Genomic DNA, 57,671 nt, shown 5'->3' with positions numbered 1-57,671 from the left:
GCGAACTAGCCTCGCTTCCGCAAATAAAAACGAAAGATGACGCCCAAAAGGTCATAAGTATCCTTAAAGGTGAAAAAGTCAAAATATGGGTAAAAGCTTATGAAAACAATCCCGTAAAGGAAATGTATGGATCTGGAATATTTGCAGAAATTATAAATCGAATTTGTATTCAACTTCAATATTCACCTATTTTCGCATCAAAAGCCTTACAGGCATTTGAACAAGAGAAACATGAGAGATAATTCGATAATGATTCTTTCTGGATCGCTTTCAAACGAAAATTTGCAATATTTATATCCTTTTTAACTCCTACTGTCAGACGCTACCGATAGATATTGTGCGCTTCCAGTGAAATCAGTAATTCGCCATATTCCTTCAGGATCTGAATTACAGGTAATGCATGGCGGGAACGGTCTGTTAATGCATATTCTACCCGCGGAGGTTTTTCGCGAAATACTGTCCGACTGATCATCTTTTTTTGTTCCAACTCTCTAAGCTGGGTATGCAGCATCTTATCTGTTATGCGTGGTATCATACTCTTCAGGTCTCCGTATCTCACGGGACCATGCACTAGACTTAGCAGTATAGGTATCTTCCAGGTACCTCCGATATGCGAAAAGGTAAATTCAACCGGACTGTAATAAAGTTTTTTATCGTGTGTAAATTCCTGCATAAATCAAATTTATCCAATATATTTTAAACAACAATCATCTGTCCTTTACTGTGAAAAAAGTATGTAAAAGAAAGAAGTCATATCATACTTATATTTTTGAAACCTAAACTAAATGCAATGAAAGACAGTTCATGGATTACGATTCCGATATTGAAATACGTCGCAATTGATGCAACACTTACTTTTTGGGAAACACTCGGATTTAAAGTTACTTTTAGACAGGATCGTCCGTATAAATATGCGGTTCTGGAACGCGAGGGATCCCATCTGCATTTTCATTATAGTAAGAATATAGAGATTTTGACGCCAGGTAACGGTTGTCTGATCATCATAAACGATGTTCAGAAAATTTATCAGGAGTTTTGCGATGCCCTTAAGCGTCATCTTGGACGTATTCCTTCAAAGGATCTGCCTAGGATTTCTAGAATGAAACCTGCGAGAACACGTTTCACTGTAACCGATCCCTCCGGGAATTCCGTAATATTCATCCAACAGGGCCCTAAAGATGAAGCCGATTATGAATCCACCGAACAAAAGGACGCAACTGAGCTAGGAAAGTCAATTGCGCTTGCATTAAAACTGAAGGATTTTAAGGAAGACTACCTGGCCGCAGCCAAGGTACTCGATAATGCTCTTAAAAAACACCTAAATCAGGATGAGAAAGGTATACAGCACGCAGAAGCCTTTATCATTAGGGCTGAACTTGCCAGATTATTAAATGACCACACTACAGAAAAAGATTGCTATAAATCACTGGGTGATCTTGAGATTTCGGCGGACAAAATCTTTGAATTAAAATCCAAGCACAGATACGACAGATAACGTTAATCCAATTGATTTCATATTTTTCCATGTCGTCCATCATATAAAGATGGTTATTAAAACCACCCATATGTGTAGAAATGACAATTAATATCTATTACTACTATTTATATTCTATATTTACGTTAAATAATTATTTCAAAAATTAGTTAGCACTATATGATCAGTAAGAAAACATTGAAAGTGTCGATAGCAATATCCGTGTTGTTCTTTGTCTTTTCCGCAGTAATCAAAGGCTGGCACGTGTCCTTGCCAACTTTCCTTTCTGGAACAGTCTTCTTGCTAGGGGGATTATCTTTATTTGTCACATTTTTTTTAATCATCTATTTCATATTTAAAACTTCGAGAAAAGCCTAAATGAAAAAACACAGATAAAAATAATTGGAAGTAAGATGCGCAGTTGATTCGAACCAAATAGTCATTCTTGATGCAATAGTTAATTTTCACAAAAGTCAAGCTCAAGGATTACCTATAAAAAGTATTTTAAAATTCGCTTAATTCCATAAAAATAAATAGCGCCTCTTTCCTTGAAGTGACGCTATTGAAAAACAAATTTAATGGCTCAGTAGTAAAAAATCTATTGGATGCTCATCCCGCCGTCTATTACCTGCTCTGTACCCGTAAGAAATGATGATTCATCAGATGCTAAAAACACGACCAGGTTACTAACTTCACTTGCATCTGCCATTCTGCCCAGAGGCGTAACATCTGCTGCTCCGCTTCCGTCTTCGCCAGTAGCTTCCACCATCATGGGGGTTTTGATATATCCTGGATGCACTGAATTGGCTCTGATATTTTCTCTGCCGTATTCCACCGCTGCTGCCTTTGTAAGACCTCTGACAGCAAATTTACTACCCGTGTATGCCAAGCTTGGATATCCCGGGATTGCGACAATTCCGGCAACTGAAGAAATATTCACGATGGAACCGACACCAGCCTTCTGCATGGATGGTATTGTATATTTCATTCCATAGAAAACAGCATTTTGATTGATTTCGATCACCTTCAGATATTCCTCTTCCGTTATTTCGGTAACCGTTTTTATTGGACCTAAAATTCCAGCATTATTGACCAAAACATTGATTGGTCCAAACTTTTCTTCACCTTTCGCAACGACAGCTTTCCATTGTTCTACATCCGAAACATCGTGCTTTACAAACAACGCATTTTCACCTAATTCATCAGCAATCTTTTTTCCCTTCTCTTCATTGAGGTCCGTAAGTATGACCTTGGCTCCTTCTGCAATAAATTTTCTTGCGTGTGACTCGCCCATTCCTTGGGATGCACCGGTAATAATGGCTATTTTTCCTTTTAATCGTTCCATACTAATCGAATTTATTATAAAATAAAATTAGCGATTGATTATCTCCTATTGCTTACCCGAAGTTGGACAAACTTTATCATTTTATGGATTTATCAAATGATATTTCCGGAATGAAGTGGGCGTCTCACCAGTCTGCTTTTTAAAATATCGGCTAAACGATTGAAGATTGGTAAATTGAAGGTGATCGGCGATTTGACTTATTGACTCGCTGGAATCTGACAAACGCACTTTGCACTCAGAGAGGAGCGCCATATTGATGATCTCTGCAGGAGTCTGATAAAACTGATTTTTTATAATTTTATGCAGGTAATTGCTTGTGATATTTAGCTCTTGAGCATAAAATTCAATATTTCTAAAGGTTAAGTAGTGCTTTGAAACAAGTTTTTTGAAGTTGTATCCTATCTCTTCCTCACGAGGTTGATGAATGTTGTTTCTGTTTTCGATGTACCTGTTTACCAAAAAATCACTTTCGTTGATCAGTGCCAAAAGAATACTTTTAGCGGAATAGATCCACCTTTCGTTGTCTGCCTCTGAAGCAATTAAAAAATCCAGTGTACGTGTAAACAAAGTATTCATTTTCGAGTGATCTTCATTGGAAAGAACGACCTGTGAACCGAACTTATTTTTCAGAAAAGAATTGGGCGCAATGGAAAAAAAACTCTCAAAAAGATAATCCATAAACTTTTTCGTAAACAGTACAAACATTCCCGTTGTGCCAGCTTCTATCTTAATAACCTTTACATTTTGTTCAGGACGATAAATCAATAATGAACGCTCATCTATCAGAAAGTTCTTGTAATCTACTTCGATCGTGATACTTCCGGAGTTGATAATTCCATAGGCGAAATAATGCGGTTTCATTTCAAAAGGCTCGAAAATCTCGGGTACATCTGTTAGATACAGAAAATCATCTGAAATACTCCAGTCAAGCTTTCTGTAGTTGATGATATTCCTGATCGTGTATTGCTTAATTTCATCCTTTCTTTTCATTGATTTAAGTTATCGAATTTATCGGAATGATACTGTATTTTTCAAAACATTTACTATATGAGAAAGCTTGATCTTAAATAGCTCCTTTCTGCTCTAATTGTTAGAAGGAGCTAACTAGCATGAATATTCAAAAAAGTAAAGAAATATTGATATCTTTTCCAGACTTTTCTACTCGGGGTACCCCCTTTTTCATAATAGCCAAATAGTTATACACCGGCATAAGTTCCAATCTGTAATGTATTGATTTCAGTGACAGATAAGCCTCACATATAAAAAAAAGCATATTATCTGAAACAACTATTGTTGATTTCATAGCCTATAAGCTCAGCCATCCAATTGCATAAAAAGAGAAAAATGTTAAACAGAAAATTTACCTTGATAAATTACTAATATTATTAGTAATTTTGTTTTATGAAACCACTTGAAGTTCACTGTAGAAATCGTGTGCTATATGTCCGTATGACCATTGATGATAAAAGTATGGGCATGCGGGATTACTATTTGTATGACAAAAACGGAAAGTCATTTTACATATTCAGGCGATCGCAGGGCGAATGGGAGTTAGTGTATGGTGTACTGGCACACGACATTAAGGAGGCCTGCATCGATGCTCTTATTCGTCGGTTTGATCGAGATTCGCCGGAGTTATTCTACAGCAATGGCAAACGCCATGTTGTTCGTATAAGCGTAAAGAAAGGCGGTATTTGGCATATTTATGTTAACAATGTTTATGTAGCATCTATCCAATATGACCTGTTTGCAAAGAAATTTGAATATCACCTGGACGATAATACGCCACTGACGAAGGATCATATCGAAAAATATATCGGAATGATTGAGCGTGGCGAAATTCAATGGAAGAAGGAGCGATGAAAAGTATACTATTCCGCTGCTTGATTGATGGTGAAGTGAAATAAATGGTGAATGGATGATGCATTGCGCCAATCGAAGCTGGCTTACCTCCGATGAGCTGTCTATTTTTATTGAACATCTCGAAGCTGAGCTCGTGTATGAGGAAGAGATATAAAGAGCTTCCCCTAACCTTATCATCTAGAACTTGCAGATCTAAACAATGATGGCCTGTTAGATTTTGTCGAAGCCAATTCCGATGCGTGGAATATTTATTATTTCACGATTCTAAAAAAATAACTACTTTCATCAGCACCGTCGCATTTAAATGATATGTATTATCAGGCAAAACATAAAACTTTCGTAAGAATGAAGTGAGTTTTTTTTAGTAATTTGGATTTATAGAAATCTATATCGTTTAATTTTATAACAATATGAATTGAACGAAATGTTAAGCTAAGTCAATTATGGACGCTAAAGAACTCCTACGGGCACACATCGCCAAACATACTGTGCTCACAGATGCTGAATATGAATATGTATTTGAGCATTTTAGACCGCTGTCGTTCAAAAAAGGACAGGTAATTATCCGGGAGGGCGATCAGGTCAATTATGAATATTTTGTAATTACGGGCTGCTTAAAGACATTCTATATCAATGAAGATATAAAAATGCACATCCTACAATTTGCTATGCCCACTTGGTGGGCGTCCGATTATAATGCTTTATATACGCAGTCAAAAGCTACTGTAAACGTGGACTGTATAACGGATGTCGAACTATTATGCCTATCGAATGAAGACCGGGAAAAACTATGTGCCGACATTCATCATATGGAACATTTTTTTCGTTGGCGCACAAATGGTGGCTACGTGGCTTCCCAAAAACGTCTGCTATCCTTCATGAATAATAATGCAAAGACCCGATATGAAGAGTTACTGCAGATGTACCCCCAATTGTATAACTTAGTTCCGAAACACTTGATAGCGGCTTATCTAGGCGTATCTAGAGAAACACTGAGCCGCCTCTATAATGCCCAAAAAAATGTGATCTAGATCACCGTGAATTGACCTGATTAATAGTTTATTTTGGAAATATCTAAGCAATCTAACATGTGGTACAACACAAAAATCAGTCAATTATTGGGTATCGACTATCCAATTTTGCAGGGACCCTTTGGAGGAAATCTCTCTACGGTCGAATTGGCCGCCGCCGTGTCCAACGCGGGTGGACTGGGCGGATTTGGCGCTTATACCTTGAACCCACAGGAAATTGTCGATGTCAACAATAAGATAAAATCTGCAACGGCTAAACCCTATAACCTAAATCTATGGGTGTCTGATACGGATATGCCCGACGATGGAATTTTTGATCTGCAATATGAGCGAACCAAGGAAATCTTCGGATCTTATTTTGACGCGCTGGACATTGATTTCCCTACAAAACCCGCCGCATTTCAGTCTCGTTTTGAAAATCAGCTTGACGTGATATTGGATATCCGGCCGAAGGTTTTCAGTTTTATATTTGGTAGTTTACCAGTAAACGTAATAGAGGAATGTAGAAGCAAAGGGATCATAACCATAGGAACTGCAACAACGTTGGATGAAGCAATTGTTTTGGAGAATTCGGGCGTAGACGCTATCATCGCATCCGGATTTGAAGCGGGGGGACACCGTCCCTCCTTTCTAGCTAAAGCCGAATCGTCCCTGATGGGTACATTCACACTGTTACAACTGATCCGCGAAAAAGTAAATATCCCAGTGATCGCTGCCGGTGGAATAGCAGATGCAAAAGGGATAACCGCGGCTCTCATCTTAGGCGCGGACGCTGTCCAAATCGGAACTGCTTTTCTGGCCTGTGAGGAATCAGGCGCAATTCCTATACATCGCGATATGCTTTTTTCTGAAGAGGCAAAATACACCACACTTACCAGGGCTTTTACCGGTAGACTTGGTCGAGGTATTGGTTCTCTTATAACCAAACAACTACCGGACCAGGAGATAACAACCCTCCCCTTTCCATTACAGACTTCAATTATGTCTTCACTCCGGAAAGCTGCTCTAGAACAGCAACGGCCAGAATTTCTATTTCTATGGAGCGGTCAAATCGCACCGATACTTAAACATCGAAATGCATCTGAACTAATGCGATCACTGATAAGAGAAACCACGGAACAGCTTGACTTATTCAAAAAATAAAAAGCAGAAAGAGCATTGTTATTAAAATCCGATAGCGAGAACAATTATCTCGTCCTACAGCGGTCTTTGTAAACAAGGGCCGCTGTCATTTTATATATCACTAATTCCACTCAAACAGTTTTCCCTCGAACAGGTCGCTTTCATCAAATCATCCGACTATACGGCTGAGAGTCAGATTGTGATATAGGTCACGTTATCCGTTCAAAACAGCATCGTTACTTTGTAGTATAATTTTTTTAGCACATTAAATACAACATAATGAAAACACAAAAATTCAACATTTCAACGACCGAAAGCCTGATCAATTGGGTAGGAAAAAAAGTAACTGGCAGCCACAATGGTACAATTAATTTTAAAAGCGGTCAGCTCACAGTACACGATGGGCAAATTATTGCTGGTGAATTTGTCGTAGACACCAGATCTATTAAGATAATGGACATAACAGACCCCGCCGCAAATGTCCAATTTGCAGGACATCTGGCTTCTGACGATTTTTTTAGTTCCGAAAAATATCCTGAAGCCAGCCTGATTATATCATCTTCAAATAACAGTAACTACATCGCTGATCTGACAATTAAGGGAATTACTCGGGATGTGACATTTAACATTGATGCAACTGTCCTTGACGAATATCTGGTGGCTAAAGCGCGCGTTGTAATTGACCGGACTAAATATGATATGAAATTCCGTTCAGGCAACTTCTTTCAGAATCTTGGGGATACGTTGATCTACAACGAATTTGAGCTAACTATTTCATTAACCGCCATAGCAAGCGAAAGTATCGCTGTTGCATAATAGTAAAGATATGCCATTTATAAAAATAGAATTAACCAAAGAGGGTATTACCCGTGAACAAAAGCAACAGCTAATAAAAGGAATTACTGACCTGTTCACAACGATCTTGAACAAGGATCCCCACCTAACACATGTGCTTATCCAGGAAATAGAATTGGACGACTGGGGCTATGCCGGTGAGCAAGTATCAATATTACGTGAAAACGGCATCACTGCCGATAACAAATAGAACGATGGACAAACAAACAATTATCATAACCGGAGCTTCGTCGGGTATCGGTGAAGCAGCAGCCAAATATTTTCTTGACCGAGGTGACAATGTTGTCATCAATTCGGCAACCCGCGAAAAGCTCGAACAAACATTTTACAGGCTAGGTGCTGGTCCGCAGCTGGCCATGGCTGCCGGCAATATCATGCATAAAGAAACAGGAGAACAGCTCGTTGATTTGGCGTTAAAACAATTTGGCAAAGTGGATGTATTGGTCAACAATGCAGGGATTTTTGGGAATAAACCGTTTCTGGAGGTGGATGAGAATTACCTTGATACTTTTTTAAACACCAACTTGAAAGGAACATTTTTTACCACACAAGCGGTCTTGCCAGAAATGCTAAAACAAGGACACGGCGTGGTCATCAACATCGGTACGCCACTGGTAAACCATGCACTGGGAGGCGCCCCGGCCGCAGCACCTGTGGCAAGCAAAGGTGCAATCCACGCGCTCACAATACAATTAGCGGCTGAATTCGGCAGCCGAAACATTCGAGTCAACACGATTGCTCCGGGCGTGATCCGAACGCCAATGCACGGCGACAATGGTGATAGCATGGCCGGTATACATTTGGTCAACCGGATTGGTGAAGTAGCGGATGTCGCGGAAATGATTTACACCGTAGCAAAAAGCAATTTCATTAATGGCGCGATCATTAACGTCGACGGCGGTATGGGCGCTGGCCACAATTTAAAATAATGACAACAATTCTATTAACTGCTTTGCTTTTCGGTTTGCTCCCGGATAGCAAAGCACAAATTGACACAGCAATGAACAATACAATTAGTGACAGCATAGCGATCAAAGCAACCCTGGAGGATCGCTATTTCAAGGGGATTTATACCGGGGAAGTGAAACTTTTGGAACAGGCATTTTATTCCGGCGCTTTACTTTTAGGTGATGTAAAGGGGCAGCCCTATTCCAAAAAACTCGCGGAATACCTTGACGTCGTGGCGCACCGCCAAAGCCCAAAGGACTCTGGTCAACCTTTCCACGGCGAAATTCTCAAAATTTCTGTCATAAACTCGATTGCAGTAGCGGAAGTGAAAGTGAAGATGTATGATTTTTACTATCATGAATTCCTCTCATTTCACTCTATCAATGGCCGGTGGCTGATCGTAAATAAAATGATGACAGATACAATGGATCAACTATAGATGCTGATTTCAATCATAGCATAGAAAGACTTTTTCAAATCAGAACGAAGCAGCTTTTTAACTAAAAATCTCCACGATTTTTTTATGTGAGCGATGAGGGCATGCTGAAAAACAATTGAATAATAGCCGCTAAAGCTGATGCATTATGGAAATCTTTCCAAGATAAAATATCTACGTTTGTAAATGGAAGCAACGGTATTGCTGTTGTCGATGCACCCGTTGTAGAAAGACCAAATTGGGATGTTATTAAAAAAGTTATTGATGAACAGTTACCTTTATCATATCTTTCAACAGATTGTAAATAAAGAGCTTTAAACGTATGAGAGTTATTATAGTTAATTTGCTCCTGGCCTATATTGTGTTCCCTTTGCTGATCAACATCGGATATATAGACAACATCATTTCGGGAAACTACGTATTTTATAGTATCCCCTATTCATTGGAGGAATACATGAATTTAATTTGTGGGGATCTCTTACTCCATTGTACTTTATTTCTTTGCTTTTGTCTAATCCCTGTTTACTTCATCAAGAAAATTTTGATAGTAAACAAAAAACAAACACCGACAGCACTTTTTCTCAAAGGCTGGGCTGTTCTATTCGTAATCAGTTTAATTGGAGCAATCGTTGTTACGGGGGGATATATATTGTCTAACCCCTCCATTCCCGGAGATTATTTTAAAATCCCGTTGATGGTTTTGTTTATCATACTAACCTTAGTTGTGCAGTGCATCCTTTATTTTTTTCTGGACATTTCAAACAGAAAGATCGCGGCATATCGTGCCAAATGAAACGTATACTTGACGCTTGATATCGATTTATCGGATTTTATCGAAGAGACGGTAAATGGAAAACCTGTTTACCAGCGTATAAAAAAGGAAAAGGCCGCTTGGACAGTATCCAAGTGGCCGTAAAACCCTTATTGTAATATGCTTTATTTTCCTTTAGCCTTCTCTGCCTCGATCTGCTTTACAAACTCTTCAGTGACGTTCGCAAGTTCGGCAATATCCGAAATCGAAAACTTATTCAAAGACAAAAGGTTTTTTATTACTTCTGCTTTTCCTTCAACTTTTCCTTTAGCTTCTCCCTCTGCTTTCCCTTCAGCTTTCCCTTCAGCTTTTCCTTCTGCTTTTCCTTCAGCCATTGCTTTTTCGCGCGCTCGTTTCAATAGCTCTTCCTGACTACTTCGGATACTCTCGGCATCCCATTTATTCCTTAAACTTGCGTTGTACATCTCTCGTTCCTCCGGTTTTAGTTTGCTATACTCTGCTAACTGAAATAACTTCTCAAAAATAGGCTTCCGCAAATAAGTGGAAAGTCCCTTTAGCGATGAAATATTTTTGAGTACATAAAGCCAACGATCTAGATCATTATCTAGCTCTGCCTCAGCTTTAACAAAGTTAACCAATTCAATATATATAAAGCCAAGTTCGTCGTAAAATATTTTGCCATGATCACGATAACATAGACAGATATCGTGCAAAAAATACTTCTCCTCCCCCGCATCAGGCATCGCAAATCCATCCAACAACACAATAATATAGACTTCACTAATTGCATAATTCCAAGCCCTTCGGTTTCCTTTGGGTGCCTGGTCTGCGATTAATTTACTACTGTAGTAAAGCATGCGCTTTTTCAAATTAACTTGTGACGTGCGCTGCACTTCAATAATAAACCGTTCGCCATTGTCTGCTGTACAGGTCAGATCAAAAATAACAGTACCAATATCCTCTGTATCCCCGACATGTTCATTTTTGTTATAATATAGGTCAGCAATAACCTTGCGACCTCTAAAGAGTTGGTTTAAGAAAGCGATGAGAAGATCTTTATTGGTATCTGATCCGAAAACTTTTTTAAAGCCATAATCTGTCGTGATATCGATATATTTCGATTGTTTCAATTCACTCATAATCATTTGTTTTTAAATTGGTTAAGAATGCAAATATAAGCAAATAAATATTATAATACTAATATTTTTAGTAAAAAATATTGTTCTGCATATTAATTAAAACAATGTCGCCGATGAAGAAGGTCATGGAAAGGGACGTCTTATATGATCGAATTGGTAATTTATCGTCGATTGATTTTTCTATACTCGTTTGGCGTCATCCCGACTTGGTGTTTGAAAAGCCGTGTAAAATGAGTAGGATATTTGAACCCCAATTCATACGCAATTTCGCTAATAGTTTTTCGGTCATCAAACATTCTATCTTTAGCGGTCTCAATTAATTTCAATTGAATAAACTCTAAAGGACTCTTTCCTGTTTCTTTTTTTACCAGATCACCAAAATAATTTGGTGACAAGTTTAGTTTATCTGCAAAATACTTTACTGATGGAAGACCATCGCTCAGCGGTTTTTCTGAAACAAAATAATCATTGAGTAACCTTTCGAAATTTTCCAATATCCCTTTATTGAGATTTTCACGAGTAATAAATTGGCGGTCGTAAAAGCGTACACAGTATGTCAGTAATAAATCCAAATTTGCTATGATAACTTGTTTGCTATGTTTGTCTATTGGCCGCTTGGTTTCCTGTTCAATTTTAGCATAACAATCTTTAATTATACTTTGCTCTTCTTCAGATAAATGAAGCCCTTCATTAACCCGATAGCTAAAAAAAGTAAACTCATGAAATTTTCTGGCAAGGCTTGTACCCCGAATCAAATCCGGATGGAATACAATATTGTGCCCTCCTGGCTGATGCCACTCTTGGTCATCCTCAATATGCACCACCTGACCAGGTGAAAAGAATGCCATAGTTCCTTCCTGAAAGTCATAATAACCTTTTCCATACCTTAAATCCCCTATCTTGACGCCCTTCAAGCTTATAACATATATACCCATATGCATATGCTTTATACGATTGGGTTTAGCCTTGCTTAAATCTAGAACACTAATCAAGGGATTGTATGTTAGATGATTTCCAAAAAGATTATATGTGCTTACGCTGTCAAAATTGATGTGTTCTCCCATATCTAAAGCTTTAATCAAAAATACATCTTTAAACAATTACTATTTATGGAAATTAAATTCAGTCGGTAAAATTGGTTAACATCTCCGTAAAACATATAAGAAAACTCAACCGGGTTGATAGTAATTTTGCAGTTATAAATTCTTTAAATATGGAAATATCATTTAATAATAAAGTATCCTTAGTTACAGGCGCTGCATCAGGCTTAGGTTTAGCTACATCAATAGCCTTTGCAGAGTCTGGCGCAGCAGTCGTAATGGCAGATTTAGATGAAGTGGCGGTACGAAATGCAGCTGAGAAACTGCAAAAAAAGGGATATCAAACTATCGGCATAAGGTGTGATGTCAGCATAGAAACCGATGTAGCTGCCATGGTAGATTATACCATCAAAACATTTGGCAATCTTGATTTTGCATATAATAATGCAGGGATTCAAGTTCCGGTAGCGGAGACTGCAGATGCAATAGGTGAAGACTTTGACCGTGCGATAGCAGTAAATCTAAAGGGAATTTTTAACTGCATGAAATATGAGCTGAAGCATATGCGTGAAAAAGGCACGGGTGCGATAGTCAATTGTGCATCACAAGGCGGATTAGTTGGTACAGCTAACCTGGGCGCTTACACAGCTTCAAAACACGGCGTAATTGGTCTTACAAAATCGGCAGCTTTAGAATACGCATCACGAGGCATCCGCATCAACGCAATCTGTCCTGGGGTGATTGAAACTCCAATGGTGTCAAAAGCCCTCATCGATGCACCAGAACATATGGGGACAATAATTAAATCAATACCAATTGCTCGGGTAGGTAAAGAAATTGAAATCGCTTCGGCGGTTCTTTGGCTATGCAGTCCATTAGCAGGTTTTATGGTAGGACAAGCAGTTACACCGGATGGAGGTTTCACTGTAGCATAAAATTGAAAATAATTTCCTGTCAACCACTTAATAATGAAATAAAAAGCGATCTGCACAGAATAATAAATCCCAATTACAATATAAATTTTTAAAATATGAAATACTCGTTTTTGATTCTGATCCTAGCAGCTTCTTCATTAGTAAAAGCTCAAGAATTTGAACAAATTAAACAACCGAAAGAACCGTTGGTTTTACAATCAATAGGTAGTTTTTATGTCGGTGGAGAATCTGTCATGCAAACTAAAAGTGATTTGGGAGATTTTGCACCCGAAGGTCATGTTACCAAAAATCAAATGTATGTACAGTTTATGAAACCTCAACGTAAGGTTAGCAACAAAGCTTTTGTGCTCATCCATGGAATGACGTTAACTGGGAAAACATATGAAACGACACCTGATGGAAGAATGGGATGGAATGAGTATTTTGTCAGAAAAGGATATGATACATATGTCGTTGATCAGTTTGGCGTTGGACGATCAGGATTTAATTCAAAGCTTAATAATCAGGTGAGATCTGGAGAAATATCCGCTGACAGATTACCAGCCTTGATCCGTATTTCTGATGAAAATGCTCATTTGAATTTCAGAATAGGTCCTAAAAATAAACAAAGGTTTAATAATGCAAGATTATCTGAAATTGCTTTCAGCGAATTCTCAAAACAGGGAGTTCCATTCCGATCTTTAGTATCAAGGGAAGACTATACAATAGCATATGGAAACATAGCTAAATTATCCTCAGAAATAAAAAACACAATATTAGTGAGTCATTCGCAATCAGGTCCATTTCCGCTGCATGCAGCTTTAATGGATTCCTCTAATATCAAAGGTGCAGTAATAATTGAGCCTGCACCAGCTGACTTTGGGGAAGAGGATGTCGAAAAATTAGCTAATATTCCATTTATTGTGATTTTTGGTGATAATTTAAATAATGATACTGGTATGTCTCACAGATGGTCGCAGATGTACGATAGTTGGAAGAATTTTGTAGATAAAGTCAACAAAGCAGGTGGTAAGGCGAGTATCGTGCGCTTACCTGATTTAGGAATTTACGGTAATGGACATATGCTAATGCAAGAAAGTAACAACCTGCAGATAGCAGATTACATACTGAATTGGAGCGCTAAGCTATAGTTATTTCCAGTGGAAAGTAATCACTTTTCAATAGGTATTGCAGATATTTTATGATTAACTTGTGACGTGCGCTGCACTTCAATAATAAACCGCTCGCCATTGTCTGCCGTACAGGTCAGATCAAAAATAACGGTACCGATATCCTCTGTACATTTTAACGTTTTAAAGAAACTCTCAGCGGCAGGTCGAGTAGATAAAGGGGAGTCTCACCCCTAAATCTCTCACAGAACCGTACGTGAGCCTCTCGACTCATACTCCTTGTTACGATTTTATAGGAATCTAACGTGTTACTAAATTTTTCGCATGCATACTGCGTACACCAAAAGTACAATTGAAAATAAAGGGCATTCGGATGAAAAGACAATTGAATTAAATTCCAGCTTCTTTATCAGTAAAAATCTGGACTCCTGCTTTCTTTTCAATTAACTGTAGCGGATATAATTCAGGATTATATGCACCATTAAGAACTTCATTCAAAGCGTTTTTCTTAGATTTACCAAACGTAACAATCAGAATATTTTCAGCTTTATTGATGATAGGTTCAGTCAAAGTAATTCTGAACATTTCCTGCGGCTTTAGGTAGTAGGCATCAACCCATTTTTCTTTTTCTTGTAAAATCTTTTCACCTGGAAACAGAGATGCTGTGTGGCCATCATCTCCCATTCCTAAAAGGATGAAATCAAAAATACCGTCAGCTCCCAAAACATTTCTGATTTGAGTTTCGTATTCTTTAGCATAATTTTCAGGCTCAATTCCCTCTTTATACATGGGGAAAATCTGATTTTCATTGACTGGAACTTTATTCAAAAGTACTTCCAACGTCATCTTAAAATTACTTTTCTCATCTTCAAGAGAAACCCATCTTTCATCTACCCAAAAAAAATGGATTTTGTTCCAAATTATTTTATCTGCATATTCGGGAGTAGCTAATAAACTAAAAATGGCTTTCGGTGAAGAGCCACCACTCAACGCAACCACAAATTTATCATGCTTCTGGATTGCTTTGTTCGAAAGCTCAACAAATGTATCAGCGGCTTTTTTATATAAAGCATCCAGATTATTAAATATTGTAATATTCATTTTCTTTTAATTACTTTTTAAACCCACTGATGTCCCTGACGCTCTACCAGTGCATCACTGTCATCAGGTCCCCAGTTTCCTGAAGCATAATTGGGGAAAGATGGGTCTTTGGTTTTTTCCCAGGTTTCCTGAATCGTTTTTATCACGTCCCAAGCTTCTTCTACCTGATCAGAGCGCATAAACAGTGTAAGGTCTCCCACAAGTGCTTCCAATAAAAGTGTTTCATAAGCTTCGGGAGTATCGGTCTGACAGGCAAAATTATCGAAAATCATTTCCACAGGTTTAAGCGCTAAAGACAAGCCTGGCTTTTTAGACATAAACTGCAATCTGATGTCCATTTGTGGCTGGATATTAATAATCAATCGGTTAGCCGACAGAAGCGAGGTGCTTTCTGAAAACATAGAATTTGGAAGTGGCTTAAACTGAATCGTTATATAAGAATGCTTTTCTTTCATCTTCTTCCCGGTACGAACATAAAAAGGAACATCCTCCCATCTTTCATTATCCAGATAAAACTTGATAGCGACAAATGTTTCGGTATTGGAATCAGGAGCAATTCCCTCCTCCTGGCGATAGCCATTTACTTTTTGCCCATTTACTTTGCCTCGTCCGTACTGTCCTCTTACCGCATAATGATCTACTTTTTCAGGAGAAATCCTACGGATGGATTTTAAAACATCAACTTTACGGTCCCTGATCTCACTCGATCCAAGTGAAGTCGGAGGTTCCATAGCAACCATACAAAGAATTTGCAAAAGATGGTTCTGAATCATATCGCGCAAAGCTCCTGTCTGCTCATAAAAACTGGCTCTTGTTTCCACTCCTACTTCTTCGGCAACCGTAATCTGCACCGATTCTATATGTCTGTGGTTCCAAAGAGGTTCAAAAATTGAATTTCCGAACCTGAACGCCAAAATATTCTGTACTGTTTCTTTACCTAAATAATGATCGATACGATAAATCTGTTCTTCCTGGAAAGTTTGTGAAAGAAGATTATTTAGCTCAATGGCAGATTCTTTATTGTGACCAAAAGGTTTTTCGATAATAATTCGATCTGTTGCAGGATCAGATGCTATTGATGTATTTTTAAGATGATTTGAAATTACCGATACAAAGTTTGGTGCAATCGACAAATAGAAAAGTCTGTTTCCTCTCATACCGTACACTTTATCAAAATTCTCAAGTTTCTGATATAAATTCTGATAAGAGCTTTCTTCATCAAGCTGATGCTGAAAATAGCTGATGTGAGCCTGAAAACCAGCCCAATCTTCCTTGGTTACGGTCTTCCTGGAAAAACTCTCCAGATTTTCTTTAATATAAGCGCTGAATTTTTCATCCGTATTTTCGGCTCTTCCTAAAGCTAGAATATTAAAACCTTTTGGCATTCTGCCATCGATGTATAAATTGTAGAAGGCTGGAAAAAGCTTTCTTTTTGCCAAATCCCCTGTTGCACCAAAAATAACGATCGTTGTGGGATGCAGGATTGTATTGTCACTCATTGTTAGGATCTAGTTATTTGGGGTTTGCCATGAAGTATGAAAGACTCCTTCTCTGTCCGTTCTTTGGTAAGTGTGCGCACCAAAATAATCACGCTGAGCCTGAAGCAGGTTGACAGGTAAAGATGCTGTGGTGTAAGCTTCGAAATACCCTAGAGCCGACTGAATTCCTAAACTTGGAATTCCGTTTGATACAGCAAAAGCAGCTGTTTTTCTTAATGACTGAATTTTATCTTTTACAATTTCTGAAATTTCCTGATCCAATAAAATATTAGATAAGTTCTCGTATTTTGAATAAGCCAGATAAAATTTCTCCAATAAAACAGAACGGATGATACATCCACCCCTCCAGATTTTGACAACATCTTTTAACGGAATGTCAAACTGATATTCCTCAGAAGCTTTTACCAATAATGCCAAACCTTGAGCATAACTGATTAAAGTAGATAAATACAAAGCATCCCCCACCTCTTTGATAAACAATTCTGTATTTTCAGGGGTTTTTACTTCTTCTTTAGCATATAATTGAGAAGCTTTTGCTCGCTCATCTTTGTAAGCGGATAAAATTCTTGATGTTACGGCAATATCGATGGTTGGAATAGAAACCCCAATTTCCATAGCCTCCTGGGAGGTCCATTTTCCGGTTCCTTTTGCTCCTGCTTTATCTAAAATCTTGTCGACAAGAAAACCGTCTGTTACATCATCTTTTTGCTGGAAGATATCTCTTGTTATTTCAATAAGGAAAGAATTCATCTCGCCTTCATTCCATCTTTTGAAAACTTCATACAATTGTTCATTCGTAAGATTAGCTCCTTTTCTCAGTAAATCATATGCTTCACTGATTAATTGCATGATGGCATATTCAATACCGTTGTGAACCATTTTAACATAATTCCCAGCAGCTCCTTTCCCCATATAAGCGGTGCAAGGCTCCCCCTTTACTTTTGCTGAAATAACTTCCAGCATAGGCTTCACCAAATTGAAAACTTCCAAATCTCCCCCTGGCATAATACTCGGTCCTCTTCTGGCGCCCTGCTCTCCTCCAGAAACTCCCATTCCCATAAAATGAAGGTTTTTAGAAGCTAAATCGGCTATACGTCTCTCGGTATCTTTGAAATAAGAATTTCCCGCATCAACGACAATATCTTTTGGACTCAGCAGCGGGGTTATGCTTTCAAGAACAGCATCAACCGGTTTGCCTGCAGGTACCATCAAAATAACTTTTCGCGGACTTTCTAAACTCAATACAAATTCCTCTAGCGAAACAGTTCCAACAACCTTTGTACCTGAAGCCACTCCTTTACGAAGTTCTATTACCTTTTCTTCATCTAAATCGAATCCTACGACAGAAAAACCATTATCGGCAATATTGTAAAGCAGATTTCTTCCCATTACACCCAGACCGATGACCCCGTAATTATACTTTTCCATTCTTACTTAAAGTTTATGTTATAAATCAAATTTACTGAAATGCATGCCAGTAAAAAAATTATCTAAAATTTTCTTTCAATTGTGACATTTTTATCATCAACTGGAAAATGTCATTAATTAATAATACGTTGATAATGAAATTATTCAAAACATAAACTAATTCAGGTCCAAAATCTCCAATTTTTAATAGTTACTATTGGCTATATGTAAATACATGCTAAAGGTTTGCATGCATTCTTTAACATGCAGTTTTACCCTTACAATACAACATTTTGAATAATATTGACTTGTTATCTGAGATTTATCTGTTTACGAAACTCCAGAGGACTCATTTTTGTCTTCGTTTTGAAGAATTTACTGAACGATTGAGAATGTTCAAATCCCAATTCGTAAGCGATTTCACTTACTGATAAGTTTGTGTTAGAAAGTTTTCCCCTGGCTTTTTCTATCAATTTATCGTGTATGTGTTGCTGTGTGCTTTGGCCGGTTACTGTTCGCAGTAAGCTGCCTAAGTAGCTTGGCGAGAGATTCAGTTCTTTCGAAACATATTGAACAGATGGCAGACCTTTAATTGCCAAATCATCGCTATTAAAATACTCTGTCAACAGGTTTTCCAATCGTTCCAAAATTTGATGATTGGCCTTTTCCCTTGTGATGAACTGACGGTTGTAAAATCGTTCCGAATAACCAAGCAAACTTTCAACATGTGAACAAATGATTTGTTTGCTAAACTTATCAATGTTGGAATGATATTCCTGTCGTATGTTTTCAATAATGCCGTTAAGTGTATTTTCTTCTTTTTCTGATAACAACAACGCTTCATTTACCGAATAATCAAAAAATGCATACTGCTTAATGTTTTTTGCCAATGACGTGTTCCAGATAAAATCCGGATGAATGAGCAACATCCAACCTGAATGTTTTTCGTTTTTTTCTTCCTCAGCAATTTCAAGTTCGAGCACTTGATTGGGTGACATAAAGAACAGTACACCATCATCCTCAAAATCGTAATGCAATTGTCCGTATTTATATTTTACACCTTCCCCCCTCTTCAAAGCAATAAAATAAAAGTCAAATACAAAATTCATTGCGATTTGATCGGGCTGCCCAATGAAATCATCCGTCGTGACAATACTGATCAATGGATGTTCGGGCTTGGGCAAACCTCTCAGCCGATGAAACTCACCGATTGACCTAATTCGTTGCGGTTTTGCATGTGCCATATACAAAGTTACTTTTTTGATGCAAGATGCTCACTCAATAACCATAATTCGTTACCTATTGATTTCTCAAACTTATCCCGGAGTTCAATGATGTTATTTTTTTCATCAAAGAATTTTCCGTTGGAAGATTTTGCATTTTCTTTTGTCGCTACGTATACACCGCTTTCGCAGGTTTCAGGTGCATTCCTAACATCGGGTGATAATAAAAACATTAGCTTGAGCCACCAGGGAGTGGTACTCTTTCCGAGATTTGATTTTACGAATCCGGGATGAAAAAGCATTGAACTTACTGAAGTATTTTTTAACCTATCAGCTAATTCAAAACCAAAGTAAACCCTTGCAAACATAGCCAGATTAGTTGCTTTCATCCAACTGTATGATTTTGTGAGTTCTAGATCATTCAGATCAATTTTGGGCTTTCTCAAAAAACGAGGTGCACCGGCAACAGTTACAATTCGTGCTTCATCGCTTGCTTTTAATAAATCAAGTAAACCGTTGGTAAGCACAAAATGACTTAGGTAATTTATGGCAAATGATTTGTCAAGCCCTTCACTCGTAATTTCTTTTTTGAAGTACCATGCACCAGCGGCGTTTACCAAGCCGTGGAGTTGATTGTGCTGTTGCTTAAACTCTATACTAAGTTGCTCAACTGATTTCATCAAACTTAAATCGGCCGTAAGAAAGGAAATGTTCTTGTTTGCTGATTTCTCCGAGATTTCTTTGACTGTTTGCTCACCGTTTGAAGTAGTACGGCTAACAATTACAATAGTTGCACCTGTTTTTGCGATGCCGCTAGCAATAGCTTTTCCAACACCCGACGTGCCACCCGTAACTAGATAGGTTTTGTCCTTTAGTTCCATTTTCTTATCTTTTGTTACTACAAAATTCTGCAACAGTTAAAAAACAGATGTATCCAAAACCACTGTTGTTGTAGTCTAAATGAATTGCTGTTATCAATAAAGATAGTAAATTGGTAAACTTTAAAGTTATTTAAGAAATTTAGGCTCATCATAGCCTAATCCGGTCGTTAGCATGCTCTCGATCTTATCGATATCCTGCAGCAACTGCAAGGCTCTTCCCTCCTTTGCCCCCTATTGATGGCATGCTGTTCTGCGCTTTCCTTATCATCCTGCCTTTCCTTGACATCAGCCCACTCAGAGCGCTGCAGGACAAAGTCGGCATAGCCCGGCTCGACGAGCTCGCGAAAGGAACTTGGTGACTTGTTCAAAGGGATTTTAACAGCATAGGACTAAGATAGGATTTATATCCTAATAGACCTTATCACTTTCTATAAATACACTTCCTGACAGATAGCAGTCGGCAACGTTGGCCAGTACATAATCAATATCAAGAATATTAGGACGTGCTGTAGATCCCTGTCCACAATACAAGCTCCTAATCCAGGTATCGACGTCCTCTACCCAGATCGCTTTCCAGGTAATATTTTGTGGATCCTGGACATCGACAGGCGAAACCAGCACATTATACCCCATCGCTCGCAGCGCGCTTAACACGACTCGATTTACTTTGACAAATTTCATCTTCAAAAGCTATATACGGTTCTCTTTACTTTGGAACAGCAACACGGTCCATATCGTTCAGATTCATCACTTTTTGTCATTAGTCACAGATCGTAATAAGACCTGAATCTGACTGATAGCTTGCATCGGATCATCCCCATCAAGGGCTACTCTTAATGTTTATTCCCTAGCGTATGGTAAAAAACGCGAGTTGAAACTGTTTAAGTTAAATAAACGCTTTAAAGGTAAACTTAATACCTTTTGTTTCTGTCCTAAACCAAATATTGAAAGCTATGATATTCACAGTTTATACAGATCAGTTTTACCAAGGAAGAAAAATTCCTTTGCTCGCAGTTTTTATAATTCTACGGCCTGACAATAAAGGCAGAAAAGACTACAGAATCTATAGAAATGAAAGTGTCGCAGCAAAAGACTAAGCGATCAAATTCACATATGAAAAAGGAAAGGCCGCTTGAACAGTATCCAAGCGGCCATAAAACCTTATATTATCACAAAAATGATGAACTACAGAAGCTCATAATAGTCATCAGACAACTATATTTCCATTTTTTTATCAGTATTTAGCATAAATTCGAGTATTAAATATTATTTCACAACAAATTCATAAACCTTACCTTTCGTGGTCGAAAGATCATAAAGCGTTGTTTCAGGAACCTCAAATGCACTATTTTGCGTTTTTATCAATGGTTTTTTAATTTCATCAACATCAAAAAAGGAATTTGTATTTTTGCCATTCGCTTTTTTCAAAGGCTTCCCTTTTAAATAGAGTCTACTCTTATTTGTGACACGAATACGGCAGTTGCCTCCTAAGGTAGAGCTGACCTTTAATTCCGTTAACTTTCGATTTTTCCAGCTCATATCGATAATAAATCCTCCTCTAGTGACTAAACCTTTCACTTCCCCATTTGGCAAGTCATCTGGCCAAGCTGGTAATAAAAATATGCTCCCATCATATGATTGTACCAACATCTCGGCGATTCCGGATGTACAGCCAAAATTGCCATCGATCTGAAAAGGCGGATGGGCGTCCAGTAAATTAGGATAGGTACCGCCGCTTTGTCCTTGCTGTTCCTCTGGAGCTGGGCTCAATTGATCTTTGATCAATTTATACGATTGATTTCCATCCAGCAAACGTGCCCACCAATTTACTTTCCAGCCCATAGACCAACCTGTCGACTTGTCTCCACGGTAGATCAATGAATTTTTTGCTGCCTGAGCAAGTGCAGGGTCGCGAAAAGGTGAAATCTGACCTGATGGAAACAATCCGTATAGATGTGATATATGACGGTGATGATCATTTTTTTTATCCAGATCTTTAAGCCACTCCTGCAGCTGTCCATGTTGTCCAACTTGCATAGGCGGTAAATGTTCAAGAGTTCGTTTGACAGAATCGCGCAATGCGCCATCGGAATCCACAACGTAGGATGCACGGATAAAATTATTAAAGACATCAAACACGAGTTGATTATCCATTGTCGTGCCGGCTGAAACACCTACGCTACCTGTTTCATAGCTATTTTCTGGACTGATGGAAGGGCTTACGACCAGCCATTTTCCAGATGGATCCTTGGTCAAAACATCCAGATAAAATAAAGCCGCCCCTTTCAATACGTGATAATAATCCTTCAAAAATTGCTTGTTCCCTTTATACAGATAATGTTGCCAGATATGCTGACTCAACCAAGCTCCGCCCATAGGCCACATACCGTAAAAACCGCCATCTACAACACCCGTAATGCGCCATAGATCAGTGTTATGGTGGGCATTCCACCCTCTGGCATGATACATTTCCCGTGCACTCTCTTGACCTGTAACAGCAAGGTCTTTTAACATACTAAACAATGGTTCGTGCATTTCACTTAGATTCCCTACCTCAGCGGGCCAGTAGTTCATCTCGGTATTGATATTTATCGTATACTTACTGTCCCAAGGTGGAGAAAGTTTAGCATTCCAAATCCCCTGCAAATTGGCAGGCTGGCCTCCAGGTTGGGAAGAGGAAATCAGCAAATAGCGGCCAAATTGAAAATAAAGTGCTACTAACTGTGGATCAAAGTTTGTCGCAAACTCCCGAATCCGCACATCTGTTGTTTTGTTTGCCTGCGCATTGCTACCAAGGTCCAATTTCACCCGATGGAAGAAATGCTGGTATTTTCTAACATGCTGCTCCAGTGCTTTTGTGTAAGAAATTCCTTTTGCCTTTTCAAAAATTCGTGTGGCTTTTCGTTCAGGATCAATGGAAAGATCCTTGTAATTTTTGAAGTTTGTTCCAATTGATACATAAAGGATTACTTCGTCTGCGCCTTGGATCGTAATCTGCTCACTATGATGAGTAACCTGACCACCTTTAACCTGCGGATAAACAAATCCATAGAACGCCACCTGCCCTTCTTTGGAATCCACTGTACTTCCTTTTCCCCGCAGAAACAATGCACCATTATTTATACCTAGGCCAATATTTTGATGTGGACTTTTCCAGTTTAGATCCATGGAGATACTTTTCGCTCTATCCGCAGTAATGCGGATCAACAGCAAACTGTCGACCAGTGACGTAAACATTTCCCTTCGATAATTGACTCCATCGACTTGATAAGAAACAGTAGTTATCGCTTTATTTAAATCCAGCTCCCGTTGATATTGAACAGGGTTACGGTGAGTCGGGAACCCAAGCATCAGGCTGCCGAAAGTTTGGTAGGGCATACCATAGTCCAGTCCTGCTGGTGCAGCTCTCGGAAAGGCGAGATTCGATAATTCTTGCGCTTCTCTGTTCCTGCCCTCAACAAGAAGTTGACGAATTTTTACAATATCCGAGTATTTACCTTTGGGTACATTGTTCCCAGGACGTCCGGCCCAGATCGTTTCTTCATTCAATTGAATCTCTTCTTGGGAAACTCCACCGTATACCATGGCACCGATACGGCCATTGCCCAATGGCAATGCTTCATTCCAGTTAGTAGCTTCTTTATCATAGTTTAATTTCAATTCCTGCGATGAACTAAACTTCGAAAGCAGCAATAGAACGAGGGAAAAAATAAGGTATTTGATATTCATATCGAGTTATAGATTTATGGTTTAATCATTTTAATTTCATGAAGCTAAGCTGTCAATATGCTTGGCCAAGTTGCCGTCTATCCTGGATCATTGACCACTGCGATGGCATGTCCGATTAGGCTTATCCCTCGTTTTTTTAAATTTGGTTACTAACTAAAATTAGCTTTTTATTCACATATTACTTTATATTTTCTACGCAAACGATCTCAGATACGAAATGGATATCCGATTTTGTTGTTTACCCATTATACCTCACTACTATTGATTATCATAGAAAAAAGTAATGCTAGAAGACAGAATAATAACTCGAATAAATTTCCTTTTTTTTAGACAAAAAAGGAAATGTTAAGGTGTGGGCCATAGGTAAAAGCTCTGAGATAAACAACTAGTTCGACTTTCTATTAACGAACGAGAAGCTCCCTGCATTAGGAATTAAAGTTTGATCTGATAAAGCTGCTTACGCATGTCAACCAATTGCTGTCTTAGGTTATGCTGATCTGGCGCTACCGGAAGTAAGCTGTGTAAGGAGAGTTCCTGAACTTCCTCAAAGAGCTTGTGCGACCAGACGAAAAGTTCATCATAGCTATAGGCCCCATTCTTGATGCGCAGGAGTTCTTCCCTATTGGGGCGTTGTATCTGTAGTTCACTTTTAGACAAAATCTCTTTTGCCTGTTGCAATAGACGGATGGTATGCATCATATTTTTGGCATCATAGCCCTGCCCATGATTCATTGTCCCCTCAAAGCGCGCCTCATTGCGGGCTGAAACCCAGCTAAAATATTCATTATAGGCCTTGCAATACGATGAATAAGCGTCGTGATTAACAAAAAGGTACGCACAACCTGTTTCTTCCTTAGGGATAGAACTGAGGGAAACCTCAGTACTATACAGTGTGGCCACGATACCTTTGTAACCTAGAACCTCGCTCTGATCATAAAACAAGACATACATTCCCTTCGCATGTTCGATCTTTGCTAAACCACAGTTTTCCTGTTTCCAATGTCGGTTGCTTAACCAATCTCTTAACGATAAACTTCCATGACCAGCTATGATAAAGCAGAAATCCAGCAAACTTTTACGTTCACGATCCATCGGATTGTTGATTTTCTTATTCAATCCTTTTGCCTTCCGCACCTGTACCATCGCATATTGCGCAAAGGTCATAGCGGCCTCGCGGGTGATAAAATCCTGCATTTTAAATTGATCAAATAGCGAATCCTTATGTAATATGCAATCGGCAGGGCTAGCCAAAAGCTCCAGTACAGTCGGATTACTCTTTGACAGGAGCTCTACGAAACGACCAAGCTCATAGTAAACTTCGTCATTGCTGGCGTTAGCCACCTGGGCAATATATTGACCGCCCAAGTAATATTCCAGAGGCAGGTAAAATACGCCTTTGATATCGGTATCGGAAGATGCTGTGGCCAATCCATATGCCCGGCTGCCGACAACGGCCTCAAACAGGATCAGCCCGCTCTTTCGAAGTTCGTCTATAGTCATCTTAATATAGTTTTAAAGTATTTCTCCAGTCCTTCTTTATCCAATACGGATCCGGGAACCTGTTTTACTTGATGCTCTAAATGCGTTAACCTTGTTTCAATATAAAGCCTTATGGTCGCTGAACAGCTGTATATAAACCCTTCATCAACTTGGCTCTTCAACTGGCGCAACTCCATAACTTCGACTTTAACAACATCAGGCAATAATACGGATAGTTCTGCCAATGTCATGGGCGCATAACTGCGACAGGTCATACTCCAGTCTGCCGCAAGTAACGATCTTAGGATATAAAACAAGCTCTTGAGCTTCATCGTCTCTCGGCGCAGATCTTCTATTTTGCTACGGACAATCCCTAAATAATGATGGGCGTGCCTACGTGTGTCAAAATAATCTTCGATCATTGCCCTAAAACTTGTTTTGAATCCGTCAAACTCGTAATAGACTACTGGTGACTGGATCCATTCAAACGGACTGACATTACTCTTAGACAGTAAGGTGAGTACTTTAAACAAATCCCAGCCTGCGATATCGAGGTCATCAATTATCGGAAACCGCATTTCGGTAGGCAGCGGAAACAAACGGCTATAGTCCTCAGCTTTTCTCACATAAATAAACCGAACGTCATAATCGCTATCGACTGACGGAAATCCCCAACCTCGGCTTCCTGATTCACAGGCAAAAAGTATACGTACTCCTTCGCTCGCCTCTATTTCCCTTAGCTCCTTGATGATATGTGCTTTCATTTCTTCGTGCTTTTTTAAATTTTCATTAACACAAAGATCGATTGCGATACTGAAGCCTTTTTGCGCATTAAAAAAAGAGCATAAAAATAATGGTAGATTGCTTATTGTCAGACAGATAATTCTCTTTAAAAAAATTAAAGCTTATACAGGCACACAAAGGTACGCAGATAGATTGCGTAGCATAAGGCAGCGAAAATTCTTATATGGCTCAGAATGATAACACCGCTTTTAGTCAACTTCATTGATGTTTGTCACTTTCACTGCATGCATCGTTTTGAAAATGTCCTGCATGTATTTTCTATGATTGGCCCCAGCTAGGACTACGACTCTTTTAGCCCCTACCATCTTAGCCCTATTGACAACATTATGGCACATTCCCTCATTTCTCATGATCCACCAATGTATTTTTGACAGCATTTCTTCTTTCGGAAACCCATTCATATTATACATATCGGGCAAGTAAAAATCTCCTGAGGCGGAAATCTGCGCGGCCTCATCGGTATTCAACCATTCAGTTACCCTATTTGAAGACTTTTCGATATGGGCATATTTCTCAAACCCCTTGTCAATAGCTATCAAAGCTGATTTCAAATGATTTTTAGAGGAATCGGCTATATTTTTCTTGAACAAGACAAATTTTGCGTCAAATGCTCCCCACGATGCTTGCCAATTCAGATCATAGTCCTGGCAATCCATAGACATCAGTTCCTCGATGCCTAACTCCTGCATCATCGGGAAGGCTATATAAGCATACTCAGAAGTTTTTAGCCTTTTCATACTTCTTCCGGTGGTATCGACCCCAGGACTAAGTAATTTTTCGATATAAGTTTCAAGTTCGGCATTAGGTCGATGCTGCAGAAAATTATAAACTTGCCAATATTGATAATGCCCATTTGCCACATCTTGATCAAGATAATAGGCATGCGCTAAATCGGCTTTTACATAATAATCATTTGGTTGCTGCTTGGATCGTTCCTTCAAGCTGTCAACAGTATACCGCAGTAGTACCTCTTTTATAGGTCGATTGTTCCTTAGTTTATGTAGCCGAGTGATATTTGGCTGTTTGCACCAAAAGTCCATCAGCAACCGCTCGTCTTCTTTGCTCAGGAACTCGCCAAAAAAGGCGTCAGGTTTAAATTTTCTAATTTTTTGATGGATGCTGGAAAAATTCTGTATAGGATATTTACTATAATTATGGGAAACACCTATTAATAAAACCTCAAGATCCTGTGCTTTGGCGTTGATCGAGATTAAAAAAAATAAATAAAAGATATACTTCATATTTTGTATCCTCTTGTTCCATTATTGGATGGTTCTTTATTCAGCTACACACTTGACATTACGGTTTATAAATTAGTTCCCAGGCTCTTATGCCATCTACAGGACTAAAAATACAAATAAATCTGTACATTTAACCGCAACGGCCAGGTATGTCTCGTCGTATGTTGATTAAATCTCATAATATGTTTTCGGCCGATGGAGAGATAGTTAGGTTGACGGATATAACATAGCGATTTAAAAAATTAAAAGATATTATTAAGCGATGGAATTTGAAAAATTAGTCAGCAGTATCCAAAGTACCGATGACGAGTTACAGCTCTCAACGATAAGCTGTGAACCAATCGCTCACTTTGCGCAACTGGCTGATAGGCTTATACATCATCGAATTTGAGCAAAAAGTTAAAGAAAGAGCAAAGTATGGTGAACAGCCATTCCCCGAGCTCGCCGAATCTATTAAATAAAGGGTCTATCTGTTACGAATTTAAAGCTATGCAGACAATTTCACATTGCATCCCCCCATCTAATATCTGCTGTAAAAGATGTTCTGATCAACAGTAACTTAAAAGGAATTCAAATTGGTCAGTCGCTGACTGACCAATTACAAAGTACTGACTACAAGACAAATTCAATTCATCAGTTGACGACTGATGAATTGAAACAAGCGTTTCAACACCCCATAAAAAACGGGCCACTAACAGATCCTTTCGCAATTTTATCAAAAATTTCTTTTACTCACCTCATTTACTGTGTACCAGGCCAATGGAATAATCCTCGGCTATTTCCCAATCAGTATTTAAAATCTTGTAGCCATTAAAGGTAAAAGCCTCTCTTATGAACCGTTAAGGAAGGCTCCTTTTGTTAGATGTCTGCTTGAGCAAACTGTTAACCGGCTATGGGCTTTGATCTAATTTAAGGTTAGAAATATTATTGTTGGATTTCAGCTTATTCTTTGGTTAATAAAAGGGCTATATCCTGTTTTGCAAGCACATGGCCTTTATTGATAATATTACTCTTGAGATAAAGAAAACACTGATCGCTATGATCGAGTTTGCCTATAATCAGCTCAATAGCTTTTACATCCAACTTCCTGATTTCTGCTGGAACTACTTTATTTGGGTCTACAATTAATTGTCCGTCTTTCCTAAATTCTTCGAGTCGCCAGGAGTATCCTTTCCAAGGTCCAGCAACCAATGTTGTCCGTTGAGCATCCATGGTAATTTGCCCTTTGTATGGCAAGTCGATACTATCAACCATGATCCTGTGGTCTTTTAAATCGATCGTTAGATATTTTAAATAATCGCCGAAATCTTTAGGTTCAAAATGAATACTGCTGTGCCTACGAATGATCTTAAGCGCTATAGCTCCAATTTTGTCTATTTTGATAGATTGCGAAAACTGCATAAAAGCGGCATACTCCGCTTCGCTAATACCCAGATTTTTGTGATATGGCATAGGTTGTCCCGGTTCCAATTCCTTCATTACGTTGAGAAACCACTGTTCATTGTCTTTGATGGCAAGTTTCATTTTCTCAACAATTGCAACCTGCGATGCATCCTGCCGGGGAATCCCCAACACCGCAGCGGTATAGTCACCTTCAGAAAGTAGTCTGTCAACGAATTGAACTGCGACAGCATTGCTGTCCACACTGGGTTGTTTTTGTGCGAAAACATCAATGGAAAGTACTAATGCCGCTAGCAGCCAAGACAAACAAATATATCGATATAGAAATGTCATGTTAAAGGTATTTGATTAATGAAATTACGGATTTATCCTAATAATCTTCCATCTTCCGCGCAAATCGACACTAAGTGCTCGCGAAAGAACTTTTGGTGACTTGTTCAAAGAGGTTATACAGTCTAGGGCCAAGACACCAACTATCCTATAAAAAAGGCCGCTTGAACAGTATCCAAGCGGCCGTAAAACCTAATATCGTTATATGATTATTTTCCTTTAGCTATCTCCGCCTGGACCCCATTTACAAACTCTACAGTGACGTTTGATAGTTCGGCTATCTCCGATATCGAAAACTTATTCAAAGACAAAAGGTTTTTTATTACCTCTGCTTTTCCTTCTGCTTTTCCTTTAGCCTCTCCTTCGGCTCTTCCCTCCGCCATTGCTTTTTCGCGCCCTCGTTTCAATAGCTCCTCCTGACTACTTCGGATACTCTCGGCATCCCATTTATTTCTTAAACTTGCGTTGTACATCTCTCGTTCCTCCGGTTTTAGTTTGCTATACTCTGCTAACTGAAATAACTTCTCAAAAATAGGCTTCCGCAAATAAGTGGAAAGTCCATTTAGCGAAGACATATTTTTGAGTACGTAAAGCCAACGATCTAAATCATTATCTATCTCTGCCTCAGCTTTAACAAAGTTAACCAATTCTATATATATATAAAGCCTAGATCGTCATAAAATATTTTACCATGATCTCGATAACATAAGCAAATATCGTGCAAAAAACACTTCTCTTCGCCCGCATCAGGCATTGCAAATCCATCCATCAACACAATGATATAGACTTCACTAATTGCATAATTCCAAGCCCTTCGATTGCCTTTGGGTGCCTGATCCGCAATTAATTTACTACTGTAGTAAAGCATGCGCTTTTTCAAATTAACCTGTGCCGTGCGCTGCACTTCAATTATAAACCGCTCCCCATTGTCTGCCGTACAGGTCAAATCAAAAATAACGGTGCCGATATCCTCTGTATCCCCGACATGTTCATTTTTGTTATAATACAGATCAGCAATAACCTTGCGACCTCTAAAGAGTTCGTTTAAAAAAGCAATGAGAAGATCTTTATTGGTATCTGATCCGAAAACTTTTTTAAAGCCATAATCTGTCGTGATATCGATATATTTCGATTGTTTCAATTCACTCATAGTACATTGTTTTTAAATTGGTTAACAATTCAAATATAAGTAATTAAATATTGTAATACTAATATTTTTAGTAAAAAATATTAGTATGTGTATGAATTAAAACAACGCCTCCGATCAAGAAGGTCATATCCATACTACTCATTTCTTGTACTTTATTTTTCCAGCCTTTCACGGCATGATGCAAAAAGGGGTACTGCTAACAGGGACAAGGCAACGGGGCTTGCACTAACGATATACTTTATACGAGAGCAACTACGATATCACCGATAAGTACATGAAATCGAAACACCGGTTCCCCTGAGCGAAGCACTAGAAGTCCATCAGTTTTCTTCGGAAATTGAAGAAATTTTTAAGCAGATCATTTGGTCACTTATTCAAAGGGATTGTACAACATAGGGCTAAAAGATAGGATTTCTAGCATAAAAAAGGCTGAATGATCCAGCCCTGATGTATATAGTTATGATGCTTATGAAGGGATAATGGGTTTCGAAAAATGCTGGCTTGACAGGTGTAAAATCAAGGCAGCAAAAGCAATCGTCTTATTTTTCGTATTAGAAACAAATTATAGGCGTAGTGCCTGCTGAAGTTTTATTTTTCTCTCTATTAAAAGGATTTGTCCATAAGGAATGAACAAATCCTTTTTTAGCTTGCTATAGACGTTGTTTTAACGATATAACTGACTGTAAGACAACCGAAAGAAGCACAAAAATTAAACCTATATAAAAACTAAAATTTACTTCTTTACCTTCATTGAAAAAAAGGAAAGCAATTATGATCGAATAGATAGGTTCCAAATTATAAGTTAGATTAACGGTAAACGCAGACAGTTTTTTTAGTACCTCTGCCACCATGACGTATAATGCCACCGTACAAAAAAGAGCCAGCAAGATAAGATATACAGTATCAGTCGCTGTTGGAATAAATCTCTGTTCGGGATTTAGGTAGTAAAACATAGGCAGGATAATTCCCAGGCCTATTGTTCCTCCCATCATCTGATAATAATTGATCAGCTTTGCGTCATATGATCTAACCAGCCTTTCATTGAAAATAGTATACAGGGCGGCAAATGCAGCCGAGGCAACACCAAATGCAATCCCCAGCTGATAGGATGAGTCAAAATGAAAAATAAAGCTTATTCCGATAAGTGTCATTGCGCTCAATAAGAGCTGGACCGGGCTGAACTTCTTTTTGTTGATCAGCGGTTCAAATATTGCCGTAAAAAAGCTGGTAAGGCAAAAACAGACCACACCGATGGATATGTTTGAATATTTAATACTGGCATAGAAAAATATCCAGTGTACTGTAATCAACAGGCCGATTTTTGAGATGCCAAAAATTTCTTTAAAAGACGATAATTTTTTGACATTGTAAAGTTTAAGGCCGATACATAATATAATGGAAGAAAATAGTACCCGATACCAGACAAGTGGACTTTCATTTAAGGAGATCATTTTACCGAATACACCGGTAAAGCCAGCGAGAAATACTGCTAAATGCAGCATTAAATATAATTTTTTCATACAAGTTATCTAATCCTAGAGGATCTTAAAAAATTAATGATTATTTACTTTAAAAAAAGCGCACACCAAAGCCAACCTACTCATGTGGCAAGGATTACACCATAATAGATATTCATTATTTTCTAGGAGGAGGAAGACAGCTTGTTCTGTTCATAGTACATTTATAAGCTGCAAATATACGATTTATAATAAAGAATCTTCCCGGCCTCGAAGATTAGCAAAGATTATATTTAAAGTTTCCGGTCTCCGAATAAGCACGCTATTATGTGTGGAATACGGAGACACTTATCTAAATTTGATTTGTAAATAAAAACCTGTAAATTCAATGGAAATTAACCTCTTTCCATTATGCAAAGCAACAATTGGTTAAACCAGTTTAAATATATCAAACGAAAAAGGGTATTTTTATTAATTACGCTATTAACTATTTTTTATAATACAAGCTCTGCGCAAAAAGATCCACAGCTCAGGGAAGCACTGTCTATCATGACAAAAGCATCTATTTCGGGAGATATCGAAGGTATTCTAAGTCAAACATCGCCACGAATAATTGAAAGCATGGGGGGGATAGATCAGGCAACAAAACTGACCAAGGAACTCTATTCTTCTCTTATAAAATACGGGGTCAAAATTGATTCCATGATCAATTATGTCGATATGGATGTCTCAAAAATTGATGGGATAGCGTATTGCTTTATTCCTCAAGTATTGGTAATGTCCATGCCTGAAAAAGACAAAATGGCGATCACTTCAGCTAACTTATTAGCATTAAAAGAGGACGAAACCAAAAAATGGACTTTTTTTAATTTCAATAAAATGGATCAGGAAAAAATTAATTTGTTTCTTCCGGAATTTAATGGCAAAATTTCTCTTCCTCCGGGTCTAGAAAAAAAAACATTGGTCGTGCAGAAAGATGAAGTAGCTAAAACTGTCGATCATCTCATGAAACTGATTGATGAATCTGCGAAAAGACAGCACTAAATTTAAGCCAATTGATTCAGAATGCTTACCCAGTCATTTATTGAAATTCTTATTAGGGAATTACATTTAAAGTATACCACAATAAACGATCAAATACGATGAGTTTGAATAAAAAGTTTTTTAAAGTACTAAATTCCAAAATACTTCAAGGAATTTTGATAGCCAATATTTTCGCTTTCCTCGTCATCGGCATCCAGTCCTCATTGGCGCCTAAGGATACAGGTATACTTGTCTTTTCAGAGTTTGTAATTATTCCAATGTTAATGGGTATTATCACGGCTTGGTTTTGGAAAGATATAGAAATAAGGGGAAAACAAATAACTGGATATTCTATCCTGAATGGTCTTATCGCCATTTTAATGAGTTTTTTCTTCTTAGGTGAGGGCTTTATTTGTCTCCTAATTGTTTCGCCCCTTATTTTTGGCTTTATCATCTCCGGGGCCTTTATTGGAAGGGCAATGTTTAAAAAGAGAAATCAAAAATTGAATATAAGCATTGGGAGCCTATTACTGGGGATTTTTATTGTTGACTCCTTGAGCGACCATTATCATGAAAATATGGTTTCTGATGAAATCTTAATTCATGCGAGTACCGCAGAGGTATGGCAACACGTGGTCGCCTTTGATCCGATATCCCAGAAGGAAAACTATTGGCTCTTTAAAATTGGGATGCCGAGCCCTATGGCGACTACGGTAAGCGAGCATAAACTGGGTGCAAACCGAAAATGTATTTTTAGCAATGGGTATATCTTCGATGAGAAGATTGTAAAATTTGATGTCAATAAAAACCTAATTTTTGATATCGTTGATCAACCCAAAGACCCTGAAATTATGGGCCACATTGATATTAAAAGAGGTCAATTTATATTGAAGGATAATGGAAATGGTACCACCACTCTTATTGGAAACAGTTGGTATAACCTCCATGTGTTCCCTACCTGGTACTATGATCTTTGGGCAGAAAGTATCACCAGAAATGTCCATTTTAGAGTCATGGAGCATATTAAATTATTAAGCGAAAGATAGCCTATGTTTTCTTTTGTAGTAAATAGAGTCGGCTTTTTAAAGGATATCCCTTTATTCGCCATTATATTTGATAGTCTCATGAGATTCTGGATGTTTTTTACCAAGCCTGAGCTATTGGATTGGATCGACGATCTGGAAGAAAATGTGACACAAATGCCTGGAACTACGGTTGGAATACATAAATATGGTGGGACTGAGTTTAATTATATGGGAAAAGAGTTTGCACATGTACATAGCAATGGCTTATTGGACATCTTATTAAATAAAGAACTAAAACAATCGCTAATGACTGAAGGAAAAATTAAGGACCATCATCTATTTAAAAATTCAGGATGGATAAGTTTTTACCTTCAGAATAAACAAGACCTAGGCTACGCGTGTTACCTCCTGAACAAGGCCTACGACCACACCAAACAAAAGCAGAATTCTATACAGCTAGATACTATATGAAAACTATTCTATACTTTTAGCAAAACATGTTGTTCTTTAAGCTTTCTCAATAACACATACTTATCGGGCAAACAATGGTTTTGGAGCCAGCTGAACACCGGAGTGTGTCCCGATATTTAATGCTTCGATTTCACATACGGACAGTAGCACAAATATTATAAAAAGATATGATTTAAAGCCTGGGCAAAGTCAAAGAAGTGTTCAAAGAATTTCCCGCCCTGTACAAGTAATTGGAATCAGCATAGTCAGTTTACAGAAAAAAAATTGTAAGCTACTTGTGCAAACTTCGGTCTGGCTTATCCCAATAAGTAGCTACCAAATGTTTTAAAAGTCCGGTATACGCCTTTACTTGGGAAGACTGGCTAAAAGCATAGAATTGATCGTGGGTAGTATGAAAGCCCATATAGAAAAGCCAGAATCCCAGAGAGAGGTAAGGTACGACAACCAATTCCTGTTCACTTATAGGACGGTTTGCGCGATATCCATCAAGAAAAATGGCATAGGCATCATTGGCCGCCTGCTGCGTCATCCTTCCAGTGTATACTTCCAGCATAAGGTGTTGCCAAAAGGACATGATATCATTCACCAGCCAGCCATAGCCCATAAAATCAAAGTCAAAAAAGGTAATCGAATTACCTTCAAAATGAAAGTTTTTGGGAAGGAAGTCAAAGTGACAATAGCCTTTTGAGAAGTGAAATGTATTTAGTTGAGACAGTTTATTCTCTACCTGTTGCGCTGCCTGCAAAAGCCAGGCATGTCCTTCTGGATCCTCTGCAAAAACGGGTTTCAACATTTCGAGGGGCTTAAAAAGGGTTGTTTTGAGATCAAAATTCCACCGCTCTTCTCCCAGCCTGATTTCTGATGATATATTATGAAAGCGCGCCATTTCATGGCCTAAGATGTGAAGTTGGTTTTCATTCAGCAGCTTTACTGTATTACCGGGTGCATAGCTCAATAGCACCGCATGCCTTTCCCCTTCAACCGCTTCAAACTGCTGAATAGCGTTTCCGAAAATATCCAAAATGGGATAAGACACGGATACGTTCGCCTGTTTCAACGCCAAAAGCAATTCCACTTCCTCTTTTATTTGCGGCAAACTTCGATGAGAAGAACGATAAACCCGAAGTATAAAGGGGGTGTCAGATGATTGAACCAAATAGGTATCGCCTACTCCTCGCACCAGGAGTTTACATTGAACGTCGCTTACTCCGTATTTTTCTGAGACCACCGAGGATAGCGCAATTGGGCAAAGGGTAGAATAAGTTGCAGGGAAAACCGCTTTCATAGGACAAAGATATAATCCTAATATTATATTTTAAAGTAAATTCGTGACTACCAAGGTTTGATATATGTACAAAAAATAGATACTACTGCCTCTGCGAGCGATCTTAAGCGCTATCGGTATGTGTAAACCCAGCAGAAAGGTATGACATCGCAAGAACACAAAGATCGTTAAGCATACAAAAGAACTGACCAACTACATGATAAACAATAAATGTATTTTGTGCGCAAGCTCGTTCCGAAAAGTGACATTAATTTACTTGATTATTCTACCTCTTAACAATATATTATAGCTATATTTACACTAAATTTTTTAGTTATTTAATGAACGGAAAATTATATTATACCGATCAAAAGATATCCTTCGATGTTGCTAAAAATCAAACTGACAAAGGAGATAGCGTACAAAACTGGGATTATGTTCCACCCAGCTTGCCCTTAAAACGAGGAATATCTTCTGTAAAGATGAGAGGGATTGATGATGCTCCACAAGAGCTAAGACAGCTTAACCAGATGTTCGAAGACGAGCCATGGTCAGTGCTGCGGAAAAAATCGTTTTATGAACAAGCCCTGGTTATGGTAGACTTTGAGGACGATGCGGATATCGTTCCTTTTTCTGAATATTTTCCTGTCTATAGGAGCATGAACACAGCTCAACTTAGAAGCTATTTTACGTTCAGAAAATTAATACGCCGTGGAGAATATCCAGATGTAGGACTGTCCTATATATTCGTATATATCTATGAAATATTAATGCAGATCGGAATTGAAAATCCCAATATTGGCTTGGATATCCTTAAGAATCTTAAGGATGCATATTCCTTCAGTCAGCCAAAAGTAATCCGATATCTGGATCTTTGGATGCAGGACTATGTTGTGTATTATAGGCTTACAAACCGCGTTGGAGAATTTTTCATCCAAGAAAAACAGGAAGATGATCTTGCAGCATTACTATCGGATTATAAGGACATCAACGAAACTCTTTTATTTGATACGGCATCGTTAATTGCTTCCTACAAAATAAAAAATGGTGCTTTATTCAAAAAATATCCTGATGATGTGACATCTGTCGCTGCACGCACAATCAAAGCAGCCATCCCTATTTACGAACAAAGAACTACTCATCACATAGAAGAACTTTGTCTAGGGCTGAAAAAACAGACTCCACATCCCATATTTGCCTCCGCTGTATTCTATAGGCCAGATGCCCCAAAGGAGAATTCCTTTCAGATATCGCCACGGCGAAAATATTACTGCAAAGGAGGACTATGGTCGAAAGACACTTTTAGGGATAAAATATTTCAAAAAAAAGGAGAACCTTTTGGACTTATCCTACAGGAGACTGACAGAAGGTTGCGCATCAGCATGCATTTAAAATTCTCCATGGCAAAGAAGATAGCTGACCCTATAGTCGAAAATGCCATTCAAAAAGCAATAGATCAGTACCTACTGGAAAAAGCAGAAGAAGCACGTCCAAAGATAAACGTTGATTTCACCAAATTGGATAAGATAAGATCCGATGCCGATATCATCAGGGATGCGCTTCTAAGTGAGGAGGAAATTGAAAAAGATCTCCTTCCTACAGATAATCAGTTGAAAGACACCCCGGAAATAGCGGAAGAACCTCCCACTCCCTGCCGGAATAATTCGATTTTTTCCGACCAGGAGGTGAGCTTTTTACAATTACTTGTGAAAAGTGGTGACTGGAAAAATTACCTCCGTAATATCCGTTTGCCAATAGGTGTTATAACCGATAGCATAAACGAAAAAACAATGGTGGATATACAGGATATCGTTATTGTAGATGAAGGCGATGGACCTACATTACTCAGTGACTATATAGATTATATTATCAAAATGATATAGAAGCAAAAGGAAATGACAGAAAAAAATAATAAATCAGTTACAATACCCCGACGTATAGCTCAGACCCTGCTCAACGCTCTTAAGGGAGGTGTTGTGCCCCGTGTAGGATTGCCCTATATAACGGTGGGCAGGAGAAAGGAAATGGAAGCGTTGTTGCACGATGCGGAAATCGTCAGTGAGGGCGGTGCTTCTTTTCGCATGATCGTAGGCAAATATGGAAGTGGAAAATCTTTTCTATTGCAAACCCTTCGGAACTATGCGATGGACCGAAATTTCGTAGTGGTAGATGCCGATCTATCGCCTGAGCGGCGCCTGCACGGCAATAATGGTCAGGGATTAGCGACGTATCGCGAAATGATCAAGAACTTGAGCGTAAAGACACGGCCTGAAAGCGGCGCACTGAGCATGCTATTGGACAAATGGATCGATTCGCTGCAGACCGAAACGGCCGAGACTGCTAATATTAGCCCGGAAGACCCTATTTTTACCCAGAAAGTGGAGCAGAAAATTTTTGCTGTGATCCACGCGATGCAGGAACTGGTACATGGTTTTGACTTTGCGAAATTGCTCACCATGTATTACCGGGCATTTATCGAGGGTGATGATGATCTTAAGGCAAAAGTGCTCAAATGGTTCCGCGGAGAGTATAACACAAAGACCGAGGCGCGGCAGGAACTTGGGGTAAACGTAATTATTACAGATGATGACTGGTACGATTACCTGAAACTGTTTGCCTTTTTTTTCCGACAAGCAGGTTATAAGGGGATGATGGTTTTTGTGGACGAACTGGTGAATATCTATAAAATCCCAAATAGTATCGCAAGGCAATATAATTACGAAAAAATCCTTTCTATCTATAATGACGCACTGCAGGGCAAGGCCCAATATGTTGGAATCATTATGAGTGGTACTCCCCAATGCGTAGAGGATATTCGAAGGGGAATGTATAGTTATGAGGCGCTGCGTTCACGTTTGCAAGATGGTAAATTTGCACAGCAGGGCCTGCAGGATATGCGTGCTCCAGTACTCCGGCTTCAGCCATTAACAAGTGAAGAAATGATGGTACTCACTGAAAAAATAGCTAACATCCATTCCAGCCTGTACAATTACGAATGTAAATTAACGGATGTAGATCTATTGGATTTTATAAAAATAGAATTCGGAAGGATCGGCGCGGCATCAAACATTACCCCGCGTGAGGTGATACGGGATTTTATTGAACTGCTCGATATCCTTTACCAGAATCCTGACACCGATATCAAAACGCTCCTTGGTTCAGAAGCATTTGACTATGCAAAGCCAGAACTGGAAAATAAGGACATTGATCCCCTGTTTGCAAAATTCACCCTATAGGAAATTTATCCGAGATTCTCGAAACACCGAATTAAATATGGACACCTTTTCGCGATATTCACCTTTAATAAAAGAGTATATCTATCAGAATGGCTGGAATAAACTTCGTGCCATTCAGGCGGCTGCAGGAGAGGCAATATTCAATACGGATGAAAATGTACTTTTATCTGCCTCCACCGCATCAGGAAAAACGGAAGCGGCTTTCTTTCCAGTCATTACCATGATGCAGGAGGACCCTCCTACATCTATAGGCTGTTTGTACATTGCTCCCTTAAAGGCGCTTATCAACGACCAGTTCATCCGCCTGAACGATATCTGTGCGGAAAGCGGTATCCCTGTCTGGCACTGGCACGGCGATGTTTCGCAGTCGAGGAAAAAGAAAATGATGAAAGATCCGTCGGGCATCCTGCAGATCACCCCGGAATCACTTGAAGCCATGCTGCTACACCGTCACTCACAGATCCCCCATCTTTTTGGTGACCTCCGTTTTGTCGTCATTGACGAAATCCACTCTTTTCTCAGGGGGGACCGTGGTGGACAGACTTTATCACTGATCGAGAGGCTGTCGCGCCTTGCGGGTGTCAATCCCAGAAGAATAGGGCTCTCTGCCACCATAGGTGATACGCGAATTGTCGGCGAGTTTCTTTCGGCGGGAACCGGCCGTGGCACTGTTATACCACGTATCCAAAGTGGAGGAGCTGAATGGCACCTGTCCATGCAGCATTTTTTTACGACTGGGGCACAAGCGCATGAAACAAAGGGGAAAGGTGAAGCGGATGGCGATGCTTCAGAACCTGCGACAGATATCGCGCCCAAAAATGCAGATCTCGGTATTGGCTATATTTTTGAACATACCAGAGGTCATAAATGTCTTGTTTTCTCCAATTCACGTGAAGAGTGCGAGGTGGTAACAGCTACCTTACGCCAATACTGCGAGGTGAAACGTGAACCGGACCGTTTTCTCATACACCACGGAAACCTCTCTGTCTCCTACCGTGAAAGTGCTGAAGATATGATGAAACAAGAAGATAGCCTGATCACAGTCTGTACGACTTCTACGCTGGAACTTGGTATAGACATCGGTCGCCTGGAGCGGGCCTTTCAGATAGATGCTCCCTTCACAGTTTCTTCATTTCTGCAAAGAATGGGAAGAACGGGAAGGCGAAATGCACCTTCGGAAATGTTGTTTGTGATACGCGAAGATCATGCTGAGGCTCGTGCGCTGCTGCCCGAGACTATTCCGTGGAAACTCCTTCAAGGGATCGCACTGATCCAACTGTACCTTGAGGAGCGTTGGGTAGAACCGCCTCGCACCGGGCGTCTGCCCTATAGCCTGCTGTATCATCAGACGATGAGCACTCTTGCCTCGGGGGGTGAAATGACACCTGCTGAACTTGCCTCCCGTGTCCTTTCCCTTGCTTATTTCCAGCATATAACAGCTGATGATTTTCGGGTACTGCTGCGGCACCTGCTCAGCATGGACCACCTTCAGCAGACGGAGAATGGCGGACTTATCTTGGGGCTTGCTGGTGAACGTATTGTCAACAACTTTAAATTTTATGCCGTATTTCAGGAGAATGAGGAATACAGTGTCCGATGGGATTCCGAGGAATTGGGTACCATTGTAAAACCACCTCCCCTTAACGATAAAATTGCAATTGCCGGTCGCGTCTGGGTCGTGGAGGAGGTTGACCGTAACAGCCATGTGGTCTATTGCCATCCGGTAAAAGGAATCGTGCCTGCTTACTTTGGTGATGAACCCGGAGATATCCATACAAAAATCCTGCAACGGATGCATCTGTTGCTGCAACAGGATGATACGTACCCCTATTTGCTTAAAAATGCGATAGCAAGACTTGCTCAAGCACGAGATATCGCTGCCAGATCCTTCCTTGATAAAAAAACACTGATCCCTCTTGGTGGTAAAATGTATGGTTTGTTTCCCTGGCTCGGAAGTTATGCCTTTCTAGCACTGGAGCGTTTCCTTCGCATTAAATGTGGCCCGGCTCTCGGTCTTAAGGCATTTGACTCAAAACGGCCCTATTATATCCAGTTTACGATGAACGTCAGTGAGCAGGATTTTTACCGAATTGTAGAGGAAGAGATAAAAAAGGATATAGACCCGATGACATTGCTTTATCCGAAAGAAGCACCGATATTTGATAAATATGATGATATTCTGCCGGAAGAGCTCACACGGAAAGGTTTTGCGATGGGTGTTTTAGACGTAAAGGCGATGAAGCAAAGCGTACTAAATTGGTTGGAAAGGGAGAAACCTTATCGATGTAGTTTCCGGAACGTTATTTAGACTTAAAAGAGCATAATTCAGCTTGTAGTGATAAAAGAACAGAGGTATATCCGCCTTCCAATATTTTACAAATACGGACGAGCAATCTCATCCGCTAAGGCAAGGTTTTCTGCGCGCTTGTTGATATCAGCTTTTTCTAAGGCATCAATCAAATTTTGTTTATCGAGATCCCTGCAATAAGCCGGCTCACCAGGTTGTTGTCGCCAGGATGAAGCAATCGCACCAGCATCGATGGCGTCAAATCCGATTTCATCAATCAATTGCATGATGGAAAGTTTGTCAGCTAAATTGTCACCTGCAACCGACAAAGCAATACGGCCAGGGTTCTCTTTGGGTAGTGCTTTTGCAGCCAGGCTTCCTGCAACAATATTGTTGAATGCTTTTATCACAGGATGACCGATTACTTTTGCCACCCATTCGCTGTCTGTTAAACCATTTTCGATGTCTATATTTCTGCCATCTCTTGAGGGATAATAATTGCCTGAATGGATGATTATCGCTTTTGATATGGATAAAATTGAAACTGGAAGATTTGGGATAGCTTTTTCTGGAATAGCTATAATAATAAGATCTTCTGCAGCAGCAGCTTCTTCCACCGTTCCAGCAATAGCACCTGTTTTTTCAACAACTTCTGTCAACGATGCGGGCCCACGTGAATTGGAGATGATTACTTCGTGTCCTAAATTTATTAAATACTTGGCAAGCGTACCGCCAATATTTCCTGAACCAATAATTCCTATTTTCATCCTTTAACCATTTTATGATGTTACAAAATTAACAATCATTTTGTTTGTTTTACGACATGCTTTCCCGAAGGAAAGCGAAATAGATTTCCCGTTTAAAAAATTAATTCTACTTTCCTTTAGGAAAGTACTATCTTTTGGTAAGTATAATTCAGTTAATTTTGCACTCTAAGATTTTGCTGTTTAACAGCATCAATAAGATTGGTATCATGAGTCAAAATAGAACATTGAAATTATCCGCAGGGATTGCCGGAACCGGCTGGAACTACACGTCGTGGATGCATAAAGATATGCCTGCCGATGCGGGGGAAAATGTGGATTTTTATGTAGAGCAAGCACAGATTGCCGAAGCTGCCAAATTTGAAACCCTCTTTTTGTTTGATGTCAGCCACGTTGGTGCAGGCAATATTCCGCATTACCTAAGCATGTTTGACGGCGCAACCATCATGTCTGCTATTGCAATGAAGACCAGTAAAATTGGGCTTTCTTTTACAGCTTCATCGTCTTACACGGATCCTTACAATATTGCAAGACAGGTATTATCACTTGATAAAATAAGCAAGGGGCGTGCTTCCTTAAATGCTATTACTTCCAATCCTGGTGGAATGGTCAATTTCAGCCGTGGGCATTTGGGCAAGTCTGACCAATATCCAATGCATAGAGAGTTTTTAGACATTCTGCTGGGACTCTGGGATACTTATGAAGATGATGCTTTTCCAAGGAATAAAGAGACTGGCGTCTTCTTAAAACCGGATAAAATGCATACCATTAATTACCGTGGTGCGTATTTCTCCGTGGATGGACCGCTCAATATCAGTCGTTCCGTGCAAGGCCGACCGGTATTGTACACAGCTGGCTCGTCGACCACTTTTGTAGATATCGCAACAAGCTATACAGACGGCGCCTTTATAGCCGGGCCAAGTTTGGAACACGCCCTTTACACTGCTACCGCCTTACGAAATAAACTAATCGAGAAAAATAGGTCTCCCGAAAATTTTGTGATCGCTACTTCGCAAAATGCTATTGTTGGAAAGACTGACCCAGAAGCCCAGCAGAAATATATGGAACTGGTATCCCTCGACCGATATAGAGCGATGCCAGCACCTTTGTTTTTTGGATCTGCTGAAAGAGTGGCTAATCAGGTGCAGCAATGGTATGAGGCAGGGGCCATGGATATGCTGGTCGTAACGCAGGATTATCCGACTGGATTGGCCGATTTTGCTGAGCTGGTCGTTCCTATTTTACAGGATAGAGGAATTTTCCATAGAGAATACAAGGCAGATACGTTAAGAGAAAATCTGGACCTGAAAAAACCTTTATTCCGAAAAATTTAAAACCATGAATGCTTATCAGCATTTTAAATAATCATTAAAAACAAAAAAATGAAAACGAATATAAAATATTCCATATTGGAGTTGGCAACAGTATCACAAAATACCTCTGTGAAAGAAACATTGAATAACACGATAGCGCTTGCCAAAGTAGCGGAAGAAAATGGCTATGAAAGATATTGGTTCGCCGAACATCATAATTCGCATACTGTTGCCAGCTCAGCAACTGCTGTTTTGATCGGGTATGTAGCAGAAAACACCGAGCGCATAAAAGTAGGTTCGGGTGGTGTAATGTTGCCCAACCATTCGCCACTTATTGTAGCAGAACAGTTTGGAACCTTAGCACAATTGTATCCACACCGCATTGATCTGGGGTTGGGGAGAGCTGTAGGAACAGACAGTGCAACGGCACAGGCCATCCGTTCGGATTCGTTTCAGGCTGCACATTCTTTTCCCGATGAAATTGGGAAAATACAGCGTTACTTTTCTGAGGAAAACAAATCTGCCAAAGTAAGAGTTCCTATGGCTGAAGGTATGGACGTTCCGATTTTTATATTAGGCTCGAGCACTGACAGTGCTCATCTGGCTGCCCAAAAAGGACTGCCCTACGCTTTTGCCAGTCACTTTGCTTCTACGCATCTGTACAATGCCCTTCGCATATATGAACAGGAGTTTCAACCTTCTGAATTCTTAAAAGCACCTTATACCATCGCTGGTATCAATGTAATCCTGGCAGATACGAATGCGGAAGCAGAAAAATTATTCACGTCATTGATCGGAATGTTTTATGGAATGTTAACTGGAAATATGCAAAGCGTACAGCCACCAACAGCAATGACAGATGAATGGCGGGAGATCTTTAATCATCCACAGGTGAATCAGATGCTAAAATTTTCTTTTGTTGGTGATAAAGAGACCGTAAAAAAACAGGTCATCAATTTTCTGGAAGAAACTAATGTAGATGAACTAATTGCAGTTTCAACAATGTATTCGGCTGAAGACCGCATAAAATCAGCGCAAATATTTGCAGAGGTGATGAAAGAAATTAATGTAAATTTAGCAACTCAATAAGCTTAATTATGGCACAGAAAAAAATGCATTGTGATTGCCTTGCGACCATCAAGCCCGTTCGCGATACTTTAGATGTCATCAACGGTAAATGGAAATTGCCGATTATTATTTCCATAGGTGTCGGAAATGACCGCTTTACCGATATTCAGGAGAGTATTCCAGGCATTACACCGAAGGTTTTGGCCAAAGAGCTAAAAGATCTAGAACAGCATAAACTAATCTTACGAACAGTTATCGATGAGTATCCTGTTAAGATCTCTTATCAATTGGAACCTTATGCCGATACCTTAACACCGATAATTTATGCATTGAAAGATTGGGGGCTAAACCATCGGAAGGTGGTAACAGCAGAATAAAAAGACAACTATTGTATTGGTTGTAAACAGAATTGGCATCAATATAATAATATTCTCTTCCAGTATTCGTTGTATATCTCTTCGAAATTCAAAACCTGCATTGCTGTTTTTATAATTTAGAGAATAAGAAACAGAAAATGTTACACATTAAATAAAAAAAGCGTGAAATATCAATCGTCTCCTTGGTTAAAAATTGATTTGTCATATTCTTTTGATTTTATGTGTATAGCAAAGTATGGTGATATGACTATCTCAGTAAAATAAGGCTTGTATTATAGCAATAGCTTCATTCCAATGGAAAGATTTCGTCCCGGAAGAGGTGCAAGATATTTGAGTATGGAATTTTGCGGGCGTGCTTCTACATTCAATAGATTATTTCCTGAAATAAAATAGACGAATTCATACCTTTTTATATTCACCTTGTAACCCAATTGTCCTGATAGCAAGGAATAAGCGGGCATAGCCGGTTCAACATTGATATTTTTGCCTAAATAACGTTGTCTCAGATATCGGTCGAAATTAGCGTTCCCAGAAAACTTTTTGTATTGCAGTGCAATAGATATTCCATATCTACTGGTCGGTAGGTTGGGCATATAGTCTCCTTCTGCCCATTTACGCATGCTGTCATCCGATGTATTTATATTTTTGACCAGATCGGCGAAAGCATTTAACACTACATGACAATCTGCGGCCAATACATGTGTGTAGCCTCCCTCTAGCTCCCAGCCCTGAATCTCGGTGTCTGATGCACGCCATTCCTTGACCAAAAAACCGCCAGAACGGGAAATGCCGGTATGGGCCAAATAGAGATAATTATTAAAAAAACTGCGGTAATGAGTCGCGGACAATTTTAATCCACCATGTTTTATCCCCCCGGATAACTCATAGGAGTCTGAGCTTTCCTTATCAAGTCTATCATCTCCATTTTCTTCCACTAAGATCGCAAAATGGTCATTTCCAGCATAAAGTTCATTGACCCCCGGGGCACGTTCTGCATGTGAAAATGTAGCTTGTAAATAGGCAATGTCAAAAATTGAATAGCTAATATCGCCCGAAAAATGATTTAAGCTAAAATCTCGGGCCGAAAGATTACCTCCGGCTAACCCCCTGCTCCGTTGGTAGGCAGGATCACTCAATGTACGTCGGGCAACCCAGTCATGTCGATAACCTAAATGAAGCGCAATTGGATTAAGATCAATCGTCTGCAAGGTAAAGATACCGCCCTCGCGACTTAAATTATTGGGAATATAGCGCCGATCCCCCTCGCCCTCTAAGGCTACAAATGAAAAATCAAATCCGCTCACCCCGGACCAAAAACGGGCGAATTGTTGGGTTATCTCCGACCGAACCGCATGCCGCTCACTATCAAACCTATTGACACGATATCTGCCTAAAATCTCTCGGTCATCAGATAATTCACCTCTATAGCTAAATTTAATCTCCGAGATCAACTGTGTTTTGGGTTTAAAAGCAGATTCTAATTGCCAAGCATATGAATATGTGCGGGTATTGATCGGCTCATATATCGGGGTCCAAACCGTGCTGTGGCTATGCACAGGTTTGTTACGCTGCGCAAAACCGGGAATACCATAATAACTCTCAAGAGCGTAAAGGCCTAGTCCTATTCGAAAGTTTTCCCTGATGTAACTGGCTCCTGCATTGACAGAACGTCTCTCGGCATGGCTATTGGGCATCAGGCCGCGCTCAACAGGGACGTAATCTGTAATCCCATGAACTACTTCGGTATACAGTGGTGTCTTAGGATCCTGTCCAGAGATATATTTGTCATTTTGTGGATTTAGCACCTTTACCCCATTGATAAAGGAATAATTTTCAAAAGTATACAAATCTGCCTCGGACAGGCCCCACTTTGGATCTGCCATATTATCGAGTACAAACTGGCTCAGATAAGGATATAGCGTCAGATTCTGAATCGTTTCGCGGTCTACATTTACCTGCGCCATCGCGGCAGTCAAATGATCTATTTTTGGATCATAAGCAATCGATGCTTTTGTATTACCAGGGATCTTGAGGTCTCCGTGTGCGAGCCTCATTGCGCCAATATGCCCTACCCAGTACTTGCCAATGTTTGTATTGAAGGCCAGTGACTGTCTATTCCCACTATTGGTTCCTAACTCTGCACTGGCCTGACCTGAAATCCCCTTTTGTAAACGGGTAATCGGAATGCTGTTGTCGCTGAGATTGACAGCTCCACCAATCGCCTTTCCACCAAATAATACGCTTGCTGCTCCCTTGTACACTTCTATTTCTCGTAGATTATCCATATCGAAATTTGGGTTGAGATTTGGACTTATTCCCGACAAATCATTGATCGAAAGACCATTGGACAGAATATTCACCCTGCTACCGCTCAAACTGCGTATCATTGGAATTCCGGAATTGGGGCCAAAAGAGGTGTTTTGTACCCCAGAAATATGGCTCAATGTTTCACCGATTGTTTGTGCCTGTATACGATCCAGCTGTTTCCGATCCAGCCTTGTCTTTTGCCCATAGCCTGGCACAAGGCCAGTTGCTACCGCCGTGGGCAACTCGATAATGCGCAATGTATCGACTGCCGATTTGGTCTGTGCATGTGTAGAGCTTGCTGTCAATATTATCAGCAGAGATGCTAAAAATAATTTATTCTGATACTGTAACATAGTGTTTGTATTCCTGTTTGAGTTGCAAAAATAAAAAAGAAAATAGCAATTGCAATATTGTTGCATTAATAATTTACAATCATTACCTTCGTCAAAATTTTATACGTTATGAAATACATCAACCTACAAATCGTTATTGCGGGGGCACTGATTCTCGTGCTCGGCGCTGCATCATCCTGTAAAAAAGAGACAGCTCCTAATCCTACTGAAATCTCGCTTTCGTTACCTTCACAGGTCAGCCTTCGCTACGGCGAAACACAGGAGATTAATCTACCGAAAGACCTATCTTCAAACAATGGACTTACATTCAGTTTTGACTTTTCCCAAACTGGTGAAATCAATTTGGGAAATGGGAGTAAACTCAGTGATAAATTGAACCAGGCTATTAAATTTGATGACAAAAAACAAAGTATACAGATTAACAGTGCCCTTCTCTATCCAAATGGAGCTCAATCCAGCAGCGCACGCATTCCCGATGATTATAAAGTCACTGTAATAGCCAAAGAATCTCATGGTACAGTCGTAGCAAAAGAAAGTTTTTCGATAAAGGTAATGGCTGGATCCATTGCTATTAAAGGTTTAAAAGACGGCAACGAGTTACCTTATTCTTATGTGCTGTATAATGACCAATCTACTTATTTTGAAATAGACCCGCTTGGTGTCCCAATTGCTGGCGCTAGCTTTCATTTGATGAAAAAGGATGGACAGGAAAATATTGCTTCAATATCGGGTACTCATATCAAGTTATCAAAAGATGCTGGCGATCCGGAAAAGAAAGCTGAAAAGTCGTTCGAGCTGACTCCCGAACTGAGGAAAGATGGTTTTCCCGTCGCTTCCACCACCTTCAGGGTCATTCTGATTCCACAAATTAAATTTTTGTTTGGACAATATTATCCCGATCTAAACCTTACTATCGACTTTAGCCTGATACATATCGGTCTTTCAAATGGTTATGTCTCGGCGGCTCCAACATTATATCCGGAAAAATATAAATCTACATTTGAACTGGTTTCAATACAAAAAGATGGAATTGCATTTGCTGACAGCGAAAAGCTGTTTAGCGTAAATACACAAACAGGTGTAGTTTCCGTGAAAAAAAGCGACAGCTTAAAAGCTGGTAGCTATAAGGTGACAATAAAGGCGCTGACAACCACTGGCCTAGCATTTACAACTAACCTCACCTTAGCGATGGCTGAAGAATAATAAAAATACCCAGGTTACAGTAATAAAATAATTACTGTAACCTCTCTCTTAATTAGCATTACAATACTTCGTTGGAAGTAAACTCAGATCCAGTTAATCATGCCTCTCCCCGAATTTAGCGTGTTCTAAAATAGAAACCCCGCTGTTTTGACCTGTTTTTCGATAAACATTTCAGATGTGAGATCCCAAACAGTCCTCATAAAGCTGATCCTAACGGAAATTTTATAGACGCGATTGTATAAAGGATAAAAATGCTTTATTATTACCTAATTGTTTTACAATAGGTATCCTCAAGAACCTTCAACCGGCCTCGATGTATAGCAATTTTTGCAATCAAATTTAAAAATGGTTCAGCAATTTTCATTATTCCGGTCATCTTGGAGTTATTCAGATATATGAAAATTGCAAGGTTTGAAAACTTTTTAGGAATTCCATTGCTATTTGTAAGGCCATCCTTAGCCAGCCCTAGTAGAATAAGTGAAGCCTTCTCAAATAATATATTTCCAGGATCTATGGTAGTTCGTATCCGACACGCATTATTCGATCTGTTGTTAAAAAGATGCTTCTCATTGGCAGAAATACTTATCTCGTCCCCAGCCTTGAGCCGATAACGTTTACCGCCCTTACCTACTTCCAGTTCGCCTGCCAATATTTCAAATTTTTCTGAAAATAAGGTATGGTAATGCCAGGGGGTTTTTGCTCCAGGAAGCAGATCACACTCCGTAACGGTGGGCCCACCATTAGTTGCGGACTGAATTAAATTAAAGGATATTTGTTTGTCAGAACTGATTTTTGCTGGTTTTTGGATTAAAAGTATCGGGCCGATAATGATGCAGATACCAGTAGCGATCCAATGAGCAATCGTATGCTGCCAATCGCCTCCATTTCCGTCCATTACGATCAGCAAGTCTCCCAGTGGCACAATAGTCGCGGAAAGCAGCGCTATGCCAAGCGCCTTCTTTTGCTTTGTCACTGCTAATAGTAGTAGAAGCATCCCGGAAAATATATCCCTTACTCCTTTGATGTAATGAAAGGAATAATCATCATTGGTATCGGTGAAGATGCCAAAATCGAATTCGGCTTGAACTGGTGAAATTAAAAACCTAAGACCAATAAACAATAATCCTACCGCGGTCAAAATTGAAATGATGTAACAAATTCTCGTTGTCATAATATTTGCTTTTTAAGTTGACAACAAATTTATCTGTATCCATTTCACGTTTCATGCACCTGGGTTAACAAATCATTTTTTATGCAGATTCCTACTCCGTATGCGACTTAGCGATTGTGGTTTAACCCCCACATAGGAAGCAATGTAATACTGCGGGATACGCTGAAGCAGATCAGGATATTCTTTTATAAATTTTTCGTAGCGAAGTTCCGGTGAGTCTGTATAGAATGAATTCAGCCCCTGTAAAGTCTTGACAAATACTTGCTCGATAACAAGCCTTCCGAAACGTTCTCCGCTTTTTAGTGAACTATAAAATTTTTGAAGATCGTCATATCCGATGACCAATACAGTACAGTCTTCCAAGGATTGGATAATTTGCCGGGATGGCTGTTGGGGCAGAAAACTTTCATTGTTGCATATAAAATCAGATTCTTGGGCAAATCCATAAGTCTTCTCTTCCCCATCGTCATTAATATAATAGCGCATTACACCGCTGACCATAAAGCCAACGTTTCGGCAAACGTCACCTTCATTCAGAAAAAAATCGCCCTTACCATATTTTTTTTCATGGAAAAGCCTGGTAATTAACTCCTTTTCATCCTGGTTTACTTCTACCGATTTTTCGATCAACTCTAACAATTTTCCTATCATAATTTCACAGATTGCTTCTCTAAAGTTCGTAAAAAATTTTATGTGCCCTCACTCCTTTAGCTCCCTTTGGCTGTTACACGCCTATAATATGGTGTACTTGCTCAGGATATACACATATGAGCGCTGGCCCTTTGAATTCGATGTTCTCAAAATCAATATTTAACCTGTATTCCACCCCCTAAGGCTAACATTCATTGACAGTGGTTGTCCCGATGGGGCCTGGAAAGATCGTGCTCGTCAGCAATTTGATGTTCCATATTTACGATCAGCATTCCAGTCCTTGAATTAGGTGAAAGTACAAAATGATCTATCGTATATTTTTGGTTTTTCAAGGGTTATAAGTGTTAAAGGTCCGATTGTATAATTGATTTTACTAAAGTGGTTTCTCAAAGATTTTGGTACGAATTCGCAGCGAAAAATAGTGCTGAAAGTTTAAGTAACTGTAAAAATTAATTGAATTGAGCTCTATATTGTTGTGGGCTTTGTTTGGTTTTTAATTTAAACAATCTGCTAAAGGATTGCGGTTGTTCAAAACCTAATTCAAATGCAATTTCAGAAATACTGAGAGCTGTGGTTGATAACCTATTCTTTGCCCGATAAATCATTTTATCATGAATGATTTGCTGGGTGTTTTGACCGATAAGGTTTCGCAACAGATCGCTTAGGTAACTCGCAGACATATGCAGCTGGTCAGCCAAGTAATTCACGGTAGGAACTCCCCCGCTCAGGACTTTATCGCTATTGAAATAATCCTCCAACACTTGATCGATGCGCTCGACAATACTCGGATAGTTTTGTTTTCGGGTCAAAAACTGCCTGTTATAAAATCGTTGGGCATAATTTAGCAACAGTTCGATCTGTGAGATGATCACATTGTGGCTCATCTCGTCTATACGATTCTCAAGTTCTTCTTCTATATTTCTGAAAAGTGAAAGAATGGTTTCTTTTTCTTTGCTCGAAAGATGCAATGCTTCATTTGTAGCATAAGAGAAAAAGTGGTACTGATGGATCTTTTGAGCTAACGGATATTGCAGTAAAAAATCAGGATCTATAAGCAGTGTGATCTGCGGTCTAAGTATTTTTTGTTTTCCAGTTTCCTTTTGTTTATCCTCTTCTATAGTTGAGAGAATTTGCTGAGGAGCCACAAAAAATAGCCCTCCCTCTTTAAAATCAAATTTAGTATGACCATAGATTAATTCTCCTCCAGCCTCTGGTTTAAAAGCAATTTTATAATAATTCAACACATGTGATTTAGGAGGAGCATGACCTTTAAGTGGTTTGTCTACCCCGTTCAACAAAACAATTAATGGATGCTGCGGAGGCGGAAAACCAGATGCCTCCATAACATCGGTCAGCGTATTAAATCTTTTTACGGAATGATTCGATTTTTTGGAAACCATATTATAAAAATTCTAGGTTACAAGTTAAGCAATATTCGCTTTTCCTCACAAAAAAGAAAAGCGAATAGAACGGAAAGATTGTTAAAGACGGCATAGATCCCTAACCTTGGGCCGCTTGAGAAATCGGTTTCCAAGCTTCCCATTCCTGAATACGTTCAGTATAGATTTGTTGGATATGTGGCAAATCATTTTTACCAAGTAGTAACCTCAAAGGCGGGTTTTCGGCATCTACAACAGCAAATATCGCATCCGGAGTAGCCAAAGGATTTCCTCGTTCCAGCTTTTGTAAATTTTTCATCAAGTTGCTTTTCAAATCGTCATAATCCGACAGCTTTTTGCTGGCTATTTTCAGTGATTCTGCACTGCCAAATTCAGTGCTGTATGCCCCGGGTTCGATCAACGTAACTTTGATGCCAAATCCAGCAACTTCTTTAGACAAACTATCGTAAATAGCTTCAAACGCAAATTTTGAAGAACAATAATAACCGATAAGAGGATTACTATAAATACCAACAGCACTAGATGTCCCCAAAATATGGCCATGACCTTGTGCTCGCAATATAGGTAATGCGGCCTGAACTACATGGATAGGTCCTATAATATTGGTTTCGTACATAGCTTTTACCTCTTCGGTGCTACCCTCTTCGATGGTACCCACCAGAGAATATCCGGCATTATTAAACACGATGTCTAATCTTCCAAAATATTCATTAGCCTGGTTAACTGCATTTTGCACTTGAAAGGCATTGGTTACATCCACTTCGAGAACCAAAACCTGATCACCGTACGTTTCTTTTAAGGCAGCAATACTATTTATATTGCGTGCTGTGGCAGCCACCTTATCTCCGCGTTTCAAAGCGGCTTCTGTCCATATTTTTCCAAATCCTCTTGAAGACCCTGTTATGAACCAAACCTTTTCTTTTTGTTTATTTTCCATTTTTTAATTGTATTAATATGAATGCAAAATTGGTTCTAAATAGACGTACTTACGTTGCCATAATGAGGATTATCCTAACCAAATTGAGAAAAGCGAACTGCTCGTAGAGGGAACTGTAGAACAGCAAAAAATTTATCTTTAATGGACGGAAAGCCCGAATAGGGTTGAAAAGAAGAAAGTTTATATCGTAAAATCCGGTCACCTTTTAGCGGCAATACATTCAATCTCGATGTCTGCATCCCGTGGTAAAGAAGCCACTTCCATTGTGCTCCTTGCAGGAAAATGATCATGGAAAAATTTACTATATATTTTGTTGACAGTTTCGAACTGCTTTATATCTTTCAAAAAAATAGTTGTTTTGGTAATGTGCTCCAAGTCGGACTGATTATTTTCTAAAATAATTTTTAGATTTTCCATAATCTGAACCGTTTGTTCCTCGATCCCGCTTTTTAACGTATTGTTTTTTTGGTCTAAGCCAATTTGCCCCGATACAAAAATAAGATGACCATAACTCGTAGAATGACTGTATGGACCTATTGCTTCTGGCAAGCCGGTATGTTTTACTGCTACGATCTGTTTTTTTGTGCTGCAGGAAAACAAGGTCAGTGTGAGGAAAGGTATGATGAGTCTGTGCATTTTAAGCAATTTTTATATTAAAAAAATGAGGTTAGCTTTTGACTAACCTCATCCTGTAATTATCTTATTTTTTGATGAAGTTTAAGATTTCGCTATTAAATTTATCCAACTCTTCGATAAACAGGGCATGCCCGCTTTTTTCGAAAGGAACTAAAGTTGAATTCTTAAGTAAGGCATTCATTTGTTCTGCTAGGTCAAAAGAACAGATTTTATCTAACTTACCGTGTAGGATCAAAGTAGGAATTGTTATTTTCTTCAAATCACTACGTAAATCGCTATCTCTTAAAGTTTTTAATCCTTCAGCCATTGCATAAGGTGATGCCTGAGCCTGGATGCTGCCTAACCAAGCGCCATGACCTTGGGAAACGCTGGTCTCATTGGCAGGAAATATCTTACCAAATGTGGCGAATAATTCCGGACGATTCGTGTTGTTCAGATTGATCAATCCATTGACGTCTTCCTTGGTCCATAGGCCATAGTTGAAATCTGCCCGTTTTGTCCAGATCGGTGCTGCTGCTCCAAATAATGCCATTTTTGAAACGTGGGCAGCGTTGTATTTGGCTACATAGTGAATCACTGTGGCTCCTCCCATCGAAAATCCGCCGATTGTAGCATTTTTAACATCCAATTTATCCAAAACAACTTTGATATCATCCGCAAATACATCATAGTTATATTTTCCTCCCGGTTTGTCAGAGAGCCCGAATCCTCTTAAAGTAATACCGATCACACGATAACCTTTTTGTATAAAATCGGCATATTGATATTCGTACATCGCATCGCTCAAGGGCCATCCGTGAATCAAAACAATAGGCTCTCCCTCACCAAGGTCGGTTATATGGAGTTTTACATTTTTCTCTACTTCAATATATTCTTCTCTTCCAAAGGATGCTGGTGTTCTTTTAGTTTGTGATAAAACTGTATTTGAAATGAAAGTTGTAAATAATACGACTGCTAAAATTAAATTTTTCATGGTCTTTAAATATTTATTATTGTTATTATTTTTTGATAGTACAAAGTTGCTCTTATTCTCCAGGCCATACAATGGACAGCTTTCGCTTTGAATTGCACTTTTTACCCAAAAAGAGTTTATTTACTTTTTGAACAGCATATATTTAGCAACAGAAAGGCATAAACATGAAAAGAGGCTGTCTCAAATTTATTTGGGACAGTTTTTTTGTTTAAAAAGTCTATGAGATAGATTTGTGTGTTGTTTGTTGGTTATTTTGGAAAAAGACTCATATGGAGGGGAAAAATGAACAAAAAGTAGCTTTTTAGGCCGCTTTTTTTCTTAGATTTTGTGCTATTGCCAATAATCCCCACTCTATGGACACTTTTTCTTTACCCCGGAGCATAAATCTTCGGAACCCATGGTTCTGTTTAATGTTTGCAAAGACAGGTTCGACGTCATAACACCTCTGTTTTCGTTTGGCTACACCTACATCGCTGTTGAGCAATTCGTATGCCCTGTTCCTGTAAATCTCAAGTTGCTTATTCACCCCGATGATCCTATTTCCCTGTGATTTGTGACAGGCGCCATTCAACGGGCAGTTTGTGCAGTTTTTTGCCTGATACTTTTTGATTTCCTGCCGGAAGCCTGCGGAGGTCTTTTGGCTAAATGTACCTATACAATGCATTTCCTGTCCCATTGGACAGATATAGCAATCTTGTGAAGGATTATAATGTAATTTATCTACAGAAAATGGTTTCTTATCCCCACAGCTCTTTTTCTGCCCTTTGTCAAACATACCATATTTCACATAGCTCTCAATATTTTTTGCTGCCAGTAATGCATAGTTTTCTTCACTGCCATAACCGGCATCTGCGGTAAGGGTTCCCGGTGTTTTTCCAAAGCTGTCCTCATGTTGCTGCAAATGACCGGATAATGTTCTGGTATCTGTGGGATTGGAATGTATGGTGTAATTGACGATGTATTGATTGGACGTGGATATCTGGATATTATATCCTGGTCTGAGCTGGCCATTTTTCATATGATCCTCTTTCATCCGCATAAAGGTGGCATCGGGATCTGTTTTGCTATAACTGTTTCTGTCTCCCAGAGTAGCTTCCTGCTCTTCATATTGTACGATCTTCTCCGGATAGTTTTTGGTTACATAACGCAACTTTGCCTTCATCTTTTTATTTACTGTTAATTCGCAAATAAATACCCCCAGGAATTCGCATTAAAATGCCACCACCTTAAACAATTAAGGTTTTACTTGTTGAGAGTATAATCAACTCTCAGCGTTATGTATAAAGTGGCTATGTACAATACGATAAAAACACTTTTGGAACACGGGAAATCTTTGCGTGAGATCTCAAGGGAACTTGGTATGTGCCGCAAGACTGTTTCGCGTATCCAAAAAGCGCTGTTGAATGGAGATTCAGCTCCGACACAACAGTCCCGTTCCAGTGGTCTTGAGGTATTTCATGAACAGATTGAGCATTATCTGGCCAGTGGACTTTCGGCACTGCTGATCCACCAGAAATTGATCCAGCAGCATGGGCTTACCCTGTCTTATTCAAGTGTCGCCCGTTACATTGGTAAGTTCAAGCGGGCAGAATGTTTTGTTCCGCTGCACAGCCTTCCCGGTGAGGAGGCACAGGTCGACTTCGGCTACTTTGGTGAGTTCCGCAGGAACGGCCGGGGTGTTAAGGTCTGGGTATTCAGTATGGTGCTCAGCCATAGCAGGCAGTCCTATTATAAAGTTGTTACCAGTCAACAGGTCCGGGAGTTCCTGGACTGCCATATCAGTGCTTTTGAATATTTCGGGGGTGTCCCAAAAATGGTCAAGCTGGACAACCTGCGCTCGGGTGTAACCAAGGTAGATCTCTACGAACCCACCCTACAGGCACAGTACGCGGAATTTCTCAGTTATTATCATTGTGCGGGTATTGCCTGCAGACCCCGCCGGCCAACAGACAAAGGTAAAGTAGAGTCTTCCATAAAATATGTCAGGAACAACTTTCTGAAAGCCTTTGAAAGCAAAAGCTATGAGGACCTGGTCTGTGGTCTGCGCGTATGGAATGATGAAATATGCAATAAACGTGTCCACGGCACCACCAGGCGCCGGCCTCATGATATCTTTCTTGAATCGGAGAAAGCTGCATTGCAGCCCCTTCCTTCCAGACGTTTCCAGATACAGGATGTCAGCCACCGCAGGGTAAACCGTATGGGACATGTCACCTATAAGCAGAACTATTATTCGGTTCCGGCGGACTATATGGGCATGAATGTAAGGCTGGAGAGCAACGGTACGATACTTCGCATCTATGACAGCTCACGGCAGATCGCCATGCACCAGCTATCCGGCAGCATAGGCATGTTTGTCAGTCTTGCGGCGCACCGCCCCAGGGAAAAGAAAATGGTCAGCAAGGAAGAATACCGTGAAATGATGGAACAGATAGGTCCAAATGCGTGCTCTCTGTTCGATAGGCTGGTGGAAGATGTGCCTACGCACTGGGGCAAGATGACCCAGGGTATACTTGCACTGAGAAAGCGCTACACTTTTGGCCAGATAGAAAGATCCTGTGCCCGCGCACTGCATTTTCACGCCATAAGCTACCAGCAGGTCAAACGGATATGCGAGAATGCGATGTACGACCTGCCCCGGGAAGATGTGCTAACAATGGGCTTCTCGGACGAATTTCAGCATGAACTCAGTTATTATGACAGTCTTACAAATTAATGGATATAAATATGGAAAATCTAAAAACACAGCTCCGCACCCTTAAACTGGCGGCCATCTGTCAGAACCTTGAGCTGCGTAACAGGTACGCATTACAGCACAAGATCGGTTACATTGAGTTTCTTGAGCTTCTGGTAGAGGATGAAATGGCAAATAGGCAGACCAATGGATATATAAATAAGCTCAGGGAATCAAAGCTCGACACGCAGAAGATATTGGACTGTTATGATTTCAGCTATCAGCCCCAGGTTGACAAAAGGCAGATCTATGATCTGGCAAGCTGCCGGTTCATAGACCAGAGACATAATGTGGTATTCATGGGGAAACCGGGGGTCGGAAAGACGCATTTGGCCCATGCAATCGGGCTGGAAGCTGTAAAAAAAGGTAAGCGGGTACTTTTCATCCATACCAATGAAATGGTCGAAAAGCTATATTCCTCCCGCGCGGACGGATCCTATGCTGCAACCATCCAGAAGTTCCTTAAACCGGACCTGCTGATACTGGACGAACTGGGCTTCAAAAAAATGCCGCAGTACAGTATGGAAGACTTCTTTGAGATCATCAGAAAAAGATACGAAAACGGCTCGATGATCATTACCACTAATAGGAACTTTGAAGACTGGGGGACACTTTTCGGGGACAAGGTAATCGCATCGGCGATAATAGACCGAATAGTGCACCATGCCACAATCGTTAAACTAAATGGTTATGACCACAATATGGTT

Annotated in this window: 52 protein-coding genes and 1 pseudogene (1 of these 53 running past the window's edge); 23 read left to right on the top strand and 30 right to left on the bottom strand. The window is 39.6% G+C overall.

The window, feature by feature from the left end; all coding sequences use genetic code 11:
• Positions 1 to 242: the 3' end of a hypothetical protein gene (locus tag B4A24_RS10505; protein ID WP_293944756.1), read on the top strand. Its footprint begins 493 nt before the window's first position; 242 of the gene's 735 nt are visible here — the last part of the coding sequence; the start codon falls outside the window, past its left edge; it ends in the stop codon at positions 240 to 242.
• A gap of 80 nt (positions 243 to 322) precedes the next feature.
• On the opposite strand, the gene B4A24_RS10500 is transcribed toward B4A24_RS10505, so the two are convergent.
• The gene (locus tag B4A24_RS10500) at positions 323 to 673 is read right to left on the bottom strand and encodes a winged helix-turn-helix transcriptional regulator (RefSeq protein ID WP_293944755.1); all 351 of its coding nucleotides are present in this window, start codon (positions 671 to 673) and stop codon (positions 323 to 325) included.
• 117 nt (positions 674 to 790) lie between these two features.
• Here B4A24_RS10500 and B4A24_RS10495 point away from each other — a divergent pair, with 117 nt between their 5' ends.
• Positions 791 to 1,495 carry a VOC family protein gene (locus tag B4A24_RS10495; RefSeq protein ID WP_293944754.1) on the top strand — a complete coding sequence of 235 codons (705 nt, stop codon included), beginning with the start codon at positions 791 to 793 and terminating at the stop codon, positions 1,493 to 1,495.
• A 577-nt stretch (positions 1,496 to 2,072) separates the two neighbouring features.
• Here the strand turns inward: B4A24_RS10495 and B4A24_RS10490 are convergent.
• Together B4A24_RS10490 and B4A24_RS10485 are read right to left on the bottom strand one after the other, a co-directional pair.
• Positions 2,073 to 2,819, bottom strand: coding sequence for a glucose 1-dehydrogenase (locus B4A24_RS10490; protein ID WP_293944753.1), 747 nt, complete (start codon positions 2,817 to 2,819; stop codon positions 2,073 to 2,075).
• An 81-nt stretch (positions 2,820 to 2,900) separates the two neighbouring features.
• The gene (locus B4A24_RS10485; protein ID WP_293944752.1) at positions 2,901 to 3,809 is read right to left on the bottom strand and encodes a helix-turn-helix domain-containing protein; all 909 of its coding nucleotides are present in this window, start codon (positions 3,807 to 3,809) and stop codon (positions 2,901 to 2,903) included.
• A 411-nt stretch (positions 3,810 to 4,220) separates the two neighbouring features.
• Between B4A24_RS10485 and B4A24_RS10480 the strand changes: the two genes are divergently transcribed.
• From B4A24_RS10480 to B4A24_RS10450, 7 genes are all read left to right on the top strand, one after another.
• Complete coding sequence (locus B4A24_RS10480; RefSeq protein ID WP_293944751.1) at positions 4,221 to 4,682, top strand: hypothetical protein; 462 nt, start codon at positions 4,221 to 4,223, stop codon at positions 4,680 to 4,682.
• 443 nt (positions 4,683 to 5,125) lie between these two features.
• Complete coding sequence (locus B4A24_RS10475) at positions 5,126 to 5,713, top strand: Crp/Fnr family transcriptional regulator (protein WP_293944750.1); 588 nt, start codon at positions 5,126 to 5,128, stop codon at positions 5,711 to 5,713.
• Positions 5,714 to 5,770: 57 nt separating this feature from the next.
• Positions 5,771 to 6,856 (top strand): NAD(P)H-dependent flavin oxidoreductase, encoded by a 1,086-nt coding sequence (locus B4A24_RS10470; protein WP_293944749.1) that lies wholly within the window; start codon positions 5,771 to 5,773, stop codon positions 6,854 to 6,856.
• A gap of 258 nt (positions 6,857 to 7,114) precedes the next feature.
• Complete coding sequence (locus B4A24_RS10465; protein ID WP_293944748.1) at positions 7,115 to 7,651, top strand: YceI family protein; 537 nt, start codon at positions 7,115 to 7,117, stop codon at positions 7,649 to 7,651.
• 10 nt (positions 7,652 to 7,661) lie between these two features.
• Entirely contained in the window at positions 7,662 to 7,880 is a 219-nt protein-coding gene (locus B4A24_RS10460; RefSeq protein ID WP_293944747.1) for a tautomerase family protein, read from the top strand.
• Complete coding sequence (locus tag B4A24_RS10455) at positions 7,849 to 8,619, top strand: SDR family NAD(P)-dependent oxidoreductase (RefSeq protein WP_293944746.1); 771 nt, start codon at positions 7,849 to 7,851, stop codon at positions 8,617 to 8,619. Before B4A24_RS10460 ends, B4A24_RS10455 begins: the two co-directional genes overlap by 32 nt.
• On the top strand, positions 8,619 to 9,077 hold the full coding sequence (locus tag B4A24_RS10450; protein ID WP_293944745.1) for a nuclear transport factor 2 family protein: 459 nt from the start codon (positions 8,619 to 8,621) through the stop codon (positions 9,075 to 9,077). Before B4A24_RS10455 ends, B4A24_RS10450 begins: the two co-directional genes overlap by 1 nt.
• 933 nt (positions 9,078 to 10,010) lie before the next feature.
• Here the strand turns inward: B4A24_RS10450 and B4A24_RS10445 are convergent.
• A complete protein-coding gene (locus tag B4A24_RS10445; protein ID WP_293944744.1) occupies positions 10,011 to 10,985 on the bottom strand; it encodes an Rpn family recombination-promoting nuclease/putative transposase in 975 nt (324 codons plus the stop codon).
• A gap of 161 nt (positions 10,986 to 11,146) precedes the next feature.
• Positions 11,147 to 12,049: a helix-turn-helix domain-containing protein gene (locus B4A24_RS10440; protein WP_293944743.1), complete on the bottom strand. Its 903-nt coding sequence runs from the start codon at positions 12,047 to 12,049 to the stop codon at positions 11,147 to 11,149.
• Positions 12,050 to 12,198: 149 nt separating this feature from the next.
• Between B4A24_RS10440 and B4A24_RS10435 the strand changes: the two genes are divergently transcribed.
• Together B4A24_RS10435 and B4A24_RS10430 are read left to right on the top strand one after the other, a co-directional pair.
• Complete coding sequence (locus B4A24_RS10435) at positions 12,199 to 12,960, top strand: glucose 1-dehydrogenase (protein WP_293944742.1); 762 nt, start codon at positions 12,199 to 12,201, stop codon at positions 12,958 to 12,960.
• 95 nt (positions 12,961 to 13,055) lie between these two features.
• A complete protein-coding gene (locus B4A24_RS10430) occupies positions 13,056 to 14,090 on the top strand; it encodes a hypothetical protein (protein WP_293944741.1) in 1,035 nt (344 codons plus the stop codon).
• A gap of 20 nt (positions 14,091 to 14,110) precedes the next feature.
• On the opposite strand, the gene B4A24_RS23885 is transcribed toward B4A24_RS10430, so the two are convergent.
• From B4A24_RS23885 to B4A24_RS10360, 15 genes are all read right to left on the bottom strand, one after another.
• The gene (locus tag B4A24_RS23885; RefSeq protein WP_409456486.1) at positions 14,111 to 14,230 is read right to left on the bottom strand and encodes a hypothetical protein; all 120 of its coding nucleotides are present in this window, start codon (positions 14,228 to 14,230) and stop codon (positions 14,111 to 14,113) included.
• Between the two features lie 229 nt (positions 14,231 to 14,459).
• Positions 14,460 to 15,170, bottom strand: coding sequence for a 6-phosphogluconolactonase (gene pgl / locus B4A24_RS10425; RefSeq protein WP_293944740.1), 711 nt, complete (start codon positions 15,168 to 15,170; stop codon positions 14,460 to 14,462).
• A 17-nt stretch (positions 15,171 to 15,187) separates the two neighbouring features.
• Entirely contained in the window at positions 15,188 to 16,669 is a 1,482-nt protein-coding gene (gene zwf / locus B4A24_RS10420) for a glucose-6-phosphate dehydrogenase (protein WP_293944739.1), read from the bottom strand.
• A 9-nt stretch (positions 16,670 to 16,678) separates the two neighbouring features.
• Positions 16,679 to 18,097: an NADP-dependent phosphogluconate dehydrogenase gene (gene gndA / locus B4A24_RS10415; protein ID WP_293944738.1), complete on the bottom strand. Its 1,419-nt coding sequence runs from the start codon at positions 18,095 to 18,097 to the stop codon at positions 16,679 to 16,681.
• Between the two features lie 290 nt (positions 18,098 to 18,387).
• The gene (locus B4A24_RS10410; protein ID WP_172392160.1) at positions 18,388 to 19,320 is read right to left on the bottom strand and encodes a helix-turn-helix domain-containing protein; all 933 of its coding nucleotides are present in this window, start codon (positions 19,318 to 19,320) and stop codon (positions 18,388 to 18,390) included.
• 8 nt (positions 19,321 to 19,328) lie between these two features.
• Positions 19,329 to 20,180 carry an SDR family NAD(P)-dependent oxidoreductase gene (locus B4A24_RS10405; protein ID WP_288807819.1) on the bottom strand — a complete coding sequence of 284 codons (852 nt, stop codon included), beginning with the start codon at positions 20,178 to 20,180 and terminating at the stop codon, positions 19,329 to 19,331.
• Positions 20,181 to 20,588: 408 nt separating this feature from the next.
• Positions 20,589 to 20,861, bottom strand: coding sequence for a hypothetical protein (locus B4A24_RS10400; protein ID WP_293944737.1), 273 nt, complete (start codon positions 20,859 to 20,861; stop codon positions 20,589 to 20,591).
• A gap of 585 nt (positions 20,862 to 21,446) precedes the next feature.
• On the bottom strand, positions 21,447 to 23,909 hold the full coding sequence (locus B4A24_RS10395; RefSeq protein ID WP_293944736.1) for a glycoside hydrolase family 95 protein: 2,463 nt from the start codon (positions 23,907 to 23,909) through the stop codon (positions 21,447 to 21,449).
• A 432-nt stretch (positions 23,910 to 24,341) separates the two neighbouring features.
• Positions 24,342 to 25,409: a DNA polymerase beta superfamily protein gene (locus B4A24_RS10390; protein WP_293944735.1), complete on the bottom strand. Its 1,068-nt coding sequence runs from the start codon at positions 25,407 to 25,409 to the stop codon at positions 24,342 to 24,344.
• Positions 25,406 to 26,152: a nucleotidyltransferase domain-containing protein gene (locus B4A24_RS10385; RefSeq protein WP_172392155.1), complete on the bottom strand. Its 747-nt coding sequence runs from the start codon at positions 26,150 to 26,152 to the stop codon at positions 25,406 to 25,408. The genes B4A24_RS10390 and B4A24_RS10385 overlap by 4 nt, the downstream gene beginning before the upstream one ends.
• A 228-nt stretch (positions 26,153 to 26,380) precedes the next feature.
• Positions 26,381 to 27,433 carry a DUF5694 domain-containing protein gene (locus B4A24_RS10380; RefSeq protein WP_293944734.1) on the bottom strand — a complete coding sequence of 351 codons (1,053 nt, stop codon included), beginning with the start codon at positions 27,431 to 27,433 and terminating at the stop codon, positions 26,381 to 26,383.
• A 942-nt stretch (positions 27,434 to 28,375) separates the two neighbouring features.
• Positions 28,376 to 29,167 carry a hypothetical protein gene (locus B4A24_RS10375; protein ID WP_288807813.1) on the bottom strand — a complete coding sequence of 264 codons (792 nt, stop codon included), beginning with the start codon at positions 29,165 to 29,167 and terminating at the stop codon, positions 28,376 to 28,378.
• Between the two features lie 206 nt (positions 29,168 to 29,373).
• On the bottom strand, positions 29,374 to 29,811 hold the full coding sequence (locus B4A24_RS10370; RefSeq protein ID WP_293944733.1) for a PD-(D/E)XK nuclease family transposase: 438 nt from the start codon (positions 29,809 to 29,811) through the stop codon (positions 29,374 to 29,376).
• Positions 29,812 to 29,813: 2 nt separating this feature from the next.
• Positions 29,814 to 30,314 (bottom strand): PD-(D/E)XK nuclease family transposase, encoded by a 501-nt coding sequence (locus tag B4A24_RS10365; protein WP_293944732.1) that lies wholly within the window; start codon positions 30,312 to 30,314, stop codon positions 29,814 to 29,816.
• Positions 30,315 to 30,964: 650 nt separating this feature from the next.
• Positions 30,965 to 31,834 (bottom strand): DMT family transporter, encoded by an 870-nt coding sequence (locus B4A24_RS10360; protein WP_293944731.1) that lies wholly within the window; start codon positions 31,832 to 31,834, stop codon positions 30,965 to 30,967.
• Positions 31,835 to 32,182: 348 nt separating this feature from the next.
• Here B4A24_RS10360 and B4A24_RS10355 point away from each other — a divergent pair, with 348 nt between their 5' ends.
• From B4A24_RS10355 to B4A24_RS10345, 3 genes are all read left to right on the top strand, one after another.
• Positions 32,183 to 32,815: a hypothetical protein gene (locus B4A24_RS10355; RefSeq protein ID WP_293944730.1), complete on the top strand. Its 633-nt coding sequence runs from the start codon at positions 32,183 to 32,185 to the stop codon at positions 32,813 to 32,815.
• 98 nt (positions 32,816 to 32,913) lie between these two features.
• On the top strand, positions 32,914 to 33,840 hold the full coding sequence (locus B4A24_RS10350) for a hypothetical protein (protein WP_293944729.1): 927 nt from the start codon (positions 32,914 to 32,916) through the stop codon (positions 33,838 to 33,840).
• A 3-nt stretch (positions 33,841 to 33,843) separates the two neighbouring features.
• Positions 33,844 to 34,290, top strand: coding sequence for a luciferase family protein (locus B4A24_RS10345; RefSeq protein ID WP_172392148.1), 447 nt, complete (start codon positions 33,844 to 33,846; stop codon positions 34,288 to 34,290).
• Between the two features lie 271 nt (positions 34,291 to 34,561).
• Here B4A24_RS10345 and B4A24_RS10340 read toward each other — a convergent pair whose 3' ends face one another.
• Positions 34,562 to 35,575 (bottom strand): phosphotransferase enzyme family protein, encoded by a 1,014-nt coding sequence (locus B4A24_RS10340; protein ID WP_293944728.1) that lies wholly within the window; start codon positions 35,573 to 35,575, stop codon positions 34,562 to 34,564.
• A gap of 320 nt (positions 35,576 to 35,895) precedes the next feature.
• Between B4A24_RS10340 and B4A24_RS10335 the strand changes: the two genes are divergently transcribed.
• Genes B4A24_RS10335 through B4A24_RS10325 form a run of 3 tightly spaced genes read left to right on the top strand, consistent with a single transcriptional unit; the run spans position 35,896 to position 41,098 of the window.
• A complete protein-coding gene (locus B4A24_RS10335; RefSeq protein ID WP_172392146.1) occupies positions 35,896 to 37,437 on the top strand; it encodes a TerB N-terminal domain-containing protein in 1,542 nt (513 codons plus the stop codon).
• A 12-nt stretch (positions 37,438 to 37,449) separates the two neighbouring features.
• Entirely contained in the window at positions 37,450 to 38,790 is a 1,341-nt protein-coding gene (locus B4A24_RS10330) for an ATP-binding protein (protein ID WP_172392145.1), read from the top strand.
• Positions 38,729 to 41,098, top strand: coding sequence for a DEAD/DEAH box helicase (locus B4A24_RS10325; protein WP_312400247.1), 2,370 nt, complete (start codon positions 38,729 to 38,731; stop codon positions 41,096 to 41,098). The genes B4A24_RS10330 and B4A24_RS10325 overlap by 62 nt, the downstream gene beginning before the upstream one ends.
• Positions 41,099 to 41,163: 65 nt before the next feature.
• Here the strand turns inward: B4A24_RS10325 and B4A24_RS10320 are convergent, their stop codons facing one another.
• On the bottom strand, positions 41,164 to 41,844 hold the full coding sequence (locus B4A24_RS10320; protein ID WP_172392143.1) for an NADPH-dependent F420 reductase: 681 nt from the start codon (positions 41,842 to 41,844) through the stop codon (positions 41,164 to 41,166).
• 206 nt (positions 41,845 to 42,050) lie between these two features.
• Here B4A24_RS10320 and B4A24_RS10315 point away from each other — a divergent pair, with 206 nt between their 5' ends.
• The 3 genes from B4A24_RS10315 to B4A24_RS10305 are packed head-to-tail and all read left to right on the top strand — an operon-like array spanning position 42,051 to position 44,599.
• Complete coding sequence (locus tag B4A24_RS10315) at positions 42,051 to 43,175, top strand: LLM class flavin-dependent oxidoreductase (protein WP_293944726.1); 1,125 nt, start codon at positions 42,051 to 42,053, stop codon at positions 43,173 to 43,175.
• A 48-nt stretch (positions 43,176 to 43,223) separates the two neighbouring features.
• Complete coding sequence (locus tag B4A24_RS10310; protein ID WP_172392141.1) at positions 43,224 to 44,243, top strand: LLM class flavin-dependent oxidoreductase; 1,020 nt, start codon at positions 43,224 to 43,226, stop codon at positions 44,241 to 44,243.
• An 8-nt stretch (positions 44,244 to 44,251) separates the two neighbouring features.
• The gene (locus B4A24_RS10305; protein ID WP_172392140.1) at positions 44,252 to 44,599 is read left to right on the top strand and encodes a winged helix-turn-helix transcriptional regulator; all 348 of its coding nucleotides are present in this window, start codon (positions 44,252 to 44,254) and stop codon (positions 44,597 to 44,599) included.
• Between the two features lie 272 nt (positions 44,600 to 44,871).
• Here B4A24_RS10305 and B4A24_RS10300 read toward each other — a convergent pair whose 3' ends face one another.
• Positions 44,872 to 47,259 (bottom strand): TonB-dependent receptor, encoded by a 2,388-nt coding sequence (locus B4A24_RS10300; RefSeq protein WP_293944725.1) that lies wholly within the window; start codon positions 47,257 to 47,259, stop codon positions 44,872 to 44,874.
• Positions 47,260 to 47,367: 108 nt separating this feature from the next.
• Between B4A24_RS10300 and B4A24_RS10295 the strand changes: the two genes are divergently transcribed.
• Positions 47,368 to 48,462: a hypothetical protein gene (locus tag B4A24_RS10295; protein WP_293944724.1), complete on the top strand. Its 1,095-nt coding sequence runs from the start codon at positions 47,368 to 47,370 to the stop codon at positions 48,460 to 48,462.
• Positions 48,463 to 48,724: 262 nt separating this feature from the next.
• Here B4A24_RS10295 and B4A24_RS10290 read toward each other — a convergent pair whose 3' ends face one another.
• The 7 genes and pseudogenes from B4A24_RS10290 to B4A24_RS10260 all read right to left on the bottom strand — a co-directional run.
• Positions 48,725 to 49,633, bottom strand: a complete 909-nt coding sequence (locus B4A24_RS10290) for a DUF4267 domain-containing protein (protein WP_172392137.1) — start codon at positions 49,631 to 49,633, stop codon at positions 48,725 to 48,727.
• A gap of 72 nt (positions 49,634 to 49,705) precedes the next feature.
• On the bottom strand, positions 49,706 to 50,284 hold the full coding sequence (locus B4A24_RS10285; RefSeq protein WP_288811332.1) for a Crp/Fnr family transcriptional regulator: 579 nt from the start codon (positions 50,282 to 50,284) through the stop codon (positions 49,706 to 49,708).
• Positions 50,285 to 50,733: 449 nt separating this feature from the next.
• The gene (locus tag B4A24_RS10280) at positions 50,734 to 51,684 is read right to left on the bottom strand and encodes a helix-turn-helix domain-containing protein (RefSeq protein WP_172392135.1); all 951 of its coding nucleotides are present in this window, start codon (positions 51,682 to 51,684) and stop codon (positions 50,734 to 50,736) included.
• Between the two features lie 100 nt (positions 51,685 to 51,784).
• A complete protein-coding gene (locus tag B4A24_RS10275; protein ID WP_172392134.1) occupies positions 51,785 to 52,621 on the bottom strand; it encodes an SDR family NAD(P)-dependent oxidoreductase in 837 nt (278 codons plus the stop codon).
• A gap of 198 nt (positions 52,622 to 52,819) precedes the next feature.
• The gene (locus B4A24_RS10270; protein ID WP_172392133.1) at positions 52,820 to 53,257 is read right to left on the bottom strand and encodes a Rid family detoxifying hydrolase; all 438 of its coding nucleotides are present in this window, start codon (positions 53,255 to 53,257) and stop codon (positions 52,820 to 52,822) included.
• 64 nt (positions 53,258 to 53,321) lie between these two features.
• Complete coding sequence (locus B4A24_RS10265; RefSeq protein ID WP_293944723.1) at positions 53,322 to 54,230, bottom strand: alpha/beta fold hydrolase; 909 nt, start codon at positions 54,228 to 54,230, stop codon at positions 53,322 to 53,324.
• Between the two features lie 301 nt (positions 54,231 to 54,531).
• Positions 54,532 to 55,404 (bottom strand): annotated as a pseudogene (locus B4A24_RS10260) (transposase); the annotation flags it as partial.
• Positions 55,405 to 55,506: 102 nt separating this feature from the next.
• Here B4A24_RS10260 and istA point away from each other — a divergent pair.
• Both istA and istB read left to right on the top strand, forming a co-directional pair.
• Positions 55,507 to 56,946, top strand: coding sequence for an IS21 family transposase (gene istA / locus B4A24_RS10255; protein WP_293944721.1), 1,440 nt, complete (start codon positions 55,507 to 55,509; stop codon positions 56,944 to 56,946).
• A partial coding sequence (istB, locus tag B4A24_RS10250) for an IS21-like element helper ATPase IstB (RefSeq protein ID WP_349681731.1) occupies positions 56,946 to 57,671 on the top strand: 726 nt, incomplete at its 3' end. The genes istA and istB, both read left to right, overlap by 1 nt.

This window comes from Sphingobacterium sp. UBA7249 (genome assembly GCF_002472835.1).
GTDB lineage: Bacteria > Bacteroidota > Bacteroidia > Sphingobacteriales > Sphingobacteriaceae > Sphingobacterium > Sphingobacterium prati.
This window is presented reverse-complemented; position numbering and strand designations above follow the sequence as displayed.

Coding starts and splice junctions, on each gene's coding strand:
- B4A24_RS10500 (WP_293944755.1), bottom strand. CDS start 673: ATGCAGGAATTTACACACGATAAAAAACTTTATTACAGTCCGGTTGAA.
- B4A24_RS10495 (WP_293944754.1), top strand. CDS start 791: ATGAAAGACAGTTCATGGATTACGATTCCGATATTGAAATACGTCGCA.
- B4A24_RS10490 (WP_293944753.1), bottom strand. CDS start 2,819: ATGGAACGATTAAAAGGAAAAATAGCCATTATTACCGGTGCATCCCAA.
- B4A24_RS10485 (WP_293944752.1), bottom strand. CDS start 3,809: ATGAAAAGAAAGGATGAAATTAAGCAATACACGATCAGGAATATCATC.
- B4A24_RS10480 (WP_293944751.1), top strand. CDS start 4,221: ATGAAACCACTTGAAGTTCACTGTAGAAATCGTGTGCTATATGTCCGT.
- B4A24_RS10475 (WP_293944750.1), top strand. CDS start 5,126: ATGGACGCTAAAGAACTCCTACGGGCACACATCGCCAAACATACTGTG.
- B4A24_RS10470 (WP_293944749.1), top strand. CDS start 5,771: ATGTGGTACAACACAAAAATCAGTCAATTATTGGGTATCGACTATCCA.
- B4A24_RS10465 (WP_293944748.1), top strand. CDS start 7,115: ATGAAAACACAAAAATTCAACATTTCAACGACCGAAAGCCTGATCAAT.
- B4A24_RS10460 (WP_293944747.1), top strand. CDS start 7,662: ATGCCATTTATAAAAATAGAATTAACCAAAGAGGGTATTACCCGTGAA.
- B4A24_RS10450 (WP_293944745.1), top strand. CDS start 8,619: ATGACAACAATTCTATTAACTGCTTTGCTTTTCGGTTTGCTCCCGGAT.
- B4A24_RS10445 (WP_293944744.1), bottom strand. CDS start 10,985: ATGAGTGAATTGAAACAATCGAAATATATCGATATCACGACAGATTAT.
- B4A24_RS10440 (WP_293944743.1), bottom strand. CDS start 12,049: ATGGGAGAACACATCAATTTTGACAGCGTAAGCACATATAATCTTTTT.
- B4A24_RS10435 (WP_293944742.1), top strand. CDS start 12,199: ATGGAAATATCATTTAATAATAAAGTATCCTTAGTTACAGGCGCTGCA.
- B4A24_RS10430 (WP_293944741.1), top strand. CDS start 13,056: ATGAAATACTCGTTTTTGATTCTGATCCTAGCAGCTTCTTCATTAGTA.
- pgl (WP_293944740.1), bottom strand. CDS start 15,170: ATGAATATTACAATATTTAATAATCTGGATGCTTTATATAAAAAAGCC.
- zwf (WP_293944739.1), bottom strand. CDS start 16,669: ATGAGTGACAATACAATCCTGCATCCCACAACGATCGTTATTTTTGGT.
- gndA (WP_293944738.1), bottom strand. CDS start 18,097: ATGGAAAAGTATAATTACGGGGTCATCGGTCTGGGTGTAATGGGAAGA.
- B4A24_RS10410 (WP_172392160.1), bottom strand. CDS start 19,320: ATGGCACATGCAAAACCGCAACGAATTAGGTCAATCGGTGAGTTTCAT.
- B4A24_RS10405 (WP_288807819.1), bottom strand. CDS start 20,180: ATGGAACTAAAGGACAAAACCTATCTAGTTACGGGTGGCACGTCGGGT.
- B4A24_RS10400 (WP_293944737.1), bottom strand. CDS start 20,861: ATGAAATTTGTCAAAGTAAATCGAGTCGTGTTAAGCGCGCTGCGAGCG.
- B4A24_RS10395 (WP_293944736.1), bottom strand. CDS start 23,909: ATGAATATCAAATACCTTATTTTTTCCCTCGTTCTATTGCTGCTTTCG.
- B4A24_RS10390 (WP_293944735.1), bottom strand. CDS start 25,409: ATGACTATAGACGAACTTCGAAAGAGCGGGCTGATCCTGTTTGAGGCC.
- B4A24_RS10385 (WP_172392155.1), bottom strand. CDS start 26,152: ATGAAAGCACATATCATCAAGGAGCTAAGGGAAATAGAGGCGAGCGAA.
- B4A24_RS10380 (WP_293944734.1), bottom strand. CDS start 27,433: ATGAAGTATATCTTTTATTTATTTTTTTTAATCTCGATCAACGCCAAA.
- B4A24_RS10375 (WP_288807813.1), bottom strand. CDS start 29,167: ATGACATTTCTATATCGATATATTTGTTTGTCTTGGCTGCTAGCGGCA.
- B4A24_RS10365 (WP_293944732.1), bottom strand. CDS start 30,314: ATGAGTGAATTGAAACAATCGAAATATATCGATATCACGACAGATTAT.
- B4A24_RS10360 (WP_293944731.1), bottom strand. CDS start 31,834: ATGAAAAAATTATATTTAATGCTGCATTTAGCAGTATTTCTCGCTGGC.
- B4A24_RS10355 (WP_293944730.1), top strand. CDS start 32,183: ATGCAAAGCAACAATTGGTTAAACCAGTTTAAATATATCAAACGAAAA.
- B4A24_RS10350 (WP_293944729.1), top strand. CDS start 32,914: ATGAGTTTGAATAAAAAGTTTTTTAAAGTACTAAATTCCAAAATACTT.
- B4A24_RS10345 (WP_172392148.1), top strand. CDS start 33,844: ATGTTTTCTTTTGTAGTAAATAGAGTCGGCTTTTTAAAGGATATCCCT.
- B4A24_RS10340 (WP_293944728.1), bottom strand. CDS start 35,575: ATGAAAGCGGTTTTCCCTGCAACTTATTCTACCCTTTGCCCAATTGCG.
- B4A24_RS10335 (WP_172392146.1), top strand. CDS start 35,896: ATGAACGGAAAATTATATTATACCGATCAAAAGATATCCTTCGATGTT.
- B4A24_RS10330 (WP_172392145.1), top strand. CDS start 37,450: ATGACAGAAAAAAATAATAAATCAGTTACAATACCCCGACGTATAGCT.
- B4A24_RS10325 (WP_312400247.1), top strand. CDS start 38,729: ATGCAAAGCCAGAACTGGAAAATAAGGACATTGATCCCCTGTTTGCAA.
- B4A24_RS10320 (WP_172392143.1), bottom strand. CDS start 41,844: ATGAAAATAGGAATTATTGGTTCAGGAAATATTGGCGGTACGCTTGCC.
- B4A24_RS10315 (WP_293944726.1), top strand. CDS start 42,051: ATGAGTCAAAATAGAACATTGAAATTATCCGCAGGGATTGCCGGAACC.
- B4A24_RS10310 (WP_172392141.1), top strand. CDS start 43,224: ATGAAAACGAATATAAAATATTCCATATTGGAGTTGGCAACAGTATCA.
- B4A24_RS10305 (WP_172392140.1), top strand. CDS start 44,252: ATGGCACAGAAAAAAATGCATTGTGATTGCCTTGCGACCATCAAGCCC.
- B4A24_RS10300 (WP_293944725.1), bottom strand. CDS start 47,259: ATGTTACAGTATCAGAATAAATTATTTTTAGCATCTCTGCTGATAATA.
- B4A24_RS10295 (WP_293944724.1), top strand. CDS start 47,368: ATGAAATACATCAACCTACAAATCGTTATTGCGGGGGCACTGATTCTC.
- B4A24_RS10290 (WP_172392137.1), bottom strand. CDS start 49,633: ATGACAACGAGAATTTGTTACATCATTTCAATTTTGACCGCGGTAGGA.
- B4A24_RS10285 (WP_288811332.1), bottom strand. CDS start 50,284: ATGATAGGAAAATTGTTAGAGTTGATCGAAAAATCGGTAGAAGTAAAC.
- B4A24_RS10280 (WP_172392135.1), bottom strand. CDS start 51,684: ATGGTTTCCAAAAAATCGAATCATTCCGTAAAAAGATTTAATACGCTG.
- B4A24_RS10275 (WP_172392134.1), bottom strand. CDS start 52,621: ATGGAAAATAAACAAAAAGAAAAGGTTTGGTTCATAACAGGGTCTTCA.
- B4A24_RS10270 (WP_172392133.1), bottom strand. CDS start 53,257: ATGCACAGACTCATCATACCTTTCCTCACACTGACCTTGTTTTCCTGC.
- B4A24_RS10265 (WP_293944723.1), bottom strand. CDS start 54,230: ATGAAAAATTTAATTTTAGCAGTCGTATTATTTACAACTTTCATTTCA.
- istA (WP_293944721.1), top strand. CDS start 55,507: ATGTATAAAGTGGCTATGTACAATACGATAAAAACACTTTTGGAACAC.